The sequence below is a fragment of the Streptomyces sp. NPDC047014 genome (assembly GCF_040644195.1).
GTDB lineage: Bacteria > Actinomycetota > Actinomycetes > Streptomycetales > Streptomycetaceae > Streptomyces.
On the sequence record NZ_JBEYVX010000046.1, the window covers coordinates 1 to 45,475 of the forward strand.

Below are 45,475 nucleotides of genomic sequence, written 5' to 3' on the forward strand. Positions count from 1 at the left end.
TCTAGCGACCACGCCGGGTAGTGCGGCATGCCGGCGAGGACGTGGGTCTCGTGGCCGAGGCGGGGCTCGCGCGCGTCCGGGCCCGGGTCGCTCGCGAAAAAGGGGTCGCTCCCCGCGGGCGGGGTCGTTACGATCACCGCGATGACCACTCACTCCCTGATCAGATGGGGGGTCCCCACCGCGCAAGGTGAGTGCTGATGCACTTTCACCACGCGGAGGACGACTCCCGCATTTCCTTCTGGCTCCGCGTACGCGAGTACGCCGTGCCGGAGTCCATGATCGAGACCGCGACCGCCCGCCGGCATGCCGGTGACTGGGCGGGGGCGTGTGCCGCCGCCGGTTTCGACGTCGATTTCCACCTGCGGTCCGTCGCGCGTACGCACGGCCGCGATCTGACGGCCCGGATCCGGGCCGATCTCCGCCACCTGGCTCCCGACCTGCTGCGCTGGCACATGCCGCGGATCGCCCCCGACGGGCTGCTGCGGCCGGGCCTGACGGTGGCCCTGGCCCGCTACGCCCCGGCCGGGCGGGACGGTGGGCCGGAGGTGCACCTGGTGGCCCGTACTCCCCCGGCCTGGGCGGACGGTGGCCAGCGGATCGCGCTCGCGCTGTGGGACGGGGTCCGCGGCGAGGCGGGGATCGCCCCGCGCGATGCCCGTCGGCGCTCGCACCCCGACCGGCGCTACCGCCTGGACCTGCACCGCCACGCATGGGACGCGCGCCGCGCGCCGGAGCTACGTGCCCGAGCGGGCGCGGACCGCCCGACGGCCTCGCACGGCACCCCCTGCGCGGTGGACCGCTGGCCGGAGGAGGCGGCCCTGGTGCTCCGGTCGGAGGGCCGCGCCGGGGAATCCGGCCTGGTCTCCGTCCGCCTGGGCCCGCGGCAGCGCCTGCTCCTGGAACTGACCGGGACGGAGCAGACGCCCTCCCTGCGCATCCACCCACCCTCCGCACCCGGCGACACCGCGTCCTTCCCCGTCCTCCCGGACGCGGCGACCTGGACACTCCCGGACCTGGCCCTCCTCCGCACCGGCTCCCTCACGCCCGGCCGACTCCACCCGCTGGTGGCGGCGGCCCTCGCCCCGGACCACGCACGAGCCGAGCCGGCCCGTAGTGGCGGCCGGACAGGCGAGCCACGCTACGTGGACTGCCGCGGCGCCCGGCACCGGATCGGCCTGGTCGACGGCCGGCTGGCCGCCCTGGACCACGACCCGGCGGAAGTCCGGCGCGAGGAACTGCTGGCCGCCCTGAGCGGCACCCCCCTCCCCTGCCTGCACGCCATCGACACGGCCCACCGCCGCCCGGACTCCCTGACGGGCGTACGCGAACGCCTGGCCCACGGCGACACGGCGGGCGCCTTGGCGGTGGTCGAAAACCTCCTCGGCCCGGCGGCGGTCCTCCGCGAGGGCCCCCTCCAGGACGCCCTGCGATCAGCCACCGAACGCCGCATCGCCTACGGCCTGTTCCGCGCGGGCCTGACGGACCCGTACCCGAGCCGGGTCCCCCCGCTGCCGAGAAAACCCCGACACCGTGCGGGGCGCCGCTAGCGGGGAGCGGGGGGCCGCACGCGGCCCCCCGGCTGGACGCCGTTCCGTTCGCCTGCGCGCCGAGGCGCGGGCGCGTGCCGCGTCGTACACATCGTTTCTCTCCGACTCAAAGGTGATCGCTCATGCAGACTGACCACGCCTCCACCCCCGCCGGGGCGACCCCCCTCGATGTTGCCGGGCAGTTGCTCGGCCTGCTCGGGGACACCCGCACCGAGCCGCGTCCCGATGTGCAGTTGGAGGCGTTGACGCTCGCCGTTGCCGCCGATCTGCCCGTGTTGCTCTGGGGTGAGCCCGGGATCGGCAAGACCGCCGCGCTGACGCAGCTCGCCGATGCCCTGGACCTGCCGCTGACCACCGTCATCGCCAGCGTGCACGAGCCTTCCGACTTCGCCGGGCTGCCGGTCGTCGGGGACGACCCCGCCGTGCAGGGGGGTTCCCATGGCGCCGCCGGACTGGGCCGTGCGGCTGGTGCGGGCCGGGCGGGGGCTGCTGTTCCTGGACGAGCTGTCCACCGCCCCGCCCGCCGTCCAGGCCGCGCTGCTGCGGCTCGTACTGGAGCGGCGGATCGGGGCGCTGCGGCTGCCGCCCGGTGTGCGGATCGTCGCCGCCGCGAACCCCCGTTCCTCCGCCGCCGACGGCTGGGAGCTCAGCCCGCCGCTCGCCAACCGGTTCGTACACCTCCAGTGGACGCACGACCACGAGGTCGTCGTCCGCGGCCTCGGCGGCATCTGGCCGCGGGCCACCCTGCCGACCCTCGACCCGCGGGCCCTGCCCGCCGCCGTGGAGCACGCCCGCCGCGCGGTGTGCGAGTTCCTGACGGTACGCCCGCCCCTCGTGCACCGGCTGCCGTCCGGCGAGGCCCGGCGCGGCGGTGCCTGGCCCTCGCCGCGCAGCTGGGACATGACGCTGCGTCTGATCGCCTTCGCCGCCGCCGCCGGTTCCTCCCGCGAGGTGCTGTCCCTGCTCGTACGGGGCACCGTGGGCGACGGCCCGGCGCTGGAACTGCTCGCCTGCCTGGACCGGATGGACCTGCCGGACCCCGAGCTGTTCCTCACCGATCCGGAGGGCGCGGAGCTGCCCGCACGCGGTGACCGGCGGCAGGCCGTGCTGGAGGGCGTGGTCGCGGCGGTCCGGCGGCAGCCGGAGCGGGCCCGCTGGGACGCGGCCTGGGCGCTGCTCGCGCGGGCCGCGCGGACCGGCGCCCCGGACCTGGTCGTCGTACCCGCGACCACGCTGGCCGCGCTGCGGCAGGAGGAGTGGGACCTTCCGCCGTCGATCGACGGGCTCGCGGGGGTCGTCGGGCTGTCCCGGCGGGCGGACCGGGCGGCGGGCCGGGCCGCCGCCCGGATCAGCGCCTCGGCGGGGGCGGGCCGATGAGCGGCACGGGAGCCACACCCGCTGTGGCCGCCGCTCGCGCCCCGGGCCCCGTACGCACCCAGCCCCCACACCCCCTCGACCGCGACAAGCTCTTCGCGGCGCGGCTGCACGCCGCCCGCGTGCGCCCGTACCTCGCGACCGCCCTCTTCGCCCTGCACATCGTGGAGTCGCGGCAGGTGCCGACGATGGCCGTCGACCGGTACTGGCGCTGCTACGTCTCCCCCGGCTTCGTGGACCGGACCCCGGTCGAGGAGCTGGCCGGGGTCTGGGTGCACGAGGTCTCGCACCTGCTGCGCGACCACCACGGGCGCGGTGACCGGATCGCCCGCGCACTGGGGCTGACCGGCGCGGGCGACCGGCTGCGGCTGAACATCGCCGCCGACTGCGAGATCAACGACGACGTGTTCGGGGACGGGCTCGTCCGGCCCGAGGGCGCGGTGGTGCCGGAGCTGCTGAGGATGGGCACCGGCGAGCTGATGGAGGACTACGTCCGCGGCTTCCGGCTCGGCACCCTGCCCCCGGAGCTGGCCTGGCTGGACTGCGGCAGCGGTGCGGACGGGCTGGAGCGGGAGTGGGACCTCGGCGCGGACGGGGCGGACGGGCTCAGTCCGCAGGAGCAGGACGCGGTGCGCTTCCGCGTGGCGCAGGGAATCAACGGCCGCCCGGGGAGCGCCCCGGCGGGCTGGAAGCGGTGGGCGGAGGAGGCGTTCCATCCGCCGCAGGCGTGGCGGGACCTGCTGGGGGCGGCGGTGCGGTCGGCGGTGGCCGGGGCGGGCGCCGGCGAGGACTACAGCTACGGGCGCCCCTCCCGCCGCTCGGCGGGCCTGCCGGGCCTGGTGCTGCCGAGCCTGCGGCGCAGGCCGCCGCGGGTGTGCGTGGTCATCGACACCTCGGCGTCGGTCAGCGATGCCGAACTGGGCAGCGCGCTGCTGGAGGTGACGGCGATCTCGCGGGCGGTGGGCGGGCGGCGCGACCAGGTCTCGGTGGTGCCGTGCGATGCGGCGGCCCGCGTCGTGCATCCGCTCTGCCACGGCGAGGGCATTCCGCTCGTGGGCGGAGGCGGCACGGACCTGCGGACGGGCTTCACGGCGGCGCTGCGGTCGGGGCCGGGGCCGGGCCCCGATGTGATCGTCGTCCTGACGGACGGTCATACGGACTGGCCCGCGGCCCGGCCGCCGTGCCGGACGGTGGTGGGCCTCTTCGCGGGCCACTACGCCCCCCGCTGGGACCGGTACGACCCCGACTACACCCCGCAGGGCCCGCCGGCGTGGGCCCGGGTGGTGGAGATCGGCGGGCGGGGCGGGGGCCGCTGAGCGGGGCCGGGCGCGGCGCGGGCTGTCGCGGGGTCGCGTGGTGTCGCCTTCCGGGGCGGCGTCCGTCATGATCGGGAGGCGAGACCGGGGCCGGGGGGCCGGGACGGCGCCGGGGCACGAGTGCGATGGGAGACAGCCGTGAGGATGCTGATCAACAGTCCGGAGACCGTGGTCGCCGACGCCCTGCGCGGGATGGCCGCCGCCCATCCCGAACTGGACGTGGACGTGGACGCGCGGGTCGTCGTACGGCGGGACGCGCGCGGCGGTGGACGGGTCGGGGTGGTGTCCGGGGGCGGGTCCGGGCATGAGCCGCTGCATGCGGGGTTCGTCGGGTACGGGATGCTGTCCGCGGCCTGCCCCGGCGAGGTGTTCACCTCTCCTGTCCCGGACCAGATGGTGCGGGCGGCCGCGGCGGTGAATTCCGGGCAGGGGGTGCTGTTCGTCGTCAAGAACTACACCGGGGACGTGCTCAACTTCGAGATGGCCGCCGAGCTGGCGGAGGAGGACGGCCTGCGGATCGAGCGGGTGCTCGTCGACGACGACGTGGCGGTGACCGACAGCCTGTTCACCGCCGGGCGGCGCGGTACGGGCGCCACCCTCTTCGTCGAGAAGATCGCCGGGGCGGCGGCCGAGGAGGGCGCACCGCTGGAGCGGGTCGCGGCGCTGGCCCGGCGGGTCAACGAGTCCTCGCGGAGCTTCGGGGTGGCGCTGAGCGCGTGCACCACGCCCGCGAAGGGCAGCCCGACCTTCGATCTCCCGGAGGGTGAGCTGGAGTTGGGCATCGGGATCCATGGCGAGCCGGGGCGGGAGCGCCGTCCGATGATGTCCGCGCGGGAGATCGCCGAGGTCGCGGTGGGGGCCGTACTGGAGGAGCTGGCGGGGGTCGGACCGGCCGACGGGCCGGTGCTCGCGCTGGTCAACGGGATGGGGGCGACGCCGCTGCTGGAGCTGTACGGGTTCCACGCGGAGGTGGCGCGGATCCTGGGCGAGCGGGGGGTGCCGGTGGCCCGGACCCTGGTGGGCAACTACGTCACCTCGCTGGACATGGCGGGGTGTTCGGTGACGCTGTGCCGGGCGGACGAGGAGCTGGTACGGCTGTGGGACGCGCCCGTCCGGACGGCGGCGCTGCGCTGGGGGTGCTGAGCGGTGGGGACGGCGGCGGGTACGGGCAGTTCGGACGCGAGTCGAGGAGACGTCACGGTGCGGGACGCGGAGTTCTTCCGGAACTGGATGGCGGCGGCAGCGGCCGCGGTGGAGCGGGAGGCGGACCGGCTGACGGAGCTCGACTCCCCCATCGGGGACGCCGACCACGGCAGCAATATGCGGCGCGGGTTCACGGCGGTACTGGCCGCCTTGGAGGCGGAGCCTCCGGCGACGCCGGGCGCGGTCCTCCAACTGGCGGGCCGGACCCTGATCTCGACGGTCGGCGGCGCGTCGGGCCCGCTGTACGGGATGCTGCTGCGCCGCACGGGCAAGTCCCTCGGTGAGGCGCAGGAGGTCTCGGACGCGGACGTGGGCGCGGCGCTGGCCGTCGGGGTGGACGCGGTGTCCCAGCTGGGCGGAGCCTCCGCGGGCGACAAGACGATGCTGGACGCACTGCTCCCGGGCGTGACGGCCCTCAAGACGTCCTACCGCTCGGCGGCCACCGCGGCGGAGGAGGGCGCCGTGGCGACAACCCCCCTCCGAGCCCGTAAGGGCCGCGCCAGCTACCTGGGTGACCGCAGCATCGGCCACCAGGACCCGGGCGCCACGTCCGCGGCCCTCCTCCTGGCAGCGTTGGCCGACACGGCCGAGCAGGCGGGGGGCGAGCGGTGACGGGCCCCGGCACGGGCGCGGCCCTGGTCGGGGTCGTGCTCGTCTCGCACAGTGCGCGGGTCGCCGAGGCGGTGGCCGATCTGGCGCAGGGGCTGGCGGCCGGCGGGCCCGTGGTTTCCGTGGCGGCGGCCGGCGGTACGGACGACGGCGGGCTGGGGACCAGCGCTTCGCGTGTCCTCGCGGCCGCGCGAGCCGTGGACCGGGGCGCCGGGGTGGCGCTGCTCGCGGATCTCGGGAGCTCGGTGCTGACCGTCAAAGCCCTGCTGCTGGAGGACGAACTGCCGCCGGATTCCCGCCTGGTCGACGCCCCCTTCGTCGAGGGCGCGGTAGCGGCGGTGGTGGCCGCCTCCACCGGGGCACCCGTCGCCCAGGTCGCGGAGGCGGCGACGGAGGCGTACGCCTACCGCAAGACCTGAGCGGCGGGCCCGTCCCGGGGCCGTTCTGTCTCCGCGTCCCGTGCGTAGTCCTCCTGCGCGGGACCGCCGCGGGCGCGGCCTCGGCGGCCCCTGCCCACGCTTCCGCGAGGCGTGGGCAGGGGCTCGTACAGGCAACGCGCTCAGCGGCCCCGCAAGGACTGGATCTCGCGGCGGTCGCGTTTGGTCGGGCGGCCCGTGCCGCGGTCGCGGAGGCCCAGGGCCGCGGCTTCCGTCGGGGTCGGCGGGGGCGGGCTCTTGTCGATCAGGCATTCCGCGGCCACCGGGGCACCGACCCGCTTCGAGACCGGCCGCTTGACCACCACGATCCGTTCACGCCCCGCGTGGAACAGCCGGACCTCGTCGCCCGCGCGTACCGTCTGCGCCGGCTTGGCCCGCTCGCCGTTGACCCGTACGTGGCCCGCCCGGCAGGCGGTCGCCGCGATCGAGCGGGTCTTCGTCAGACGTACGGACCAGATCCACGCGTCGACCCGTACCGTGCCGGTTTCCGGTCCGGATACCTGTTCAGCAGCCATGTCCCGACTCTAGTCAGTCGGGAGGCGCGGAGTGGAACGACTTTTTCTGCCGCACGTGCCGTGTTCTTGGCGGATACGCCAAGGGGTATGGCACCTACCATGGAGATCAACCCAAGGGAATTGCAAATGCGCCACGCGTACGCCTACCTTGTCGCACATGCAGTCCTACACCATCGGACAGGCTGCGCGTCTGCTGGGCGTCAGCCCCGATACGGCGCGCCGCTGGGCCGACGCCGGCCGGGTCGTGACCCATCGCGACGAGGTCGGCCGGCGGCTGATCGACGGTCGTGACCTGGCGGCCTTCTCCGTCGAGGTGGCACAGGGCGCCCACACCGAGGAAGGCGATCCGTACACCTCGGTTCGCAACGCCTTCCCGGGCATCGTCACCGCCGTCACGCTCGGCGACGTGGCCGCCCAGGTGGAGATCCAGGCGGGGCCCCACCGGCTGGTCTCCCTGCTCACCCGGGAGGCCGTCGAGGAACTGGGGCTGGAGGTCGGGATGCGGGCCACCGCCCGCGTGAAATCCACCAGCGTGCACATCGACCGCGCCTGAGCCGGGACACCAGAGATCCACGGCTCCAGGGCTCCAGGGCTCGACGGCTCGACGGCTCGACGGCTCGACGGCTCAAGGAGTCCCCGAGGCGCTCCGCACCACCCGCTCGTACCCCACCCGCTCCGCCCGTCACCGGCGCGGGTCACCACCAGGCGGTCCCGGCACCCGGCCGGCCGCCGACCCGACCGAGGAGCACGCGCTCATGTCCCCGACCCCGACCCGCCGCCGCGCGGCGACCGTCGCACTCTCCGCCACCCTGCTGGCCGCCGCCCTGACCGCCTGCGGCGGTGGCGACGACACGTCGTCCGCCTCCCCCAGCGGTTCCGGCTCGGCCTCGGCCTCCGCCGAGCCGAAGGCAGCCAACCTCACCGTGCTGGCCGCCTCCTCCCTCACCGACGTGTTCAAGACCGCGGGCGCGGCCTACGAGAAGGCCCACCCGGGCACCAAGGTGACCTTCTCCTTCGCCGGTTCGCAGGAGCTCGCGGCCCAGGTCAAGCAGGGCGCTCCCGCCGACGCGCTGGTCACCGCCGACACCAAGACCATGGACGGCCTCAAGGCCGAGACCGGCGACGCCACCGTCATCGCGAAGAACCGTCTGGTCATCGCCGCGGGCAAGGACAACCCCTTCAAGATCGACGAGCTGAAGGACCTTGCCGACACCAAGATCAAGGTCGTGCTCGCCGCGCCCGAGGTCCCCGTGGGCCGCTACAGCAAGCAGATCCTCGACGCGCAGAAGATCGAGGTGAAGCCGGTCTCCCAGGAGCCCAACGTGCGCGCCGTGCTGAGCAAGGTCGAGCTGGGCGAGGCCGACGCCGGTCTCGTCTACAAGACGGACTCCGCCAAGTCCGGCGACAAGGTCGTCGCCGTGGACATCCCGGACGACCAGAACGCCGTCGCCTCCTACCCCGCCGCCGCGCTCAAGCAGTCCAAGAACGCCGAGGCCGCGGCCGCCTTCGTGGCCTGGCTGAGCACCCCGGAGGCGCAGAAGATCCTCCAGGACGCGGGTTTCCAGAAGCCGTAGTGGCACTCAGACGGTCGCGGGGGCTGCCTGGTCCGGGGGGAACAGGCAGCCCCCGCGGCATGCCCGCGCCCGCACGCCCTCCCGCCCGGTCCGGCGACCACCGCGTACGCTGCACCCCCGGCCCGCGCGACCGGGCCCGTACCGCTCCGACCCGGTGCCCCCGCCCCGAAGCCCCCGACCCCACGCCCCCGCCAGGAACCGAGGCATGAGCAGAGCCCGTACCCGCCGCACCCGGCCGCCGTTGACCCTCGCCCTCCCTGCCATGCTCGCCGTCGCGTTCCTGCTGCTGCCGCTCATCGGGATCCTCGCCCGTACGCCCTGGGGCGAACTCGGCGCGCATCTCAGCAGCCCCGGCGTCGTGGAGGCCCTCAAGCTCTCGCTGCTGGTCTCCTTCTGGGCGCTCGGCCTCTCCCTGCTCCTCGGCGTGCCGCTGGCCTGGCTGCTGGCCCGGGTGGAGTTCCGGGGCAAGGCGCTGGTGCGCTCGCTGGTGCTGCTCCCGATGGTGCTGCCGCCGACCGTCGGCGGTGTGGCGCTGCTGCTCGGTTTCGGCCGGCGCGGGCTGCTCGGGCCCTGGCTGGAGGGCACCTTCGGGATCACCCTGCCCTTCCACACCTCCGGCGCGGTCGTCGCGGCCACCTTCGTCGCGATGCCCTTCCTGGTCATCAGCCTCGAAGGCGCCCTCGGCGGGCTCAAGCAGAGCTACGAGGAGACGGCCGCCTCGCTCGGCGCCTCGCCGGTGCGGGTGTTCTTCACCGTGACCCTGCCCATGGTGGCCCCGGGTCTCGTCGCCGGCGCCGCGCTCACCTGGGCCCGCGCGCTGGGCGAGTTCGGCGCGACCATCACCTTCGCCGGGAACCTGCCCGGCACCACCCAGACCCTGCCCCTCCAGGTCTACCTGCTGCTCCAGGACCAGCCCGAGGCGGCCACCTCCGTCTCCCTGCTGCTGCTCGCGATCGCGATGGCCGTACTGATCGCCCTGCGCGGCCGGTGGACGAGTACCCCGGTGGCCCGCCGTACGGAGGCCGAGGCGGCGGCCCGGCCCGCGGAGGAGCCGGCCCAGGACGCGGCCGAGGGCGGGCCGGGCGCCCCGGACCCGGTGCGGGAGCCCGCCGGGCACTGGCCGCTGCACGCCACCGTCACCGGCTTCAACCGGCTCACGCTCGACGCCGAACCGGGCACCACCATCGCCGTCGTCGGCGAGAACGGCGCCGGCAAGACCACCCTGCTGCGCGCGCTGCTCGGCCTCACCCCGCGGGCCCACGCCGCACTGCGGCTCGGGGACACGGATGTCACGGCGCTGCCGCCGCACCGGCGCCAGGTGGCCTGGGTCCCGCAGGACGGCGCGCTGTTCCCGCACCTGAGCGCCCTGGCCAATACCGCGTACGGGCTGCGCGCCCGCCGGGTGCCGCGCGCCGAGGCCCGCCGCGAGGCACTGCTCTGGCTGGACCGGCTCGGCGTCGGGCACCTCGCGCACCGCAGGCCCGCGCAGCTCTCCGGCGGCCAGGCCCAGCGGGTCGCGCTGGCCCGCGCCCTCGCCGCCCGGCCCCGGCTGCTGCTGCTCGACGAACCGCTGGCCGCCCTCGACCAGACCACCCGTGCCCGCGTCCGGCACACCCTGCGCACGCACCTGGCCGGCTTCGGCGGGGTCTGCCTGATCGTCACCCACGATCCCGTGGAGGCGGTCTCGCTGGCCGACCGGGTCCTCGTACTGTCCGACGGCCTGGCCCTCCAGGACGCTCCGCCCGCCGAGGTCTCCCGGCATCCGCGCTCCCCGTGGGTGGCGCGCATGCTGGGCCGCAACGCCTGGCCGGGCACCGCCTCGGAGGACGGCCTCGTCCTCGCGGAGGGCGGCCGGCTGGTGGTGGCCGAGGCGCTGCCGGCCGGGGCACCGGCGCTGGCGATCATCGCGCCGGAGGCGGTGTCGGTGCACCGGGAGCGGCCGGGCGGCAGCCCGCGCAACGTCTGGCGGGGCACCGTACGGGAGATCACCTCGGTCGGCAGCCGGCTGCGGGTGCTGATCGCCTCGGCCGGGGCGCCCGACCTGGTCGCGGAGATCACCCCGGACGCGGCGGCGGAACTGGGGCTGGCCGACGGGGCCGAGGTGTGGACGAGCGTGAAAGCGACCGAGGTGACCCTGGTCCGCCTCTGAACCGGAGCAGGGCAGCAGGGCACAGGGCAGCGAGCGAACCCCCGCCGCCCCGCTAGCCCGCCCCCGCCGCCTCCCCCGCCACCGCCGGGGCGAACTCGCACCACACGCTCTTGCCGCCGCCCCTCGGCTCCACGCCCCACGAGTCCGCGAGCTGCTGCACCAGCATCAGCCCCCGCCCCGACACCGCCCAGTCCCCCGCCTCGCGCAGCCTCGGCAGGGCGCTGCTGGTGTCCTCCACCTCGACGCGGATCCGCCCCTGGGCCGTCAGCCGGAGGCTGAGGTTGCCGCCGCCGTCCGTGTGGACCAGGGCGTTGGTCATCAGCTCGTCCGCCGCGAGCTCGATCTCGTCGGCCCGCTCCCGCGCCCCCCACGCGGCCACGGCCGCCCGGATCAGGTGCCGGGCCAGGCCCGGCGCGTGCGTGTCCCCCGGGTCCAGTCGCTGGCGCAGCGGCCCTCCGCCGCTGCCGTTCGGCGTGCCGCGCCGCCGCAGCACGAGCAGGGCCATGTCGTCCCCGCCGCCCGCGTCCCCGACCAGGTCGCACAGCGCGTCGGCCAGGTCCTCCACGTCCACCGGGCCGCCGCGCACCGCCGCCATCAGCTCCTCCATACCGGTGTCGTGGTCCGAGCCGGGCCGTTCGATCAGGCCGTCGGTGCACAGCACGAGGGTGTCCCCGGGGTGCAGTTCGAGGCTGGTGACCGGGTATCCGGAGCCGGTGGGCCCCGGTTCGCGGGGTGGCAGCCCGAGCGGCAGCCCGCCCGCCACCTGGATGCGGTGGCAGCTGCCGTCGCCGCGCCGTACGACGGGGTCGATATGGCCGGCCCGGACCATCTGGAGGATCCCGCTGCTGAGGTCGACCTGCGCGTAGGTGCACGTGGCGAACCGTTCCGTCTCCAGCTCGCGCAGGAAGGCCGAGGCCCGTGCCATGGCCGCGCCCGGCGTGTGCCCCTCGACGGCGTACGCCCGCAGTACGATGCGCAGTTGCCCCATGACGGCGGCGGCGTCCGTGTCGTGCCCCTCGACGTCCCCGATCATCACCCCGACCCGGCCGTCCCCGAGCGGGACCACGTCGTACCAGTCGCCGCCGATGTCCCGTCCCATCCGGGCCGAGCGGTACCGTACGGCGATCAGCGCGCCCGGCACCTCCGGGATCCGGCGGGGCAGCATCGCGCGCTGGAGCCCTTCCGCCAGGTCGTGTTCCTGCTCGAAGAGCATGGCGCGCTGGAGGCTCTGGGCGACGCCGCTGCCGAGGGCCATCAGCAGATTGCGTTCCTCGGCGGTGAAGTCGCCGTCGCGCTTGTAGAGCAGCCCGAGGGCGCCGATGGGCCGGCCCTGAGCGATCAGCGGCAGGTAGACGCCGCTGCGGACGGACAACGGCTCGATGTAGGGCCACAGCAGCGGATAGCCGGTCTCGAACTCGTCGCGCGAGACGAGGAAGACGGGCTGCATCGTGCGCACGGCCCGGCTCATGGGGAACTGCGCGTCGATCCGCGTGTACTCGATCTCCGGTACGTACGAACCGAGCTGGCCCTCCGCGACCAGGTGGATACGGGCCCCGTCGACGATGCCGAGCATCACGCTGACCGCGCCCAGATGGCCGAGCGCCTGCGGGTCCTTGAGGACGTCGGTCACGTCGTTGACGGTGCGGGCGTGGGCGAGGATGGCCGTCGTCCGCTCGACGACGCCGGTCATCCGGCGGCGGCCCTCGTCCTGCTCCCCTCCGGCGCCGGGCTCCTCCGGGTCGTGGGCCGCGTCGCGGAGGATCCCGATGACGCGGTACGGGCGCCCGCGCGGGTCCCGCAGGATGTGGCCCTGGATATGCGTCCAGGTCGGGGAGCCGTCGCGGCGGCGGCTGCGGACGTAGGCGCCGTAGTGGCTGCGGCCGTCCTTGATCGCCTGGGCCACCCGGGCATCGAGCCGGGCCGCCTCGGCGGGGGCGAGGCGCGAGCGGAGTCCGTCGGGGGTGCCGGCGTACTCGTCCGGGCGCAGGTCGAGGACCTCGAGGGCGGTGGGATCGAGATGCATCCGCCCGCTGTCGAGGTCCCAGTCGAACGTGCCCATGCGGTTGAGCGCGAGACTCGTGTCCGGCCGCGCGGGCCAGTCGACCTCGGGGTTGTCTCCCCTGTGGGCCATGCAGCCAGGGTCTCACTCTCCCCCGCCGCTGTCCCTGCGGGAGCGCTCGGGCGGGGACCGGAGCGGGTGGTCGGTGCAGCCCTCGGCCGCGTGGACGTGCATCCGGGACTCCGGGCGCAGCAGGTTGAGGGGCGCGCCCGTGCTCAGCCGCTCCACGAGGTCCGGGGCGGCGTAGGCCCTACGCCGGCGGCGTTCCCGGCGACGGAGCCGCGGTCGGGGCCGACGGGACCGGGGAGGCCGAAGCACTCGGCGGCGCCGAGGTAGGCGGCACCGGGGAGGGCGAGGCCGGCGCGGACGAGGGCGGCGGGGCCGACGTCACCCGCGACGGGGAACCGGAGGGGGAGGCCGGCGCCGAGGTGGGCGACGCCGGAGCCGAGGCCGTCGGAGTCGGGGACGCCGAGGGCGGCGGGGGCTTCGACGGGGACGCGGAGGGCGAGGGGGTGGGCGAGCCCGACGGGGACTTCGACGGGGAGGCCGAGGGCGAGGGGGTCGGCGAGCCCGAGGGCGACTTCGACGGGGACGCGGACCCGGACGGCGTCGGCGAGGTGGACGGGGACGTGGAAGGGGACTCCGACGGGGACGTGGACGGGGACTTCGACGGCGAGGCCGAGCCCGACGGGGTGGGCGACGGCGGCGGCGACTTCGTGTCCGACGGCCTCGGGGAGGTCCCCGAGGGAACCGGCTTCGTCGGCTGCGGCCCGGTCGGCCTCGGCGTCGGGATCACCGGCGGCGGTATCGGCCGGTCCGGCCTGCCGTGCTGGTGCTGGCCCTTGTCGCGCTCGTACCAGCCGCGGGTCTGCCGGTCGTAGATCACGATCTTGGTCACCGGCTTCACCGCCGGAGCGATCACCACCACCTCGGCCGGCCGGTACGAGGGCCAGGTCTGCCCGAACCGCTTGGGGTCCGCCTTGAGCGGCACCGGCGGCCCCAGCGGGTTCCCGCAGGCGCACCGCACCCGCGGCACCCCCCGGTCGTCCACCAGCACGGCCGTCCCGGCCTGCAGTACGGCCTGGTAGCTGGTGGCCTTGCCGTCCTGGAAGCCGTGATTGGTGACCCGGGTGTCCATGCGCAGCTGCACCGCCGTCAGCGAGCGCAGGTACGAGGGCACGGCGGCCGGCTGGATACCGAGGGCCGAGGCGAAGGCGGAGTTCTTGGCGGGCTCCGCGGACAGCACCTTGATCTGCTTCTCGATGTCGCAGCTGGCGGCGTCCCTGGTGCCCTCGTACACGCCGGGGGCGGCACCGCTGATGCTCCTGGTGCCGGTGGGGGTGCCCTCGGTGGGGCTCGCGGTCAGCGCGCCGCCGCCGGTGGGGGTGGGGAGCGGGCTCTCCGGCGGCGGGGCGTTCTCCGTGACCACCGTGGACTCGGTGAACGGGTCCGGGCCGGTGGCCGCGGCGGGTTGGAGGAAGACCTCGCCGCCCGCCTTGTCGGAGGTACCGCTGGGCCGGGTCAGGACCACGACCAGGGCCACCACCGCAGCCACCGCGACCAGTGCGGTGGCGAGCCGCGGGACGGACCGCCACCAGGGCTGCTTCGCGGGCCCGGAACCTCCCGGGCCTCCCGGGCCTCCCGGGCCTCCCGGACCGGCGGGGCCGCCGGGGCCGCTCGGGCCACTGCCGCCGCCCGATCCGCCCGGCCCGCCGGGAGGCCCCGGGGGCGGGGGCAGAGGCTCCTGCTGACCGCCCGACAGCGGGCCCGAGGGGGGCCCGGAGGGGCGTTCGGGCCGCGAAGGCTGCCGGCCGGCGGGTTGTGTGGTCACGGGCTCTTCTTCCAGGAGGAGGGAGTTCCCATCGAGCCATTGTGTGCGCCATCCGGGTGGTGGCCGCAAGCCGGGAGTGCCACGGTGGCAGGGTGACCGAGAAGCCCGGATCAGCCAGTTCGGGGGGCTCCGCGCGGGCATGGCGGGACGCCCTCGTCGCCGTCGTCGCGGCCTTCGCGGCCATGGCCGCCGTCGCCTGCGCGGGCATCGCCTTCGCGGGCGTCGGCGACCTGCCGAGCGGGGCCTTCCCGCATGTGGCCGCCGCGATCGTGGCGCTGGCGGCCGGGGGTACGGTCGAGGTGTCCGGCGGGGCCGGTGTGCTGGGCGGCGCGGACGCGAGCCTGGCGGTGCTGCCGCTCTCGGTGAGCCTCGCGGGCGCGCTCACGGCCGGCTGCCTCTTCCTGCGGCCCCTGCACAACCGTGCGGTCGCGCGCCCCCGCGAACTCCTCGGCCGCGCCGTCCCCCTGGTCGTCCTATGGCTCGTCGCCCTTACCGGTACCGCGCTGCTGGCCCGCCGGAGCTTCGGCGTCGCCACGGACGATTCCGCCATCGGAGTGATAGGGGAACTCCTCGACTCCGCGCCGACGGTGGGATTCCGTGCCGCTGTGCCCGCCACGCTGTTCTTCGGACTGCTCTGGATCCTGGGCGTGCTGCTGATCGCCCTGCTGGTCTCCCGCCGGGCACCGCTGCCGACGGGGCTGGTGCGCTTCCATACGGCGGTCCGCCCGGCCGCCTTCGCCACGGCCGTGCTGCTCCTGGTCTGCGTGGCCATCGGCGTCGTGATCGGCCTGGTGGTGGCGCTGACCCAGGGGCATGCCGCCCGGACCCTGGCCGTGATCCTGCTGGGGCTGCCGAACCTGGCGTGGATCGCGCTCACCCTCGGCTTCGGCGGGGCCTGGGAGGGCAGGGCCGAGGGCCCGTTCGGGCTGCCGATGCCGCAGGTGCTGGACGGGGTCCTGCGGGATTCCGACGCCTCGCCCGTGGACGTGGCCGCGCTCGCGCAGCAGGACCCCCGGGCGTGGTGGCTGGTCGCGGTGACCGCCGTCCTGCTGCTCGGTACGGGCGTGATGGCCGCCGTACGGTCCCCCGCGCACGTACGGCCCTGGCAGCACGCGCTGCATCTGGGCGCGGCCCTGGGCCTGGCCACGCTGATGGTGTGCCTGCTGGCGCGGGTCCAGGCCCGGTTCGCGCTCTCGCTGCTGGGGATCGGCACGGTGGACGGCCTCGGCGGTGAGGTGGTGCTGGACCCGGTCCTGTGGCGCACGGTCGGCCTGGCCGTGCTCTGGGGCGCGGTGGCGGGTCTCCTGGGCGCCCTCCTGGCCCGCCCCCTGCACCGGCGCGGCCGCGTGGACGACCCGGTGGAGCCCGCGGCTCCCTCCCCGCCGCGCGGGTGACCTCGTACGGCCTCAAGCGCCACCGGGATCCCGGGTGTCCACGATGCGCGTCGGGTCGTCCTGGGAGTCGCGGGTCTGGTGGGCCTCGACCGGGCCCGCGGGCGGGGCGGACGGGCCGGCCGTGTCCGGGCCCGCCCTCGTCGGCTCGGGGGCGGAGGTCACGCCCGGCCCCTCCGCGACCGCGTACGTGGACAGGCGGCTCCCGTCCCCGTACAGCCAGCGCCCCGAAGCCTCGTCGTAGAGCCAGACCGACTCGCCGTCCAGGACCACACCCGCGCGCAGCCCCCGCAGGGCGCGCCGGAAGCCGTCCGCGTCGGTGTTCCCGGCGGCCAGTTCCTCCAGCGCGTGCCGGTAGCGCTCCAGGGCGTCCGCCCCGTGCGTGAGCAGCGGCCGCGGGTCCTCCGCGCGCAGCGGGGGCCGTCGGCCGGTCGTCGGGGGCGGCAGCGGGACGGAGACGAGCAGCCGCCCGTCCACCCAGGCGCTCCACCCGTTCGCGCACAGAATCTCGGCCCACTCGCCGCGCCGGGTCAGGAGCTGAACGGGCAGGAAGGCGTCCAGGGGCATGGTCGGCCGGGAGACGTCGGGGACCTCCCAGGCGGCCAGCCCCTCGGGCGGCACCACATGGGTGGGCTGGAAGTCCTCGACCACGGCGCCGGGATCCATCGAGCTCATGGGGCCTACTTCCGCATGATCGCGGGCTCGTGCCGGCGCAGCAGCCGGGCGACGAGCACGCCGAAGAGCACGGACAGGACCACCAGCATGCCCATGTTCAGCAGCCAGACGCCGGTGCGGTGGGCGAACAGCGGATCGGCGGCGACGGGCCCCGGCAGGATCGCCGCGAGGTCGATGGTGCCCGCCATGGCGCCGAGCGCCCAGCGCGAGGGGACCAGCCAGGACAGCTGCTCCACCACGGGCACCCCGTGCAGCGGGAGCAGCGCGCCGCAGAAGACCACCTGTACGACGGCGAGGAGGACCAGCAGCGGCATGGTGACCTCCTCCTTGCGGACCAGCGCGGAGACGAGCAGGCCGAGCATCATCGCGGTGAACGCGAGCAGCGCCACGGCGAGGGTGATCTCGGCGAGGGGCGGCATGAGCACCCCCTCGCCGCCGGGGGCGTTGAGGTCCACACCGAGGAGGGCGACCAGCGTGAGGACCACCGCCTGGACGACGGTGACGGCGCCGAGCACCACCACCTTCGACATCAGGTAGGCGGAGCGGGACAGCCCGACGGCGCGTTCGCGCCGGTAGATGACCCGTTCCTTGACCAGCTCGCGTACGGCGTTGGCGGCGCCGGTGAGCACGCCGCCGACGCAGAGGATCAGGAGGGCGTTGATCGCGGTCTCCTGGGTGAGCCGGCTGCCGGACAGCGCGCGGGCCATGACGCCCATGACGAAGGGCAGCGCGACCATGACGGCGAGGAAGGTGCGGTCGGCGCTGAGCACGGCCGCGTAGCGGCGGACCAGGGTGGACAGCTGCGAGCCCCAGCTCTGCGCCTTCGGCGGCGGGGCGACGGCCGCGGCCTCCCCCGTGTCCCGTTCCCCGGCCAGCCAGGGCTGGCGGACGGCGTGCTGGACGTACTTGCGGTGCTGGGTCGAGGCGGCGTAGGCGCCGGCCCAGTCGCGATCCTGGTCCCGTTCGAAGGCTTCGAACGCCTCGGGCCACTCATCGAAGCCGAAGTAGCCGAGGGTTTCGCCGGGCGGGCCGTAGTAGGCGATGCGGCCGCCGGGGGCGAGGACGAGCAGCCGGTCGCAGACGTCGAGGCTGAGCACGCTGTGGGTGACGACGATGACCGTGCGGCCGTCGTCGGCGAGGCCGCGCAGCATGTGCATCACCGAGCGGTCCATGCCGGGGTCGAGCCCGGAGGTGGGCTCGTCGAGGAAGAGCAGGGAGGGCTTGGTGAGCAGTTCGAGGGCGACGGAGACGCGTTTGCGCTGGCCGCCGGAGAGGCTGTGGATGGGCTGGTCGGCGCGCTCGCGCAGGCCGAGTTCCCCGATGACCTCGTCCACCCGGGCCTGGCGTTCGGCCGGGCCGGTGTCCTGCGGGAAGCGCAGTTCGGCGGCGTGGGCGAGGGCGCGGCGGACGGTGAGCTGCGCGTGCAGGATGTCGTCCTGGGGGACGAGCCCGATGCGGCTGCGGAGTTCGGCGTAGTCGCGGTAGAGGTCGCGGCCGTCGTAGAGGACGGCGCCCCGGTCGGCGGGCCGGAGCCCGGTGAGGGCGCCGAGCAGGGTGGACTTGCCGGCTCCGCTCGGGCCGATGACGGCGAGCAGGCATTTGGCGCCGACGGGGAAGGAGACCTGGTCGAGGAGGGTCTTGCGGCCGTGGTCGACGGTGACGGTGAGGCCCTGCACGTCGAGGGAGACCTCGCCGGTGTCCGCGTACTCCTGGAGCTGGTCCCCGACGAGGCACAGGGCCACATGGCCGATGCCGATGATGTCGCCCTCGGTGAGGGGGGCGGTGCCGTCCACGGGGGCGCCGTTGAGGTAGGTGCCGTTGTGGCTGCCGAGGTCGGCGATCTCGTAGCCGCCGTCGGGGCGGGCGCGCAGCTCGGCGTGGCGCCGGGAGACGATCAGCTCGTCGACGACGAGGTCGTTGTCGGGGGCGCGGCCGATGCGTACGGCGGTCCGGGCGGGCAGCGGCAGCACGGCGCTGGGCCGGCGGAAGGTGCCGGTGGAGGAGGGGTTCGAGACCCCGGCGGGGTGGGCGCCGGAGGGGCGTTCGCGAGGGACGAGGACGGCGCGCGGGCCGTCCTCGACGCTGCCGAAGCGCAGTTCGCTGCCGGCGCCGATGTTCCATTCACGGACCCGGTGGCCGTCGGCCCAGGTGCCGTTCAGGCTGTGCTCGTCCTCGACCGTCCAGTGGTCGCCCTCGGCCCGCAGGACGGCGTGGTGCCAGGAGACGCGCGGGTCGTCGAAGCAGATGTCGCTCTGGGGGTCCCGGCCGACGTGATAGGTCCGGCCCGGGCTCATCGGTGTGGAGCCCGTGTCGGTCGACAGGAGGAGCTCGGGTGCGGTCGGCACACCGGGGCGCTGGACCATGAGCAGATTTTCCCACGCACCGGAGCACCCGGCAGGAGTCGGAGAAAACCGCAGGTCAGAGCCCTCTTATGGGTAATGACAACGGTCCCCGTTGCAGCCTTTGCCGATCGCGCCGCGGTGCGCTTCACTTCACGCGACGGCACCCGAGGAACGGCTGCCGCGACCGGGACGGGGGACGCCATGAGTGGCCACGACCACACGCACGACGACCACGGGCACGGGCCCGGCGGGCACAGCCACGGCGTGTCCGCCGACGCCGACCGGCGCTGGCTGGCCATCGCGCTCGCCCTGATCGGCGGGTTCATGGCCATCGAGGTGGTCATCGGCGTCATGGCCCACTCGCTGGCCCTGATCTCGGACGCGGCGCACATGCTCACCGACGCCGTGTCGATCGTGCTGGCGCTGATCGCGATGCGCCTCGCGGCCCGGCCGGCCCGCGGTGGGTTCACGTACGGGCTCAAGCGCGCGGAGATACTGTCCGCGCAGGCCAACGGCCTGACGCTGCTGCTGCTGGCGGTGTGGCTGGCGTACGAGGCGGTGCGGCGGCTGATGAATCCGCCGCCGGTGGAGGGCGGGCTGGTGCTGGTGACGGCGCTGGCGGGGATCCTCGTCAATGTGGCGGCGGCCTGGTGCATCTCGCGGGCCAACCGGTCCTCGCTGGCCGTGGAGGGCGCCTACCAGCACGTGCTGAACGACCTGTTCGCCTTCATCGGGACCGCGGCCGCCGGTCTGATCGTCATGACCACCGGATTCCGGCAGGCGGACGCGATCGCCACCCTCGTGGTGGTGGTGCTGATGGTCAAGGCGGGCTACGGACTGGTCCGCGACTCCGGCCGGATCTTCCTGGAGGCGGCGCCGGCCCATCTGGACCCGGACGCGGTCGGTGACCGGCTGGCCGGGCACCCGCCGGTGACCGAGGTGCACGATCTGCACATCTGGACGATCACCTCGGGCCAGGCGGCGCTGTCCGCGCATGTGCTGGTGGAGCCCGCGGGCGACTGCCACGCCGTACGCCGGGACCTGGAAGGGCTGCTGGAGAAGGAGTACGGGATCACCCACACCACGCTCCAGGTGGACCACGCGCAGGACTCCCTCCTCACGGTGGGCCGCCCGGGCGAGCGTACGTACGATCCGCACTGCGCGGACGCGCACGGCCCGGTCCACCGCGCGGGCCCGCACGACCACTGACGCGGGCCCGCACGACCGCTGAGGGGCGCCCGCACGATCACTGCGGGGCGCCCGGACGGGGCATGCATGGGGGCATGACCTTCAAGCGCAGTGCAGGACTGCTCCTGTTCCGGCGGACCGGCCCCGGCCCGGCGGGCGATCCGGACACGGGTGTCGAGGTGCTGCTCGGCCATATGGGCGGCCCGCTGTGGTCCGGCCGGCAGGCCGGGGGCTGGGCCATCCCCAAGGGGGAGTACGGGCCGGAGGAGACGCCCCGGGACGCGGCCCGGCGGGAGTTCACCGAGGAGATCGGGCTGCCCCCGCCGGACGGCGAGTACCTGCCGCTGGGCGAGGTACGGCTGTCCAGCGGGAAGCTCGTGACGATCTGGGCGGTGGAGGCGGACCTCGATCCGGCGCTGATGGTGCCGGGGACCTTCACCATGGAGTGGCCGCCGCGCTCCGGAAACGTACAGGAGTTCCCGGAGCTGGACCGGGTGGACTGGTTCACGCCCTCCACCGCCCGGGAACTGCTGATCAAGGGCCAGGTTCCGTTCCTGGAGCGGCTGCTGGGGCTGCTGAAGGCTTGACCAGAGCGCGTACTTGCCAAGCTCCGCGCCTGCCAGGACATTGCACCCATGACCAACGTCGTGCTGGTGGGGACCCTGGACACCAAGGGTGTGGAGTACGGCTGGCTGCGCGAGAGGCTGCTGCGCGCCGGCGTCGGAGTGGTACTGGTCGACACGGGGATCATGGGCGAGCCCCGGGTGGCCGCCGATGTCCCGAGGGAGGCGGTGGCGCGGGCCGCCGGGACGGAGCTGTCCGTGCTGCGGACGGACGCCGGCCGGGGCGGGGCGGTGACGGCGATGGCCCGCGGTGCGGAGGCGACCCTGCTGCGCCTGCACGCCGAGGGCCGGCTGGACGGGGTCCTCGCGATCGGCGGCAGCGGCGGCACCTCCATCGCCACCCGGGCGATGCGGGCCCTGCCGCTGGGCGTGCCGAAGCTGATGGTCTCGTCCATGGCGTCCGGGAACACCGCCCCCTATGTGGGCTCGTCGGACATCACGATGATGTACAGCGTCGTGGACATCGCGGGCATCAACAGCGTGTCCGAACCCATCCTGGGCAACGCCGCCGCGGCCGTCGCCGGGATGGCCCGGGCCTACGCACGCCTGGACCACCACCGGCCGGCGCTGGACGAGGGCCGCGAGGGCGGCCGCCCGCTGGTCGCGGCGAGCATGGCGGGGGTGACCACGGCCGGGGTGGACGCGGCGCGCGAGCGGCTGACGGAACTGGGCTACGAGGTCCTCGTCTTCCACGTCAGCGGTACCGGCGGCCGCACCCTGGAGACCCTGGCCGGGCAGGGCGCCTTCGCGGGCGTGCTCGACCTGACCCTCAGCGAGCTGGCCGACGACCTGTGCGGGGGCATCCTCACGGCCGGGCCGGACCGGCTGAGCGCCGCCGGGCGGGCCGGTGTGCCGCAGGTGGTGAGCCTGGGCGCGCTGGACATGGTGAAGTTCGGCCCGCTGGAGTCCCTGCCGCAGCGGGTCCTGGACCGGGGGGTGCACGTGCACAACCCGTCCATCACGGTGATCCGGACGAGCGAGGCGGAGTGCGCGGAGCTGGGCCGCCGGGTCGCCGCCAAGCTGCGCGCGGCGACGGGGCCCACCGAGGTGTGCGTCCCGCTCCGTGGACTGTCCACCCTGGGCGCGCCGGGCGGGCCGTACCATGACCCGCGCGCGGACCGGGCGCTGTTCTCGGCGCTGCGCGAGGGCTTGCGGGGCAGTGCCGCGCGGCTCCACGACTACGACACGCACATCAACGACCCGGTCTTCGGGCGTGCGGCCGCGGACCGGCTGCACACCATGATCGGCTCGGTGTCGGCCGCGGCCTGAGAGCCCCGCACCGCGGGGAACCGGCCGCGGTGCGATCCACGTCCCTTGAGGAGTCCGGGTCCGGCCGTCAGCGGCCGGCTCCCGGGCTGCTCAGGGGAAGGACTCGGCGCCGTACGGCGGGCAGGGGGGCACGCAGGATGGACACGCGGACGGCATGGTCGGTCCCCGGGTACACGGAGGTCCGTGAGCTCGGTTCGGGCGGCAGCGGCCGGGTGGTACTCGCCGTGCACGCGGCCACGGGCACGGCGGTCGCGGTGAAGTACCTCAGCGACCGGCTGCGCGAGGACCCGGCGTTCGTCGGGGAGTTCCGGGCCGAGGCGCGCCTGCTGGGCGGGCTGGAGAGCCCGTATGTGGTGCGCCTGTACGAGTACGTGGAGGCGCCCGGCGGCGCCGCCATCGTGATGGAGCTCGTGGACGGTATCTCCCTGCGCGCGCTGCTGCGGCAGTCCGGGCAGGCCGACGCCGAGGCCGCGCTGGTGGTCCTCAAGGGCTCGCTGCTCGGGCTGGCGGCCGCGCACCGGGCGGGGGTCGTGCACCGGGACTACAAGCCGGAGAACGTGCTGGTCGCGGCCGACGGCTCCTCGAAGCTGGTGGACTTCGGCATCGCGGCGAACCGCGGCAGCACGCCCGGCGTGGCCGGTACGCCCGCCTATATGGCCCCCGAGCAGTGGCAGGGCCGTCCGGCGTCGCCCGCCGCCGATGTGTACGCGGCGACCGCGACCTTCTTCGAATGCCTCACCGGCCGCAAGCCCTACGACGGGGAGAACTTCGCGGAGCTGGCCGTCCAGCACATCGAGGCCCCGGTACCGGAGACCGAGGCCCCGGAGCCGGTGCGTCCGCTGATCCGGCGCGGTCTGGCCAAGGCGCCCGAGCAGCGGCCGGAGAACGCCGAGGCGTTCGTGGCGGAGCTGGAGGACGTGGCCCTGGCCGCCTACGGGCCGGACTGGGAGGAGCGCGGGCAGCGCAAGCTGGCGGCGCTCGCCGCCCTGCTGCCGCTGCTCTTCCCGTCGGCGGGCGGCCCGGCGGCGGGCACCACCGCCGCGGCCACGACCACGCTCGGCGGCGGTGCGGGCTGGGCTCCCGGCCGCCGCGGCTGGCTCGCGGCGGGGATCGCGCTGGTGCTGGGAGCCGTACTGGTGATGACGACCGACGCGATCGGCGCCTCCCCCGGCGGGGCCTCGGCGCTCAGCGCCTTCGCCACCACGAGCGCCGCCCCGCCCGGCTCCGCCTCCCCCTCGCCGGGCCCGTCGGTGCCGGCCTCGCCGTCGGCGGTGCCCAGCGCTTCGGCCTCCCCGAGCCCTTCGCCGTCCGCGTCCGCCTCCCCGTCCGCCTCGGCCTCCGCGTCACCGACGCCTACGTCGTCCCCGACTGCGACCCTGACCGGGAAGCCGACGCCGACTCCCACCCCGACACCCACGCCCACCCCCACGCCGCCGGTGAAGGTGACGGCGGTGGACGTGGCGCTCCGGACGAGTGTGTACCGCGGCGAGGCGAGCATCACGGTCTCCGCCACGGGCACCGGGCCGGTCACCGTGACGGTGCAGTGGTTCCTCGGCGGCTCGCAGGGCGCCTACACCGTGCCCGACGGCAGCGAGTCGTTCACGGTCCAGGCCGGGTCGACCGTCACCACCACCCGGCAGCACACCTTCACCCGGGACCGCGGCTGCTACGGCGGGGTACGGGTGACCACCAAGCCGGCCGCGGGCAACAAGTCCGCGGCGGACTCCCAGTACCTGGCGCGCTGCGTGGAGGCCCCACGATGAGCGACCCGCGTCCCGGCGAAAGCGGCAGCGGCTCCCGCTCCGACTCCGACTCCGGCTCCGGCTCCGGCTCCGCCGAGTACAGCGCCACCGTTCTCGGCAGCCACTGGTTCAGCGGCCCCCCGGCCGGTACGGAGCCGGTGGCGCCCGACCGCGTCGAGGGCTCCGTGCTCCGCTTCGGCCCCGGGGTCACCGCGGCCCTGCCCGCGCCCTTCCCGCTCACCGCGACCCTCGCCGAACCGCCCCGGCGGCGCCGGGGGCAGGGGCTGCGCCGGTACACCCTCGCCGCGGTGGTGCTGGCCGCCGTCCTCGCGTACCTGGGCTGGCAGCGGCTCGGGCCGGGGATCGAGGTCCGCGACCTGACGCTGACCACCGGTACGCCCGCCTGCGACTCCACGGCCGATGTCGTGGCCCTCGTGGCCACCGACGGGCGGCCCGGTGTGCTCACCTACCGGTGGGTCCGCAGCGACGGCACCCGGTCCGAGGAGCTGACCGAGCGGGTGCCGCGCGGGCAGCGGGAGGCCCGGCTGCACCTGCTGTGGACCTTCAAGGGCACGGGCAGCTATCCGGCGCGGGCCGAACTCCAGCTGCTCTCCCCGGACCGGCGCACCGCCGCGGTGGACTTCACGTACACGTGCGCCCCGTAGCCGGACGGGGCCCGGCGCTCAGAAGCGGGCGTGCGCGGTGATGTCCGCCTCGAACTCGCCCGTCATCGCCGGGGTCACCGTCGGCCGGCACTGCCGGACGGCCTCCAGGTAGTCCGCGGTGCCGGCGCCGAGCCGGCCGGCCGCCGCGCCCCGCGCGTCCACCACCTCCAGGTCCCGTTCGAAGGACACCTGCGCGGCGATCCGCGCCGCGTGCTCGATGTCGGCGGGGGTGAACAGCTCGGTCGCCTCCACCAGCGCGTCCACGTCGACGTCCGCGCGGCCCGCCGTGTAGCGGCCCCAGATCGCGGCGCGCGCCCCGGCGTCGGGGGTGCCGATCGGGATGAGGTAGTCGAAGCGGCCGGGCCGCAGGAAGGCGGGGTCGAGGGAGCGGATGGAGTTGGTGGCGCACACCAGCAGCCGTTCGTCGCCCTCGCGGAAGCCCGGTATCAGCTTGAGCAGTTCGTTCGTCACGCCGTGGATGCCGCCGGGCTGGGCCGGTTCGGTGCGTACGGGGGCGATCTCCTCGACCTCGTCGATGAAGACGAGCACCCGCTCCAGCTCCGCGATCCGCGCGAAGGCGTCGCGCAGCGCGGTGGCGAGGTTGCCCTCGTCGGCGAGGCGGGAGGGCAGCAGTTCCACGAAGGGCCAGCCGAGCCGGGAGGCGATGGCGCGGGCGAAGGTGGTCTTGCCGGTGCCGGGCGGTCCGAAGAGGGTGATGGCGCGCGGCGGCCGGACCCCGTGCGCGGCGGCCCGTTCGGGTTCCGCGAGGGGCAGCACCACGCGCCGTTCGATGAGGTCCTTCTCCTTCTCCATGCCGGCGACCTTCGACCACAGGCCGCCCTGGAGGAAGCGGCCGCCGAGGTCGTCGAGGAGGCCCGCGGCCGGTCCGTGCAGCGGCTCGGTCTTCTCGAAGTAGGCGACGGCGGGCTGCCGGGTGTAGCCGGCGTTCAGCAGCCCCTCGCCGAGCATGTCCTCCTCGGGCAGGACATAGGCGATACGGCCGACGCGGGCGGCGATGAGCCGCCGTTCCAGTTCGACGAGGAGGGCGCTGGCCAGGCCCCGGCCGCGCCATCCGGAGGCGATCGCGATCCGCATGACCCAGGCCCGCTCCCCCGTGACGCAGGCGAGCGCCGCACCGATGGGCACGCCCTGGTGGACGGCGACCACGCAGGGCTGGCGGCCGGTCAGCGCGCTGATGCACTCCGCGAGCGAGAAGACCGACTCCTGCCCGAGCTCCGCCGTGGTGTCGATGAGATGGACCACCGCGGCGAGATCGCTCTCGCGGTAGTCATGGATGAGCCAGTTCACCGGGTACCGCCCCTCGTTCGTGCTCCTGCGGCGAGGCTAGGGGCGGCCGGGGCCCCTGTTCACGCTCCGCCCTGCACAACAGCCGGGCGGGAAACCCTCCGTGTCGTCCATAGACTGGTGGCTTCCGCCGAAAGCCCGCCCCGAGGATCCGCGCAGCTTCATGACATCCGACATACCCGCCATACCCGACTCCCCTCTTTCCGTTCGGCGGCGGCGCCGGCACCTCGTGTGGCTGATACCGGTCGGGTGGACGCTGGCCCTCGGACTGTGGGGGCTCTCGCGGCAGGACAGCGTGTGGCGGGACGAGGCGGCGACCTGGCAGGTGGCCGGGCGGCCGGCGGGCGAGATCTGGCGGATGCTCGGCAATGTCGACGCCGTGCACGGGCTCTACTACCTGCTGATGCACGGCCTGTTCGAGGTGTTCGGGGCGAGTACGACGACTCTGCGGCTGCCCTCGGTGCTGGCGGTCGCGGCGGCCGCCGCGTGCGTGGCCCTGATCGGGCGGCGGCTGGCCGGTCCCGCCGTGGGGCTGGGCGGCGGGCTGGCCCTCGGGCTGCTGCCGGCCGTGCAGTTCTACCTCCAGGAGGGCCGGCCGTACGCGCTGGTCGCGGCCGGGGCCGGGCTGTCGACGCTGCTCCTGATGTCCCTGCTGGGGACCGGGCCCGGGCGGCGGGTCTGGCCGCGCTGGACGGCGTACGGAGCGGCCGTACTGGTCTGCGCGCTGCTGAACTGGCTGTCGCTGCTGATCCTGCCCGCGCACGCGGTGACCCTGTGGTGGGTACGGGCCCGGCGCGGGCTGTGGCCGCGCTGGGCGGCGGCCTCGGCGGGGGCCGTGGCGGGGGCGCTGCCGCTGGTCCTGTTCAGCCGGGGGCAGTCCGAGCAGGTGTCGTGGATACCGCCGCTGACCTGGCACATGCTGATCGGCCCGGCGCTCCTGCTGGCCGTGGGCGGGCTCGGGGCGCTGGCGGACCGGCCCGCGCGCGGACGGCTCTCGCCCGCCGCGGTCGGGCTGCCGCTGCTGGCGGTGCCGCAGCTGGGGCTGATCGGGCTGTCGCTGGCGCAGCCGCTGTTCCTGGACCGGTACGTGCTGTTCAGCATGGTCGGGCTGGCGCTGCTGATCGGGGCGGGGCTGGGGGCGGCCGTACGGGCCTGCGCGCCCCGGTTCCCGAGGGCGGCGGGCCTGCTGGTGCCGGGGGTGGTCGGGGTGGCGGCGCTGGCGCTGCTGCCGGTGGAGCTGGCCAAGCGGGCGCCCGCCAGCCGGGTGGACGACGTACTGGCGGTGGCGGGCGAGGTGGCGGAACTCAAGGGGGACGGGGACGGGGTGCTGTTCCTCCCGGCGGCGCGGCGGGACACCGCGCTGGTCTCCCCCGGGGCGTTCACGGGCCTGAGCGACCTGGCGCTGGCCGTGACCCCGGCGGCCTCGGCCACCCTCAAGGGCGAGGAGGCGGAGCCGGAGCGCATACGGGCCGCGCTGCTCGGGCAGCGGCGGGTGCTGCTGGTCACGGACGCGGCGGGCGTGGCGAAACCGCCCTCGGCGGAGCGGGACAAGGCCAAGGCGGCGGCGCTGCGGGAGCACTTCGAGGTGGTCGCGGACCGGCAGGTGCGGGGCCGCCGGGTGACGGTGTACGAGCGCCGCCGGTAGGGCGCCGGGCGAGGGCGTTTCGTACGGGAGCGGGGGTCCTGTCCCGGCATGGGCCGGGTTTCACAGGGGCTTCACCGGCTTTACCGGATTCACAGCGGATTCATACGGAACAACGCCGTCCGGTCACAGGTTCGGTGGGCAGGGTGGCTGCATGATCCGCCACGTGCTCCCCCGAACGGCCCGGCGCTCCCGTGCGCGGCGGGCCCCACGGATCCTGCTCGCGCTGGCCGCGACGACGGCGCTGCTCGGCGTGGGGGTGCCGGGCGACCCGGGCGGGACCCCGCTCGGCGTCACCGTACGGGCGCAGCCGGACCGGGTCGCCGACCGGGTGGGCGCCCTCTTCGCGGGCGGGCTCGACGGCGGCCATTTCTGCACCGCCGCCGTGGTCCGCAGCGACGACCGCGATGTGATCGCCACCGCCGCGCACTGCCTGGAGAACCCCGGTACCACCGTGTTCGCGCCCGGCTACCGCGACGGAGAGGCCCCGTACGGCCTGTGGCGGATCACCGGGGTGCACATCGCCCCCGGCTGGACGGACGGGCAGGACCCGGACGACGACATCGCCTTCGCGACGGTGGCCGCGGTGGACTCCGGGGAGACCCGCGCCGTCGAGGACCTGGTGGGCGGCTTCCCGGTGGCACCCGGGCAGTCCGACGGGCCCACGGTGACGGTGGTCGGCTACCCGCGGACCCTGGAGGTCCCGCTGCGCTGCGCCAACACCACCCGCCTGTACTCGGCCACCCAGCGCCGGATCGGCTGCCCGGACCTCAGCGGCGGTACGAGCGGCAGCCCGTGGCTGGTGGACGGCGCGCTGGCCGGGGTGCTCGGCGGGCACGAGGGCGGCGGCACCGTGCCGGAGGTCTCCTACAGCGCGGTGATGGGCGACCAGGCGGTGGAGCTGTACCGGGAGGCGGCCGACGAGGGCTGAGGCGGCCGTACGGCTCCTACCGCCGTCCGGCGGGGACGCCCTCCGCCCCGGCACCCGAGCGCTGCGCGGGGAACAGCCCGAGCGGGACCCGGGAGGAGGAGGCCGAGGAGCGGATGTCGCCCATGCCGCGCCGCAGGCTGTCGCGCAGCAGGCGGCCGAGGGGCCGCTCGACCAGCCGGTGCACGAGCCAGGCCAGGACCACCATGCCGGCGGTCACCCCGAGCACCAGGGGTACGGGGGCCAGGTCCCGGCGGAAGTGATGGATGAGGGTGAGCCCCGCCATCATGTGGATCAGGTACAGCGGATAGGTGATCGCTCCGGCGTGCGGCAGCCAGCTCCACCGGATGCCGTCGAGGGCGCCGAGCGCGATGGCCGCCATGAGGGCGAAACCGCAGGCGATGATCACATGGGCGGGCCAGGGCGGGGTCTGCTCGGCGGCGGCCCGCCCCAGGTTGCTGATCATCCGGGCGTGCACATAGTGCTGCGCGAGCAGGAACTGCACGCCGACGAGGGCCCACATCACGGCGTTCTGCCCGAAGCGGCGCATCAGGTAGAAGGCGATGCCAGCGATGAAGTACGGGGAGGCGGACGGGACGGCGAAGAAGGACAGCACCCCGTTGTCCGCGGTCGGCGCCACGATGCCCGCGAGGGTCCAGAGCGCGCAGAAGAGCACGCAGTTGCGGTAGGTCACACCGCGCAGGACGACGAGCGCGAAGAGCACGTAGAACTTGAGCTCCACGAACAGCGTCCAGTAGGCGTCGTCGATGTGCGGGACGCCGATCCCGCCCTGGAGCATCGACAGGTTCACCATGACATCGCTGAACGAGTGGACCTGCCGCACCTCGGGCCAGGTGAACAGCACCAGCGAGGTGAAGATCACGGCCGCCCAGTAGGCGGGGAAGAGCCGGGAGGCCCGGGAGACCGCGAAGTCGCCGAGGCCGCGCCCCCAGGCGCTCATACAGATGACGAAGCCGCTGACCAGGAAGAAGATCTCGACGCCGAGCCAGCCGTAGACCGCCAGCCGGTGGCCCAGCGGGAAGACCCCGGCCGTCGGCTCGCCCCAGGCACTCTCCAGGGCGGTGTAGTGGTAGAAGAGCACGGAGAGCGCGGCGAGCACCCGGACGCCGTCGAGAGCGGCCAGCCGGGGGCCGGGCGCTCCGCTCCGTATGGTTCCGCCCGGCTGCGTCTCACCGGCTGCTGCGCCCGTGCCCATTCTCGACCGTCCTCATCTCTGGTACGACGGTCCGATCAACGCCGCCGGGTCCCGGGAACCCTACACGCGGCCGCGCCGCCCCCCGGTCCCGTCGGCCGGGCGCTACTCGGTGATCCCGGCGGGGACCTCGAACCAGGTGGGCTCCTCGCGCAGGGCCCGGTGGATGCGGTCCAGGGCGAAGGGCTCCAGCGGCGGCAGCGCGTCCACCTCGAACCAGTCCACCTCCAGCGACTCGTGGTCGTTGGCCCGCGCCTCGCCGCCCGTGGCCCGGCAGCGGAAGGTGATGTCCTGGAACTGGCAGACGTCCCCGTTGGGGTAGGTGATCGGCGCGAGCATCTGGACCAGGACGACCCGCTCGGGCACGCACCGCACGGCCGTCTCCTCGTACACCTCGCGTACGGCGGTCTCGGCCGGCTGCTCCCCCGGCTCGGCGATGCCGCCGACGACGGACCAGCGCCCGGTGTCGCTGCGCCGGCCGAGCAGCACGCGGCCCCGGTCGTCGAGGACGATGGCCGTGACCCCGGGCAGCAGGAGCAGCTGGTGCCCGGCGGAGGCACGGATCCGGCGGATGAAATCGGGTGTGGTCATCCCCCGACCCTACGAGGCTCCGGGCACGCGGGACCGGCCCGGTGGGGCACCGGGCGCGCCGGGGGCCCGGTGGGGTCCCCCGGCGCGACGTGGCCCGGTGGGGTCACGCGGCGCGACGTGGCCAGGTGGGGTCACTCGGCGCGGCGGGCGCGGATGCGGCCGGCCAGGACCGCGCCGAGTCCGCCGGCGGCGAGCAGCAGCAGGGCGTACTCGGGCAGCGGGCCGAGCGCGGTGGCCGGCGTACGCCCGGAGCGCAGCGGGATCTCGGCCACCAGGGCGTCGGCGGTGAACATCTTGGTCTCGGCGACGACGCGCCCGTCCGGGCGGATGACGGCGCTGACCCCGCTGGTGACGGGCACGAGCACGGTCCGGCTGTGCTCGACGGCCCGGATCCGGTCCATGGCGAGCTGCTGGTAGGTCATCTGGGTCCGGCCGAAGGTGGCGTTGTTGCTGGGTACGGCGATCACCTGGGCGCCGTCGCGGACGGTGGAGAGGACGGCGTCGTCGAAGGCCGCCTCGAAGCAGGTGACCATGCCCACGCCGCTGCCGGCCATGTCGAAGACGCCCGGGTCCTTGCCGGGGCCGAAGTCGCGGCGCACCCGGTCCACGTCGGAGTTGACGAGCCGGACGAAGGAGCGCATGGGGATGCGCTCGCCGAAGGGCTGGATCTTGCGCTTGTCGTAGGTCTTGGTGGGCCCGGAGACCGGGTCCCAGAGGATCATCGTGTTGCGCAGCGGACCCGTCTCGGGCGCGACGACCGCGCCGATGGCCACGGGGACGCCGATGGCCTTGACGGCCTGGTCGATGACGGCGTAGGCGTCCGGTTCGGCGTAGGGGTCGAGGTCGGAGGAGTTCTCGGGCCAGAGCACGAAGTCGGGCTTGGGGACGCGCCCGGCCCGGACGTCCTCGGCGAGCTGGACGGTCCGCTTGGCGTGGTTGTCGAGGACGGCGCGGCGCTGGGAGTTGAAGTCGAGGCCGAGGCGGGGCACGTTGCCCTGGATGACGGCGGCCACGGCGGTGCCGTCCTCGGCGGCGTCGGAGACCAGCGGCCGGGCGGCGAGGCCCGCGACGACGGGGGCGGCGACGGTGAGCGCGGTCAGCGCGGCGGTGGTGCGGCCGGGGTGGCGGCGGGCGATGCGCAGGGCCTCGTACAGCCCGAATCCGCAGAGGGCGACGCCGAAGGAGAGCAGCGGGGTGCCGCCGAGCGCGGCGAGCGGGGTGAAGACGCCGTCGGCCTGGCCGAAGGCGAGCTTGCCCCAGGGGAAGCCGCCGAAGGGGGCGCGGGCGCGCAGCGCCTCCCCCGCCACCCAGACGGCGGCGGCGAGAACCGGCCAGGCGCGCAGGCGGCTGACGAGGGCGATACCGAGGCCGGTGAGGCCGTAGAAGAGGGCTTCGAGGGTGCTCAGCGCCAGCCAGGGCACCGGGCCGACCTCCTCGCCGGTCCAGACGAGCAGCGGCAGCAGGTAGCCCAGCCCGGCGAGGGTGCCGAGCCCGAAGCCGGCCCGGGCGCGGCGGCCGTACAGGCAGCCGGCGAGCAGGGCGAGGGCGAAGGGGGCGAGCCACCAGAGGGGGCGGGGCGGGAAACTCAGGTAGAGCAGCACCCCGGCGAGTACGGCGAGCACGGGCCGCAGGAGCGCGGCGGCCTTGCGGCGCGGCGCGGTGGGGGTCATCGCGTCGGGCCCGCCCGTGGAGGTATCGGTGGACGGCGGGGGCATATCCGGAACCGCCGGCTTCACACTGCTGCTCATCTGGCGGAGTGTACGTCCCCGGGTGGCTGGATCCGGTAAGCGCGGTCGGCGGCGGGGCTCGGGCCCGCCCGGCGGATCACGGCCTATCGGGTGAGGGCCCGCAGGTGGGTGCGGATCACCCGGACGGCGTTCTCGGCGTCGTCGACGGTCACCGTGAACACCTTGCCGTCCCCGAGGGTCAGCGACAGCCCCTCGCCGCGGCGGACGATCACCGCGGTGCCCTTCTGGGGGCGCCAGCGGTAGCCCCAGCCGCCCCAGTGCTGCGGGGTGATCCGGGGCAGGAACTCGGCCGCCGCCACGTGGGCGAGGGGGATGGTGCGGCGCGGGATGCCGATGTGGCCGCAGCGCACGAGGACGGCCTCGGAGTCGACGGTGACGGAGACGTTCACGAAGGCGAGGGTCCCGTAGAGCATGAGCAGCCCGGCGGCGAGGCAGCCGGTCACGGCCATGAGCAGCGGGATGAAGTCGGCGCTCCAGGCGGCGTTGTCCACGGCGAGCTCGACCCCGAGCGCCACACAGGCCGCACCGGCCGCGGCGAGCAGCCACTGCAGGGGGTTGGATGCCCGGCCCGTCCAGAACGGTCCGGGTGGATGACCCGTCATACCCAGCAGCGTACCCACGTTCCCCCACCCAGCCACCGCCCCGACCCGCGGGGGTGAGCGGGGGGGCGCGGCCCGGCTCGCCGGACGGCCACGAAGGGAGCCCCGCGCTCCGCGCGGATGCCGACCGCTTCACGCCGTCACCCCGGATGCCGTGGACGAGGCGCTGGGCGGTGGCGTAGTCGGGGGCGATCGCCTCGGGCACCCACTCGATACCGTCGCCCCGGCACGCCGCCCAGAGGTCCAGCGGCTCGTCGGGGTCATCCACAGCCACACTCCTCTCCCAGGGGCCCGCGAGCTAGCGCAGAGGCCAGGAGTCGGCAGGATCATCGAGCCACGCCCGGTGGCCCTCGGGGCCGACCGTCAGACCGAACCGCTCAGGACCTGGGCACCCTTTCCCGACCCACCACCGGTGGGCTTCCTCGACCTCGTCCCACAGCCGGCGGGGGCCGTGCTGGTAGACGGTGAAGTCATCACCCTCGCCGCCGTCGTGGTCCACGGCCGCCCACGACGTGCCGTCCGTCGTCGCGATCCACAGCCGGTCGGCGACACCGTCCACGGGATCGTCCTGCCAGGTGTGCCAGACGTCGCCCAGCCGGTGACCGACGGCGAAGGCGGCATCACCCGAGACCACCGCCCGGCGCGGCAAGGTCGTCACCGACTCCTCCGGCCGGTGCTCGTCCTTCACCACGTCGCGGTGGATCAGGAGATCCTGCCGCTGCGTGCGCATGAGCATGAAGGCGCTGTACGGGCTGTACCGGCCCGTGGCCGTCCCGTCGTCACCGACCACCAGGCGCAGCAGACCCCAGCAGATCCAGGGGTTGTCCCAGGGGGTGAGGATCACGCCGCCGGGTCGGGTCTGCGCGATTCAGTGCGGCGGCACGCGCCGTACGGAGCAGGTGGCCAGCACGCGGTCGTACGGCGCCCGGGGCCCCCAGCCGAGGCGGCCGTCACCGCACACCACCGTGGGGTGGTGGCCGAGACACGCCAACGCCTCCCGGGCCCGGTCGGCCAGGGCGTGGTCCACCTCGACGGTGACCAGGTCGGCGGCACCGATGCGATGGCTGATCATGCCGCTGTCCCATCCGGTGCCGGTGCCGATGTGCAGCACCTTCGCGCCGGGTGCGATGTCGGCGCCTTCGAGCATCCGGAACACCACCGAGGGGTGGGAGGCGGAGGAAGAGGGCCAGGCGTCGTCCGGCCCGTCCGGCTCGGCGCCGTCGTTGACCTGGGTCACGACGGGGGTGAGTGCGTAGGCGGCGCTCCACCAGTCGGCCGCGTCCGTCAGGCGGTCCACGGGCCGGTAGCGGCCGTCCCGGTCCGCCCAGATCCGGTCGGGCAGGAAGTGGTCGCGTGGGACGGCCACGGCCGCCTTCTGCCACTCGGGGCCCACGTCGTGGCCAAGGTCCTCGGAAACGGCCTGGAGCAGGCCGCGCGTGGCGTCCTGCCCCGGACTCCGGTGGGAGCTGGTCACTTCTTGTGCTTCCCGCCGCTGGGCGGGTTCTGCGTGTCCGGGCTGGGCTTGGACGTGCCCGGGTCCTTGTCCCCCGAGTGCTGGCCCTGCCCGCCGTCGTTGCCTCCGGATCCTCCGCCGGAAGATCCGCCCTTGCCTGTACCCCAGCCCATGGCCGCCTCCTGCATGATCGTCGTCACGGTGGTGGTGTTCGCAGCACTTCGTGAGGAACACGCTAGGGAAGAAGCCCAGTTGGATTCCAGGAAGTTCCACCGAATTCCACGCCAGTTACCCGAGGGAGCCAATCGCGGCCGAGACCAAGCCCCTCGCTGCGGCGCCGAAGACAGCGGCTTCCGACAACCACTCAAAAGCCTTCACGTACTGGGCGATCTCCGATGGGGCCGTGACGTTCACAGCGGCCGTCAGTGTCTCGACCTGCACCTGTTGCGTGTCGTAGAGGGAGAAGGTCTCCAGCGGCCACATGCGCCGGTCACCGTGAAGGGGATAACCCCGAGGGAGACCGCGGGGAGCGACATCACGGACAGCAGATGTCCGAGCTGCCCGGCCATCGCCTCGGCGTCACCGAGACGCTGCCGCAGCACGGCCTCTTCCACCAGGATCGCAAAACGGTGGTCACCCTGCCGGAGTACGCGTGCTCGATCCACGCGCGCGGCGACCGCCTCGGCCACGTCGTTGGGCACCTGCCTGAACTCCGTGATCGCTGAGAGCAACGCCGTTGCGTAGGCCGGGGTCTGGAGCAGTCCCGGGACGACGTTGGAGCAGTAGACGCGGAAGGACTGTGTGCGCTCGTACAAGGGGACGTACGACTCCTGGAGCCGCCGCAGGCCCGTGCGCTGCACGCGCCTCCACTCGACATAGGCGCTTTGGGCCGAACGGGAAGCCGCGATCAGATCCGGAGCTTCGTCGGGAACGCCACAGATGGTGCACCACGCGCGGATGTCGGCGTCGGAGGGCGGCGTGGTCGCGTTCTCCAGCCGGCTTGCCTTCGAGGGGTACCAGCCGGCACGGTCGGCGACCTGCCGCGCCTTCAGCCCAGCGTCCAGGCGGATGCTCTTGAGGCGCTCCGCCAGCGCCTCGCAGGCCGCCTGGACACTCGACGACGGGGATGGTGCCATCGGTACTGTCGTGCCTCAGACGGTGTACTGGGCATGCGGAATCGCACGGTCCCAGACACCCTCGAAGGCTGTCGCGCACAGCTTCGCGACCTCCGGGCGCTCGTCCACTTCGTCCCCGAGGTAGACGCCTTCGCCGGAGAAGTGACCGAACCGCACCACCTGGTCGTCGAAGACCCAGAAGTCGTTCCCTGGCAGTGCGATGTCCGATGCCTTCCGGCGCGGAAGCCAGCGGATGTCCTCACCGGCCGCCACGTTCGTGAACGTACCGTCGTACAGGTACCGCGTGTACTCGCTGAATGGCTCCGAGACGATCCGCGCACGGCGGATGACGACGCCACGGGCGGTCGCCTCCGACACCATGTCGAGCCACGGCCGCCACCAGGACGCCCGATCGGCCGGGTTGTGCCGGTGCCCCGCCTTCCATGCGGCTACGCGGGGAGCCTCGTCGGGGTCGTCGTAGCTGTCGCGCATCTCCAGATGGACGGCGGATCGCCTACAGGCAGCAAGCAGTTCACTGAACGGCGGTGCCGCTTGCGGCATCGAAAGCCTCCTTGATGATGGCGGCCATCCGAACCGGGATCCGGACGATACCTTCGCCGTCGGGGATGGTCCTACGGATCGACCCTCACCGCGGACGCCGGACACGTCAAGGGCGCATTCAGGCGGGCGCTCGATGCGGCGCCACTGGCCGGAACTTCGGGGCGTAGGTACACCTGCTGCCCCCGGTCGGCCCGCCCAGCGGATCGGAGTCGGCGCCTTCCCCCACCTGCTACGTGCCCGGCTACGCTGGAGGCCACCGGCCTGAGACGAGCCGGAGCGTCTTCGCCCGTTGGCTGGTCGTCAGCCACTCGCACCCCAGGAGGACCCGTGAGCTCTCGGCTTGATCGGGTCGTTGGGGCTGTGGTCGGGGCTGCTGTGGGGGATGCGCTCGGGGCGCCCTATGAGTTCGGTGAGGCCGGGCAGTTGACCGTGCGGGGGGCCGAGATGTGTGCCGGTGGGGGGTGGGAGGCGGGGGAGGCCACCGACGATACGCAGATGGCCGTGCTTGTCGGTGAGTCGTTGCTGGAGTGCCGCGGGCTCGAACTGCCGGATGTTTTCGCCCGCTTCCAGCGGTGGGCCGCCGGGGAGCCCAAGGACATCGGGCTGCAGACCGAGGACGTGCTGACGAACGGCGCGTCCTGGGATTCCGCCGCCGCCCTGCACTTTCAGATCAACGCCCGCGCCGCGGGCAATGGTTCCCTCATGCGGGCGTCCACCTCGGCCGTGTACTTCGCCCCCGCCGGGCAGGCGGCGAGCATGGAGGCCGCGCGGCGGATCGCCGCGCTGACGCACGGCGACCGGGCCGCCTGGGAGGGGACGGCGATCCTGCACGGGCTCGTCCGCGTCGCCCTGGACGGCGCGGATCCGCTCGTGGCCCTCCCCGGCGTGCTCGCCGCCGTGCATCCGGATCACCGGGAGCGCTACGGGTGCGTACTGGCCCCCGACTGGCACCCCGGCCTCGCCACCGAGTTCAACGGGGCGGTCTGGCCCTGCCTGGGCTCGGCCGTGTGGGCGCTGCGGACCACCGGTGGGTTCGCGGAGGCCGTGCGGGCCGCCGTCGATCTCGGCGGGGACACCGACACCGTCGCGGCGGTGACCGGCACCCTCGCCGGGGCCCGGTACGGCCGGGCCGCCGTGCCGGAGGAGTGGACGGACCCGCTCCATGTCCCGCTGCCCGGGTACGGGGACCGGGTGCTGAACGCCGACGACCTGTGCGTGCTCGCTCAGCGGCTCGCGGAGGCGGGCTCGGACGCCGCGAAGGACGCCGCGAAGGACGCCTCCGGCTGAAGCTCCAGCCGCCGCCCCCGGAACCCGGCCCGCAGCCGCCGGTCGTGCGTGACCAGGACCAGCGTGCCGCCGAACCCCGCCAGCGCCGCCTCCAGCTCCTCCACCAGCGCGGGCGCCAGATGGTTCGTCGGCTCGTCCAGCAGGAGCAGGTCCAAGGGTCGCGTCACCAGCCGGGCCAGCTCCAGTTTGCGGCGCTGGCCGGCCGAGAGGGTACGGACCGGCCGGGCCAGATCGGCCGGGGTCAGCAACCCCATCCCGGCGACCTGGTCCGCGTACTCCTCGCCGAACAGCTCGACGGCCGACCGGTGTTCGCCCGGCCCCGGATCCCCCTGCCGCAGCAGTCCCGCGCGCCGGGGAGCCCGTACGACACCGTGTACGGGCGCCAGTTGGCCCGCGAGCAGCTGCAACAGGGTCGACTTACCAGCGCCGTTCGGCCCGGTGACCAGCAGCCGCTCCCCCGGTGCGAGCGTGAGTGAGACCGGTGCGAGACGGCCGGGCACGGCGGCGCCGGCCAGTTCGGTCGGTCCCGCCGCGCCCTCGGTGAACCGTCCGGTGAAGGTGAGCGGCCGCGGAGGCGGCGGCACGGGGCGCTCGGTGAGCCGGTGCAGGCGCTCGCGGGCGTTGCGGATCCGGCTCGCCGCGCCGTGCGTGCGCGAGCGGGCGCGGAAGGCGCCGGCTCCGCTGAAACCGCGCGGCAGCTTCCGCGGGATCGCGCCGATCCGCTCGATGGAGCTGTCCGCGAGCCGCTCCGCGTCCCGGACCTCCGCGCGCCATTCCTCGTACTCCCGCTGCCGGCGGGCCCGTTCGGCGGCGCGGGCCGTCAGGAAGCCGGCGTAGCCGTTGCCGTAGCGGCGTACGGTCCTCCGGTCCTGGTCGACTTCGAGGACGGCGGTGGTGACGCGGTCGAGGAAGAGGCGGTCGTGGGTGACGGCGACGACGGTTCCGCGGTGGGCGCGCAGGCGCTCCTCCAGCCAGGCGACGGCCTCGTCGTCGAGGTCGTTGGTGGGCTCGTCGAGCAGGAGCAGTTCCGGTTCGGAGGCGAGGGCCGCCGCGAGGGCGAGCCGGGAGCGCTGGCCGCCGGAGAGGGTGGCGAGCCGGCGGTCCCGGTCGATCGGGGCGCGTTCGCCGAGGCGGCGCAGGGTGGTCGCGACCCGGCGCCCGGCGTCGCGGCCGCCGCGGGCGTCGTAGGCGGCGAGGAGGTCTCCGTACGCGGCCAGTTCGTCGGGACCGGCCCGGTGCAGGACCGATTCGGCGGTGCGGATACGGCGCTCCAGGGCGCGGAGGTCCGCGAGGGCGAGGTCGATCGCGTCACCGACGCGGGCGGCCGGGGGCAGATCGAGGGTCTGGGCGAGGTGCGCGAGGCCGCCGGGGGCGGTGACGGTGATCTCGCCGTGGTCGGGGCGTTCGAGTCCGGCGAGGAGCCGGAGCAGGGTGGACTTGCCGGAGCCGTTGTCCCCGACGACCCCGACCCGCTCGCCGGGCCGGACCGTGCAGCTGACCCGGTCCAGGACGACGCGGGTGTCGTAGCTCTTGGTGACCTCGGACAGGACGATCTGGGTGGAGGCGAGTGGAGTGCGCAAGGGCGGTTCCCTTCGATGGCGAGTTCTGGCGGTTTTGCGAGACGATACGGACCGTCTCGCAACACGCCCAACAATAAACACCGCAGGGCGGATGCGCAAGACGCTACGTCTCGCGGGGGGGGTGGCGGTACGGGTGATCAGCCGACGGGGGCGCCGAGGCCGGCGAGCAGGCGGCCCTCGGCGTAGGCGAGGGCGGCGGCGGGCAGTTCCCCTTCGCGGCCGCTGCGCAGGACGGTCAGGCCGCCGGTGCGCGGGAGGCCGGGCTCGGGCGGGACGCCGAGGCGGCGCAGGGCCTGGACGGCGACGGGCTCGGCCGAGCCGTGGAACACGATCCCGGCGCCGCCGGTACGGGCGGCGAGGGCGGCCCGGATCGGGCTCTCGGTCAGCTCGTAGTGCGTGCAGCCGAGTACCACGTCGGTGACGTCGGCCGGGGTCAGCGCGGCGGCCGCGGCGACGGCGGCGTTCACGGCGGTGTCGTCGGCCGCCTCGACGGCGTCGGCGAGTCCGGGGCAGGGCACCTCGGTGACGCGGGCCCCGGCGGCGAAGTCGCGGATGAGGCCGCGCTGGTACGGGCTGCCGGTGGTGGCGGGCGTGGCCCAGATCGCCACGCGGCCCCTGGCGGCGGAGGCGGGCTTGATCGCGGGCACGGTACCGATGACCGGGATCGCCGGTTCGAGTTCGGCCCGCAGGGTGTCCAGGGCGTGCACGGTGGCGGTGTTGCAGGCCACGATCAGCGCGTCGGGGCGCAGCGCGGCGGCGGCCCGGGCGACGGCGACGGCCCGCTCGGTGAGGTCGGCGGGGGTCCGCGGGCCCCAGGGCATCCCGTCGGGGTCGGAGGACAGCACGAGATCCGCGTCCGGCCGCAGCCGCCGCACCGCCGCGGCCGCCGCGAGGAGGCCGATTCCGGAGTCCATGAGCGCGATCTTCACCCGCCCACCTTAATCGACCCGCCCCCAGCACCGCCGTCCGACCACCACCCTCCGGCCACGCCCACAGCCGCTTCCGCCGCCACCCAACCACCGACTCCGGATCCCAGCCGGGCGCCCCCGGACCCCGGCCCGCCCTCCCAGGCGAGGGTCCGCAGCACGGCAACAAGGCCCGAACAGGCCGACTCGGCCCCCGGGCCTCAGGCGCGACACCCCGACCCGGCCTGCGCCCCCGGGCGACCACTCCCCCGTACGGCAAAAGGCCCCGAACAGGCGGCTCGGCCCCTCGGGGCTCAGGCGCGACACCTCCGCCAAGGCGCCAGGCCCCGGCGAGGCATCGGCCGGCAAGCCCCGAGCCCCAGGGCAGCACCCCCGACGCAGCGCCACGCGCCGCACCGGCGGCCTCGGTGCGGGACAGGCGGCGTGTGGCGCGGGAGACTGCCGGGCATGGGTTTTCTCATCGGCGTCGCCTGCGTGTCCCTGCTCGTCTGGGGCTGGCTGCTGCTCGGGCAGGGGATGTTCTGGCGGACCGATGTGCGGCTTCCGCCGCGCGCCGCGCCCGCGCGGTGGCCGTCCGTGGCGATCGTCGTGCCCGCGCGGGACGAGGCCGATGTGCTGCCCGTCAGCCTGGGCTCACTGCTCGCGCAGGACTACCCCGGCGAGGCCGAGATCGTGCTCGTCGACGACGGGAGCACCGACGGCACCGGCGCGCTCGCGCTGCGGATGGCCGCCGAGCAGCCGGGGCTGCCCCTCACCGTGCTCTCCCCCGGCGACCCCGCCCCCGGCTGGACCGGCAAACTCTGGGCGCTCCGCCACGGCATCGCACATGCCCGGGCCTCGCGCGAGCCCGAGTTCCTGCTGCTCACCGACGCGGACATCGCACACGAACCGGACAGTCTGCGCGAGCTGGTGGCCGCCGCCACCTCCGCCCGGCTCGACCTCGTCTCGCAGATGGCCCGGCTGCGCGTGGCCAACCTCTGGGAGCGGCTGCTCGTACCGGCGTTCGTGTACTTCTTCGCCCAGCTCTACCCCTTCCGCCGCGTCAACCGCGCCGCCTCCCGCACCGCCGCGGCCGCCGGCGGCTGCGTACTGCTGCGCACCGAGGCCGCCGTACGCGCCGGGATCCCCGACCGGATCCGACAGGCCGTCATCGACGACGTGTCCCTCGCCCGCGCGGTCAAGCGCCACGGCGGCCGGATCTGGCTGGGGCTGGCCGAGCGGGTGGACAGCGTGCGGCCGTACCCCGCGCTCGGGGGCCTCTGGCGGATGGTCTCGCGCAGCGCCTACGCGCAACTGCGCCACAGCCCCGCCCTCCTGGCCGGCACCGTCGCCGGGCTGACGCTCGTCTACCTCGTGCCGCCCGCCGCCCTCCTGGCCGGACTCGCCCTCGGGCGCCCCGCCCTCGCCTGGCCCGGCGGCCTGGCCTGGCTGCTGATGGCCGGCACCTACCTGCCGATGCTCCGGTACTACCGCCAGTCCGCCGCCCTCGCGCCGCTGCTTCCGCTCACCGCCCTGCTCTACCTGCTGATGACGGTCGATTCGGCCGTCCAGCACTACCGCGGCCGCGGCGCCGCCTGGAAGGGCCGCACCTACGCCCGCCCGAGCGAGGCGGCGGCGACCGGCGAACCCGGACCGCCGCCGGCCCCCGGATCCGCGTCCTCCGAGGTCACCGGAGGGTGACGGCGGATGGTGACGCTCTGTCAGCACGAAGTCGGTGCAACGCACAACCGGTTGGTACGAGTTGGAGCAAGCCGGTGCGGAAGTGGCCAAATCGTGCACGTGAACGTCAAGTGAAAGCTGTGGCTCTGACCTGCGAATATGCAGGTCAGGGCGGTGTTGACGGCACCTCGCTATGGACCCGGTGAAGTCGTGGGCTTAACTTAGGTCCCATGACCTCCCCCCGCTCCACTTATGGCGGCGGTTACTACTCCGCGCCCTCCTTCCCGGACACCCCCATCTACGACTCCCTCGTCGCCGAACGGGGTACTCCGCAGATCGCACCGATCCGCGTCCCGGCCGCCTACGAGTCCCCGAGCGCGGGCTATTCGAGCGGCGGGTACCTGCCGGCCCTCGCCTCCGCGCTGCCCGCGCTCCCGCCGGCCGCGCCCCAGCAGCAGGCCCCCGCGTACGGGTATCCGTACCAGCAGCAGGCCACCCCGCAGCCCATGCCGCTGCAGAACGCGCCCGCGCCCTACATCCCGCAGCAGCAGCCGGTCGGCGCACGCGCCGGCTTCGTGCAGCAGCCCCAGCCGCAGCAGCCCCGCCCGGCCGCCATGGGCACGGGCTACGAGGCCATGCGCCCGGCCGCGCCGCGCCCGATGCAGGTTCCGGTTGCGGCTCCGGTGCAGGCCGCCTCGTACGAGGATCCGTACGGCCGCCCCTACCAGGGACGCGGTTACTGACGGGGGCCCTCGCGCATGCCGGGGCCGCGGAGGCGCCTGGCAGAATTTCCCCATGTCGAAGTTGCACGTTCAGGCCCTCCACGTCCATCCCGTCAAATCGGTGGCGGGGTTCGCTCCCGACGCGGTGGCCGTGGAGCCCTGGGGGCTGTCCGGGGACCGGCGCTGGGCGCTGATCGATCCTGAGGGCACGGTGCTCACCCAGCGCCGCCACGCGCGCCTCGCGCTGGCGGCGGCCCGTCCCGCGGGCGAGGGCGGCCGGATCGCCCTGACGGCGCCCGGCATGCCGGAGCTGGTCGTGGAGGAGCCCGAGCCGGGGCCGCTGGAGCCGGTGACCCTGTTCGGGAAGAAGGTCGAGACCGTGGTCGCGGCGCGGTCCGCGGCCGACTGGTTCAGCGCGTACCTGGGTGAACCGGTACGCATGGTGCACATGGACGACCCGGCCGTCCGCCGTCCGGTCGACCCGGACTACGCCCTGCCCGGCGAGACGGTGAGCCTGGCCGACGGCTACCCGCTGCTGATCGCCACCCTCGCGTCGCTGGACGCGCTCAACGCGCTGATCGGGCGCGGGGACCATCCCGAGGAGGGCCCCCTCCCCATGAACCGCTTCCGCCCCAATGTGGTGGTGTCCGGGGCCGAGCCCTGGGCCGAGGACGACTGGCGGCGCCTCGCGATCGGCGACGCCGTCTTCCGCGGGGCACGCGAGTGCGGCCGCTGCGTGGTCACCACCACCGACCAGGCGACGGCGGAGCGCGGCAAGGAACCCCTCAAGACCCTGGCCAGGCACCGGCGGATCGGGAAGTCACTGGCCTTCGGCCGGCTGCTGGTGCCGCTGCGGCTGGGCACCGTACGGGTCGGTGACGAGGTACGCGTCCTCGACTGACGGGCACTGACGGGCGGCATCCGGCGCCGCGGGGGCGGCGACCGGGCGAGCGGATTGACACCTTCGGGGGGCTCCGCCCCCGAGCTGGAACCAAGCGGCGTGACCGGGCCGTTGGATCGGGCAGAAGGGCACAGGAGAGGCACCGGCGCACCACCGGGCACATCGAGCGCGTCAAGCACGTCGAGTACGTCGAGTACGTCGAGCGCATCGAGGACCGGCGGGCATCGGGGGCCCCTCGTCCCGTGCGCCCCGGAATGCGTCCCCGGGGTGTGCGGATCGACCACGGACGCGCAGGCAGACGGAGACTGGCGCAAGTGGGGGGAGCCGGACCGTGCGGACAGCAATGGGTGTGTGGCGCTGGCGGCGCAATCCGCTGCGCCGGCCGACGGATCTTTTCGAGGCATGGCTGGCGTTCGTCGCGCTGGTCTGCGTCCTGGTGGTGGCTCCGGCCATCGGCTGGGGTGCGGGCCTGACGGTGGACGGCACCTTGCAGAGAGCCGCGCGGGAGCAGCGGCAGGAGCGGCATCTCGTTCCGGCGGTGGTGGTCCGGCCCCTTCCGGAGGCGGCGGAGGGGCAGGTGGAGAAGCAGGCGGAGGCGGCTGCCGACGCCTCGGCGCAGCGGTCCTCGCCGCGGCGTACGCGGATCGTGGCCGCGTGGACCGCGCCGGACGGCAGCAGTCACCAGGGCACGGTGCCCGCCGCGGAGGAGCCGCCGCATCCGGGCGACCGGTTCCGGATGTGGACGGACGAGCGGGGGCGGGTGGTGGGGCAGCCGCTGGACCCGTCCGCCGCCTCCTTCCATGCGGGCATGGCGGGCCTGGCCGCCGCGATATCCGTGGCCGTACTGGCAGAGACGGTCCGGCGGCTGGTCGTACGGCGGCTCATGCATCGGCGGTACATCCGTCTGGACCGGGCGTGGGCGGCGGCCGGTCCCGACTGGGGCCGTGCCGGTGCGGGCAGCTGACCTGGCCTCCCACCGGCTCCGCGCGCGCTACGGTGGAGCGGCCGGACCTGTCGCTCCAGTAGCGTCAGTGGCTCGAGTGGCTTCAGACATCAGTGGCTGCGGTCGCACCGGCAGCGCGAGCACGAGGGTGGGGGCACGACAGCACCATGGTTCAGGGCACGGTCCAGGTGACGCACGGCGGACCTTCGCGGTGGCGGCGCCGCTCCGGTGAATATCCGACGCTGACCGCCGCGCTCGCCGCCGCGGGTGACGGGGACGTGCTGTCCATCGCCCCGGGCACCTACCGGGAGAACCTGGTGGTGCAGCACGCCGTCACCCTGCGCGGCCCGGAGGGCGGGCGGGGATCGGTGCGCATCGCGCCGCTCGACGGGGTGGCACTGACCGTGCGCGCCTCGGCGGTGATCCAGGACCTGCACCTGGAGAGCCAGGACCGGGCCACGCCCGCGCTGCTGGTCGAGGAGGGCTCCCCCGAGCTGACCGACCTGCGCGTGAGCACCCGCTCGGCGGCCGGCATCGAGGTGCGCGGCTCGGGCGCCCGGCCGGTCGTGCGGCGCTGCACGGTGGAGAACCCGGCGGGCGTCGGGATCGCCGTACTGGACGGTGGCGGCGGGGTGTTCGAGGAGTGCGAGGTGGTGGCCTCCGGACAGACCGGCGTCTCGGTGCGCGGCGGTGGCCGCCCCCGGCTGGAGCGCTGCCGGATCCACCACGCCACGGGCGCGGGCATCGCCGTCACCGGCGAGGGCTCGGGCCTGGAGGCCCTGGGCTGCGAGGTGTACGAGGTGAAGGGCACCGGGGTGCAGATCGCCTCCCGCGCGGCGGCCCGGCTCACCGACTGCTCGGTGCACCGCACCTCGACCGACGGGGTCACCCTCGACACCGACGCCGTGCTCACCCTGTCCGGCTGCGACATCCACGACATCCCGGAGAACGCGGTCGACCTGCGGTCCCGCTCGGTGCTCACTCTCAGCCGCACCACCGTGCGCCGCTTCGGGCGCAACGGCCTGTCGGTGTGGGACCCGGGCACCCGGGTCGACGCCGAGTCCTGCGAGATCCACGACAGTACGGGCGACTACCCGGCGGTGTGGGTCAGCGACGGGGCCAGCGCCTCCCTGGACGCCTGCCGGGTGCACGACGTGCCGGACGCCCTGTTCGTCCTGGACCGGGGCTCGCGCGTGGACGTGACCGACAGCGATCTGTCCCAGGTGCGCAACACGGCCGTCTCCGTCAGCGACGGGGCCACAGCCGAGCTGGACGACTGCCGGATCCGCGAGGCGGCCACGGGCGCCTGGTTCCGCGACCACGGCAGCGGCGGCACCCTCGCCGGCTGCACCATCGACGCCGTGCAGACCGGTGTGATCGTCACCAAGGGGGCCGATCCGGCCCTGGAGCGCTGCACGGTCACCTCCCCCGCCGAGGCCGGTTTCTACGTCTCGGCCGGCGGCCGGGGCACCTTCACCGCCTGCCGGGTCTCGGGCAGTTCCGGTTTCGGCTTCCACATCATCGACGGCTGCCGCACCACCCTGACGCGCTGCCACACCGAGCGCTGCGCCCGAGGCGGGTACGAGTTCGCCGAGGACGGGCCGCTCGCCCAGGAGTGCACGGGCGACGAGTCGGGCACCCGCCCCGCGGACCGGGCCGCTCCCGGCGGACCGCTCGCCACGGCGCAGGCGGCCGCCCGTACGGCTCCGGCGACTACCTCGCCGAGCTGACCATGCTGATCCTCGGCCGCGACCGCCTGAAAACCCCCGGCCTCGGCTACGCCCGGACCTTCC

At 74.6% G+C, this 45,475-nt stretch carries 37 protein-coding genes and 3 pseudogenes; 23 read left to right on the top strand and 17 right to left on the bottom strand.

Going from position 1 to position 45,475, the window contains the following annotated elements; genetic code table 11:
- Positions 1-197: 197 nt before the first annotated feature.
- From ABZ873_RS22545 to ABZ873_RS22570, 6 genes and pseudogenes are all read left to right on the top strand, one after another.
- Positions 198-1,547, top strand: coding sequence for a hypothetical protein (locus ABZ873_RS22545; RefSeq protein WP_360874931.1), 1,350 nt, complete (start codon positions 198-200; stop codon positions 1,545-1,547).
- 122 nt (positions 1,548-1,669) lie between these two features.
- Positions 1,670-2,924, top strand: a pseudogene (locus ABZ873_RS22550) (MoxR family ATPase).
- A gap of 23 nt (positions 2,925-2,947) precedes the next feature.
- Complete coding sequence (locus tag ABZ873_RS22555) at positions 2,948-4,237, top strand: VWA-like domain-containing protein (RefSeq protein ID WP_360874933.1); 1,290 nt, start codon at positions 2,948-2,950, stop codon at positions 4,235-4,237.
- A 144-nt stretch (positions 4,238-4,381) separates the two neighbouring features.
- Positions 4,382-5,380 (top strand): dihydroxyacetone kinase subunit DhaK, encoded by a 999-nt coding sequence (gene dhaK / locus ABZ873_RS22560; RefSeq protein ID WP_360875028.1) that lies wholly within the window; start codon positions 4,382-4,384, stop codon positions 5,378-5,380.
- Between the two features lie 57 nt (positions 5,381-5,437).
- The gene (gene dhaL, locus ABZ873_RS22565; RefSeq protein ID WP_360874936.1) at positions 5,438-6,052 is read left to right on the top strand and encodes a dihydroxyacetone kinase subunit DhaL; all 615 of its coding nucleotides are present in this window, start codon (positions 5,438-5,440) and stop codon (positions 6,050-6,052) included.
- The gene (locus ABZ873_RS22570; protein WP_360874938.1) at positions 6,049-6,468 is read left to right on the top strand and encodes a PTS fructose transporter subunit IIA; all 420 of its coding nucleotides are present in this window, start codon (positions 6,049-6,051) and stop codon (positions 6,466-6,468) included. The genes dhaL and ABZ873_RS22570 overlap by 4 nt, the downstream gene beginning before the upstream one ends.
- A gap of 140 nt (positions 6,469-6,608) precedes the next feature.
- Here the strand turns inward: ABZ873_RS22570 and ABZ873_RS22575 are convergent, their stop codons facing one another.
- Complete coding sequence (locus tag ABZ873_RS22575; protein ID WP_360874940.1) at positions 6,609-7,001, bottom strand: RNA-binding S4 domain-containing protein; 393 nt, start codon at positions 6,999-7,001, stop codon at positions 6,609-6,611.
- Between the two features lie 157 nt (positions 7,002-7,158).
- Here ABZ873_RS22575 and ABZ873_RS22580 point away from each other — a divergent pair, with 157 nt between their 5' ends.
- From ABZ873_RS22580 to ABZ873_RS22590, 3 genes are all read left to right on the top strand, one after another.
- A complete protein-coding gene (locus ABZ873_RS22580) occupies positions 7,159-7,554 on the top strand; it encodes a helix-turn-helix transcriptional regulator (protein WP_360874943.1) in 396 nt (131 codons plus the stop codon).
- 202 nt (positions 7,555-7,756) lie between these two features.
- The gene (gene modA, locus ABZ873_RS22585) at positions 7,757-8,575 is read left to right on the top strand and encodes a molybdate ABC transporter substrate-binding protein (RefSeq protein ID WP_360874946.1); all 819 of its coding nucleotides are present in this window, start codon (positions 7,757-7,759) and stop codon (positions 8,573-8,575) included.
- Between the two features lie 205 nt (positions 8,576-8,780).
- Positions 8,781-10,724: an ABC transporter permease gene (locus ABZ873_RS22590; protein ID WP_360874949.1), complete on the top strand. Its 1,944-nt coding sequence runs from the start codon at positions 8,781-8,783 to the stop codon at positions 10,722-10,724.
- Positions 10,725-10,776: 52 nt separating this feature from the next.
- Here ABZ873_RS22590 and ABZ873_RS22595 read toward each other — a convergent pair whose 3' ends face one another.
- Together ABZ873_RS22595 and ABZ873_RS22600 are read right to left on the bottom strand one after the other, a co-directional pair.
- On the bottom strand, positions 10,777-12,855 hold the full coding sequence (locus ABZ873_RS22595; protein ID WP_360874952.1) for a SpoIIE family protein phosphatase: 2,079 nt from the start codon (positions 12,853-12,855) through the stop codon (positions 10,777-10,779).
- A gap of 178 nt (positions 12,856-13,033) precedes the next feature.
- Positions 13,034-14,338 (bottom strand): DUF6777 domain-containing protein, encoded by a 1,305-nt coding sequence (locus tag ABZ873_RS22600; protein ID WP_360874954.1) that lies wholly within the window; start codon positions 14,336-14,338, stop codon positions 13,034-13,036.
- Between the two features lie 368 nt (positions 14,339-14,706).
- On the opposite strand from ABZ873_RS22600, the gene ABZ873_RS22605 reads away from it, so the two are divergent.
- Entirely contained in the window at positions 14,707-16,008 is a 1,302-nt protein-coding gene (locus tag ABZ873_RS22605; protein ID WP_360874957.1) for a streptophobe family protein, read from the top strand.
- A gap of 12 nt (positions 16,009-16,020) precedes the next feature.
- On the opposite strand, the gene ABZ873_RS22610 is transcribed toward ABZ873_RS22605, so the two are convergent.
- Both ABZ873_RS22610 and ABZ873_RS22615 read right to left on the bottom strand, forming a co-directional pair.
- The gene (locus ABZ873_RS22610) at positions 16,021-16,680 is read right to left on the bottom strand and encodes a hypothetical protein (RefSeq protein WP_360874960.1); all 660 of its coding nucleotides are present in this window, start codon (positions 16,678-16,680) and stop codon (positions 16,021-16,023) included.
- A gap of 5 nt (positions 16,681-16,685) precedes the next feature.
- Positions 16,686-19,043 carry an FHA domain-containing protein gene (locus ABZ873_RS22615; protein ID WP_360874963.1) on the bottom strand — a complete coding sequence of 786 codons (2,358 nt, stop codon included), beginning with the start codon at positions 19,041-19,043 and terminating at the stop codon, positions 16,686-16,688.
- 180 nt (positions 19,044-19,223) lie between these two features.
- Between ABZ873_RS22615 and ABZ873_RS22620 the strand changes: the two genes are divergently transcribed.
- From ABZ873_RS22620 to ABZ873_RS22640, 5 genes are all read left to right on the top strand, one after another.
- Positions 19,224-20,231, top strand: a complete 1,008-nt coding sequence (locus ABZ873_RS22620; RefSeq protein WP_360874966.1) for a cation diffusion facilitator family transporter — start codon at positions 19,224-19,226, stop codon at positions 20,229-20,231.
- Positions 20,232-20,305: 74 nt separating this feature from the next.
- A complete protein-coding gene (locus ABZ873_RS22625) occupies positions 20,306-20,797 on the top strand; it encodes an NUDIX domain-containing protein (RefSeq protein WP_360874968.1) in 492 nt (163 codons plus the stop codon).
- A 48-nt stretch (positions 20,798-20,845) separates the two neighbouring features.
- Positions 20,846-22,102, top strand: coding sequence for a Tm-1-like ATP-binding domain-containing protein (locus ABZ873_RS22630; RefSeq protein ID WP_360874971.1), 1,257 nt, complete (start codon positions 20,846-20,848; stop codon positions 22,100-22,102).
- 137 nt (positions 22,103-22,239) lie between these two features.
- Positions 22,240-23,865, top strand: a complete 1,626-nt coding sequence (locus tag ABZ873_RS22635; protein ID WP_360874974.1) for a serine/threonine-protein kinase — start codon at positions 22,240-22,242, stop codon at positions 23,863-23,865.
- A complete protein-coding gene (locus ABZ873_RS22640; protein ID WP_360874977.1) occupies positions 23,862-24,509 on the top strand; it encodes a hypothetical protein in 648 nt (215 codons plus the stop codon). The genes ABZ873_RS22635 and ABZ873_RS22640 overlap by 4 nt, the downstream gene beginning before the upstream one ends.
- Positions 24,510-24,527: 18 nt before the next feature.
- Here ABZ873_RS22640 and ABZ873_RS22645 read toward each other — a convergent pair whose 3' ends face one another.
- A complete protein-coding gene (locus tag ABZ873_RS22645) occupies positions 24,528-25,817 on the bottom strand; it encodes a bifunctional GNAT family N-acetyltransferase/ATP-binding protein (protein ID WP_360874979.1) in 1,290 nt (429 codons plus the stop codon).
- A gap of 160 nt (positions 25,818-25,977) precedes the next feature.
- Between ABZ873_RS22645 and ABZ873_RS22650 the strand changes: the two genes are divergently transcribed.
- Together ABZ873_RS22650 and ABZ873_RS22655 are read left to right on the top strand one after the other, a co-directional pair.
- Complete coding sequence (locus ABZ873_RS22650) at positions 25,978-27,459, top strand: hypothetical protein (RefSeq protein ID WP_360874982.1); 1,482 nt, start codon at positions 25,978-25,980, stop codon at positions 27,457-27,459.
- Between the two features lie 163 nt (positions 27,460-27,622).
- Positions 27,623-28,387: a trypsin-like serine protease gene (locus ABZ873_RS22655; RefSeq protein WP_360874985.1), complete on the top strand. Its 765-nt coding sequence runs from the start codon at positions 27,623-27,625 to the stop codon at positions 28,385-28,387.
- Between the two features lie 16 nt (positions 28,388-28,403).
- Here the strand turns inward: ABZ873_RS22655 and ABZ873_RS22660 are convergent, their stop codons facing one another.
- The 9 genes and pseudogenes from ABZ873_RS22660 to ABZ873_RS22700 form a co-directional block, all read right to left on the bottom strand.
- Positions 28,404-29,600: an acyltransferase gene (locus tag ABZ873_RS22660; RefSeq protein WP_360874988.1), complete on the bottom strand. Its 1,197-nt coding sequence runs from the start codon at positions 29,598-29,600 to the stop codon at positions 28,404-28,406.
- 102 nt (positions 29,601-29,702) lie between these two features.
- Positions 29,703-30,188 (bottom strand): NUDIX domain-containing protein, encoded by a 486-nt coding sequence (locus tag ABZ873_RS22665; protein WP_360874991.1) that lies wholly within the window; start codon positions 30,186-30,188, stop codon positions 29,703-29,705.
- Positions 30,189-30,319: 131 nt separating this feature from the next.
- Positions 30,320-31,858 carry an apolipoprotein N-acyltransferase gene (lnt, locus tag ABZ873_RS22670; RefSeq protein WP_360875031.1) on the bottom strand — a complete coding sequence of 513 codons (1,539 nt, stop codon included), beginning with the start codon at positions 31,856-31,858 and terminating at the stop codon, positions 30,320-30,322.
- A gap of 161 nt (positions 31,859-32,019) precedes the next feature.
- The gene (locus ABZ873_RS22675) at positions 32,020-32,538 is read right to left on the bottom strand and encodes a hypothetical protein (RefSeq protein WP_360874994.1); all 519 of its coding nucleotides are present in this window, start codon (positions 32,536-32,538) and stop codon (positions 32,020-32,022) included.
- Between the two features lie 295 nt (positions 32,539-32,833).
- Positions 32,834-33,379 carry a hypothetical protein gene (locus ABZ873_RS22680; protein WP_360874996.1) on the bottom strand — a complete coding sequence of 182 codons (546 nt, stop codon included), beginning with the start codon at positions 33,377-33,379 and terminating at the stop codon, positions 32,834-32,836.
- A 24-nt stretch (positions 33,380-33,403) separates the two neighbouring features.
- Positions 33,404-34,009, bottom strand: coding sequence for a hypothetical protein (locus ABZ873_RS22685; protein WP_360874999.1), 606 nt, complete (start codon positions 34,007-34,009; stop codon positions 33,404-33,406).
- On the bottom strand, positions 34,006-34,188 hold the full coding sequence (locus tag ABZ873_RS22690; RefSeq protein ID WP_360875002.1) for a hypothetical protein: 183 nt from the start codon (positions 34,186-34,188) through the stop codon (positions 34,006-34,008). Before ABZ873_RS22690 ends, ABZ873_RS22685 begins: the two co-directional genes overlap by 4 nt.
- An 88-nt stretch (positions 34,189-34,276) precedes the next feature.
- Positions 34,277-35,124: pseudogene (locus ABZ873_RS22695) on the bottom strand (helix-turn-helix transcriptional regulator).
- 15 nt (positions 35,125-35,139) lie between these two features.
- Positions 35,140-35,664, bottom strand: coding sequence for a DUF6879 family protein (locus ABZ873_RS22700; RefSeq protein WP_360875005.1), 525 nt, complete (start codon positions 35,662-35,664; stop codon positions 35,140-35,142).
- 327 nt (positions 35,665-35,991) lie between these two features.
- Here ABZ873_RS22700 and ABZ873_RS22705 point away from each other — a divergent pair, with 327 nt between their 5' ends.
- Positions 35,992-36,951, top strand: coding sequence for an ADP-ribosylglycohydrolase family protein (locus tag ABZ873_RS22705; protein WP_360875008.1), 960 nt, complete (start codon positions 35,992-35,994; stop codon positions 36,949-36,951).
- Here the strand turns inward: ABZ873_RS22705 and ABZ873_RS22710 are convergent.
- Both ABZ873_RS22710 and ABZ873_RS22715 read right to left on the bottom strand, forming a co-directional pair.
- Positions 36,888-38,531, bottom strand: a complete 1,644-nt coding sequence (locus ABZ873_RS22710) for an ATP-binding cassette domain-containing protein (RefSeq protein WP_360875011.1) — start codon at positions 38,529-38,531, stop codon at positions 36,888-36,890. The genes ABZ873_RS22705 and ABZ873_RS22710 overlap by 64 nt on opposite strands.
- Before the next feature lie 137 nt (positions 38,532-38,668).
- Positions 38,669-39,460, bottom strand: coding sequence for an aspartate/glutamate racemase family protein (locus ABZ873_RS22715; protein WP_360875014.1), 792 nt, complete (start codon positions 39,458-39,460; stop codon positions 38,669-38,671).
- Positions 39,461-39,904: 444 nt separating this feature from the next.
- Here ABZ873_RS22715 and ABZ873_RS22720 point away from each other — a divergent pair, with 444 nt between their 5' ends.
- The 5 genes and pseudogenes from ABZ873_RS22720 to ABZ873_RS22740 form a co-directional block, all read left to right on the top strand.
- Positions 39,905-41,137, top strand: a complete 1,233-nt coding sequence (locus ABZ873_RS22720) for a glycosyltransferase (protein WP_360875017.1) — start codon at positions 39,905-39,907, stop codon at positions 41,135-41,137.
- A gap of 209 nt (positions 41,138-41,346) precedes the next feature.
- A complete protein-coding gene (locus tag ABZ873_RS22725) occupies positions 41,347-41,859 on the top strand; it encodes a DUF6643 family protein (protein ID WP_360875020.1) in 513 nt (170 codons plus the stop codon).
- Between the two features lie 52 nt (positions 41,860-41,911).
- Positions 41,912-42,739 carry an MOSC N-terminal beta barrel domain-containing protein gene (locus tag ABZ873_RS22730; protein ID WP_360875023.1) on the top strand — a complete coding sequence of 276 codons (828 nt, stop codon included), beginning with the start codon at positions 41,912-41,914 and terminating at the stop codon, positions 42,737-42,739.
- Between the two features lie 331 nt (positions 42,740-43,070).
- Positions 43,071-43,703 (top strand): hypothetical protein, encoded by a 633-nt coding sequence (locus ABZ873_RS22735; protein ID WP_360875026.1) that lies wholly within the window; start codon positions 43,071-43,073, stop codon positions 43,701-43,703.
- A 146-nt stretch (positions 43,704-43,849) separates the two neighbouring features.
- Positions 43,850-45,331 (top strand): annotated as a pseudogene (locus ABZ873_RS22740) (right-handed parallel beta-helix repeat-containing protein); the annotation flags it as partial.
- Positions 45,332-45,475: the final 144 nt, after the last annotated feature.

Coding starts and splice junctions, on each gene's coding strand:
- ABZ873_RS22660 (WP_360874988.1), bottom strand. CDS start 29,600: ATGGGCACGGGCGCAGCAGCCGGTGAGACGCAGCCGGGCGGAACCATA.
- ABZ873_RS22595 (WP_360874952.1), bottom strand. CDS start 12,855: ATGGCCCACAGGGGAGACAACCCCGAGGTCGACTGGCCCGCGCGGCCG.
- ABZ873_RS22580 (WP_360874943.1), top strand. CDS start 7,159: ATGCAGTCCTACACCATCGGACAGGCTGCGCGTCTGCTGGGCGTCAGC.
- ABZ873_RS22630 (WP_360874971.1), top strand. CDS start 20,846: ATGACCAACGTCGTGCTGGTGGGGACCCTGGACACCAAGGGTGTGGAG.
- ABZ873_RS22610 (WP_360874960.1), bottom strand. CDS start 16,680: ATGAGCTCGATGGATCCCGGCGCCGTGGTCGAGGACTTCCAGCCCACC.
- ABZ873_RS22730 (WP_360875023.1), top strand. CDS start 41,912: ATGTCGAAGTTGCACGTTCAGGCCCTCCACGTCCATCCCGTCAAATCG.
- ABZ873_RS22650 (WP_360874982.1), top strand. CDS start 25,978: ATGACATCCGACATACCCGCCATACCCGACTCCCCTCTTTCCGTTCGG.
- modA (WP_360874946.1), top strand. CDS start 7,757: ATGTCCCCGACCCCGACCCGCCGCCGCGCGGCGACCGTCGCACTCTCC.
- ABZ873_RS22720 (WP_360875017.1), top strand. CDS start 39,905: ATGGGTTTTCTCATCGGCGTCGCCTGCGTGTCCCTGCTCGTCTGGGGC.
- ABZ873_RS22625 (WP_360874968.1), top strand. CDS start 20,306: ATGACCTTCAAGCGCAGTGCAGGACTGCTCCTGTTCCGGCGGACCGGC.
- ABZ873_RS22665 (WP_360874991.1), bottom strand. CDS start 30,188: ATGACCACACCCGATTTCATCCGCCGGATCCGTGCCTCCGCCGGGCAC.
- ABZ873_RS22545 (WP_360874931.1), top strand. CDS start 198: ATGCACTTTCACCACGCGGAGGACGACTCCCGCATTTCCTTCTGGCTC.
- ABZ873_RS22620 (WP_360874966.1), top strand. CDS start 19,224: ATGAGTGGCCACGACCACACGCACGACGACCACGGGCACGGGCCCGGC.
- ABZ873_RS22700 (WP_360875005.1), bottom strand. CDS start 35,664: ATGCCGCAAGCGGCACCGCCGTTCAGTGAACTGCTTGCTGCCTGTAGG.
- ABZ873_RS22575 (WP_360874940.1), bottom strand. CDS start 7,001: ATGGCTGCTGAACAGGTATCCGGACCGGAAACCGGCACGGTACGGGTC.
- ABZ873_RS22635 (WP_360874974.1), top strand. CDS start 22,240: ATGGACACGCGGACGGCATGGTCGGTCCCCGGGTACACGGAGGTCCGT.
- ABZ873_RS22725 (WP_360875020.1), top strand. CDS start 41,347: ATGACCTCCCCCCGCTCCACTTATGGCGGCGGTTACTACTCCGCGCCC.
- ABZ873_RS22615 (WP_360874963.1), bottom strand. CDS start 19,043: ATGGTCCAGCGCCCCGGTGTGCCGACCGCACCCGAGCTCCTCCTGTCG.
- dhaK (WP_360875028.1), top strand. CDS start 4,382: ATGCTGATCAACAGTCCGGAGACCGTGGTCGCCGACGCCCTGCGCGGG.
- ABZ873_RS22675 (WP_360874994.1), bottom strand. CDS start 32,538: ATGACGGGTCATCCACCCGGACCGTTCTGGACGGGCCGGGCATCCAAC.
- lnt (WP_360875031.1), bottom strand. CDS start 31,858: ATGACCCCCACCGCGCCGCGCCGCAAGGCCGCCGCGCTCCTGCGGCCC.
- ABZ873_RS22590 (WP_360874949.1), top strand. CDS start 8,781: ATGAGCAGAGCCCGTACCCGCCGCACCCGGCCGCCGTTGACCCTCGCC.
- ABZ873_RS22640 (WP_360874977.1), top strand. CDS start 23,862: ATGAGCGACCCGCGTCCCGGCGAAAGCGGCAGCGGCTCCCGCTCCGAC.